Here is a 46,122-nt window from a genome sequence, read left to right as displayed (position 1 = left end):
ATCCCAAAGTGAGCAGCCACCGATGCCACACCTTCACCACTAGTTTGGTAATAGTCTACCACAGACAGTTTCTGTTCCAATGAATAAGCGACTTTGGTACGTTTACGTTGAAGCGACTCCAGTCCATTAGCTTGAGCCTGCTTAACCCACCTCCGGATTGGGGTCATTGACGGGATACTGTATTTAGCGCAAAGGGTTGGATAGGAAACCCGTCCAGAAAGATACTCTTGTACAACCTGTACCTTGAACTCACTTGAATATTTGGTCATAAAAATGCCCCACAATCGTTAGAGTATCTGTCTAACAATTATGGGGCACTTCAACATGACGCCATCTCCTTTTCTTTGCTGACTATAGGATAAGGGCGGTACAATACAATCAAGTAAATATTTGCAAATATGCAAAAGAAGTTGGCGATGATGATGACGGCGGGACAGGCCGTGCGGCAGATTCGGTTGGATAAACATATGGCCTTGCGGGAAGCGGCGGGCGAGGCCATTTCAGTGGCGCAATTATCGCGCTTTGAGACTGACCGCCAGGATCTGGGAATTAATGTACTCCTGCAGGTGTTAACCAACGTCAACAGTAATATCACAGAGATGCGCCACGTCCAGCTGGCCGGCGAATCCGATATTGCCGTTGACCGGCTGGTGGCCCAGTTGAAGGCCCAAGGCAAATCACCAGCAGAGTGGGCTATGGCTGCTCAGGCTGACCTGCAAAAGTATGCCCATGACCCGACCCGCAGACTGGAGCGGCTGGTGGCCGGCGCCCTATGGATCTATCTGACGGAAAGCTACGGTATCCAGCCCGCCATACCAGCGGACAGTCGCCGCCGTTTGGTGGCCGAGGCGCAAGGCTATTTAGGCCGTGTTGAGACGTGGGGGGTCACGGAATTGAGCTTGTACAATCTGTACAGCCCAACGCTGGCTGATGATGATTTGTTCACGCTGATGAAGCCCGCGTTGAGTCGGGGCAAATCGTATATTGGCCTGTATGAGTATTTTAAGATCGTGCCCTTTATCCTCAACACCAATTTTTCTATTTTCGTCTCCCACAATCGCTTGGATTTAGCCACCGCGACATTGCGCATGACTGAAGACTTTCTGGCGGATGAAGGAAGCGGCATCGTCGCACCGCGGATATTTTATATCTTCAATCAAGGGCTGCTCCTGTTTAAGCAGGATCAACCAGCCGCGGGGCGGCAAAAATGCGCAGAAGCGATCAGAGTTGCCCGGATTTTTGACGAGGATACGGTGATCGGCGTGCTGACGGGGCGCCTGCAAAAGTGGGAGAACCATTATCAGGAGGCAGGGTTTACTAATATTTTAATCTGAGATGATTATCAGTTGAACCAGGCGTCTCCAACAATTGGAGTAGGATCATTGCCAATTATTTGGTCAATTAATTGACGAAACTCTTTTGCTGCCTGAGTGTATTTCAAAATAGCCAAAATCGAAACCGCATCGTTCATCTGGCGAATCCCGTTTTTTTCTTGGCCATTTTTGGCATATTGAAGCCATCCTCGCATGAATAGAAGAGTGATTTCATCATCAGTATGGCTAAATTGGTTTCGTATATCCTCCATGATATTCAAAGCAGAATACGCAAAATCAATTTTATTTGCAACCATGAATTGTTGAAACAAGGAAAAAACAATGCTGGTCATTATGGAAGACCAAGATTGGACCACACCACTATTAGGAATATGGCTACTCATAGATTTGAGGAGCCGTAATTTCACGGAAGAATTTAATTGATCGGCAAAAAATGAAAAAACAATAACGTCCATAAGCGTCCATGAATCTAAATTCAGCAAATAGGATTGGATAGGCGCAACGTCTATGAAACCGATCTTACTAGGGTCAAGGTGATAATAAATACGATTGACAAAAAGCTGGACACTACGCCATGTAATTAGTCGCCATTGGCTGGGCTTAATTTGGTATTCAGAACGTACCTTTGCGAGGAGTATTTTTGATTTAGCTAGTCGTAGTTTGAGTAAATTAACATCATGCACTGTCCTACTGTCCAGCATTAGTTGGGGGAAATATCCAAAGTATGCGTCATCCGGATCCTGATAACCGGGGGTTGAATTTGCGGCGGCAAAAAACTCAACGGGCGTGACGTGTAGTTCTTGCAGTAAATGATTAAGGCGGCTCACACTGATATCTGATTCTCCCCGTTCAACTCTTGAAAGAAACGGTTGCGAAATAGTTTCATCGGCAACATCGTTCATTCTAATATTTTTAGCAGTTCGAAACTTCTTGAGGGTGTCTCCAACATCCATATTGCTATCCACAACACGCGCCTCCAATTGACTACTCTGGTGGATTATTGGTGTAACGATGCAAAGGCATTCAATGATTCGCCAGAAGGAATATGCATATATTAATAACTCCGAGCGGGGCCAATGTCAAGACGGTAAGGTTGACATGTTGATTAGAACCGAAAAAATGAAAGGTGGAAATGTTTTCATGGAAAAAGGAAAGATCGTCACTCTGGATCAGCTAAGCCGATTGGCAGACAAAGATGAAAAGAAAAATGGTGCTTTGCCAATTCCCCAGCCATGCCTATCAACTTGCTGGGGAACAATGATGTAGCGATATCCAAAGATGTGGGACTACGTGCAAAGTCGTAGTCCTTTTTCTTTAGTTACATATCCAGATGCCAAAGGTGCTTACTAAGTGTTTACGTGATGAATGCAGAATTTCGTTAGTTGTTCTGCCATTCACAGTTTTAGCGAAAAGAGGGTAACCATATTGGAAAGTATTGACACGATTATTGAAAAGAATGCATGGATAGCCGATCAACTCACGACAGATGTTGAATATGACCAATCCGCTTATAAAGTGCATGCAGATGGGGTATGGCGATTCTTTTTGCACAATAATGGAAGCTTACCTGCGGAAGGGTGGAAGGGGCACATTTCTATAGGCATAGACCATCTTCGAAAAGTTCTTGGATTAGTAATTCCAATTTTCGAAGCGTATAAATGCTCGTTTAAAATTCCATACAATTGGAAGATTGTTTCAGCGCTTCTAAATTCGAGAGCAAATCCAGAAAGTGCAAATAAAATAATCACTTTTTATCCGGCTAACGACGCGATTTTTCGCCGTTTAATTGTGGAGTTGTGCAACTCTTTAAAAGGGTATGAAGCACCAACTATCTGCTCAGATTTTCAATGTGGATTTCATTCTCCAGTCCACTTTCGTTACGGTGCTTTTCAAAAGATGATAGAGTATTCAGAAAACAAGCATCGACTAGTTTATTTACGTCACGACCATACAGGGCAGCTTGTTGAAGACTCGCGAGCTCCCTTCTTCTCCACCCCAGAGGATGTTGAATTTCCCTTTTCAGATGATGAGTGTAAGCAAAATGGTTTCAATATGCCGCCAATTAATGCCAACAATGAGGTTAACAAATACTGTTTTCAAAATGTTCTCCACCGGGCAAATCGAGGCAACACATATCTTGCCGTTATGCGGGATAGACATTCCACAGTTGTTCTTAAACAAGCAAAGCCATATATATATGAAGCCCAAAGCTTGAGCTCTATTGATTCTCTGCGTCATGAATATTCAATGATGTGTCGATTCTCAAAGTCTGGATATACCGCATTACCCATAGAACAATTTCAATGCAATGGAGATTGGTTTATCTCCGAACACTTTTTAAGTGGGTACTCACTAGCAGAATACGTTGCAGAGAATGGGCCTTTGCCGCTCAAACGAGCTGCTGAACTGGCATCACAAATGGTCAAGATGGTTCGCTACTTTCATTCTGAAGGAGTCGTTATTTGCGATCTTTCCCCGAATAATGTGATCATTGTTCGGGAAGGAATTAAACTAATCGATTTGGAATATATGCAGGACATCCAGTCAGATGCTGTTCGGTCGGGCGGAACTCCTGGGTTTTGGGACCTTAGCCATGAGGGGAAAATATTGGGCAACAGTGACGATCGATTTGCCTTGGCGGCTATCTACTTTTTTATGCGTACACAAACAGTGCTTGGTATGGAACGACTCTCGGGGACATCTGAGCTTTTAGAGAAGACACACATCCTGATTTCTTCTGGTGTACTGAATTTATCTGACGAGAAAATAATCAAGAGCTTGTTGGGCACTGTACCAGTTGAAAAGGATTCCTCTTGTATTGATGAAAATCTCTCCCGAAAGGTCCGACTCCGTTTTGTACAAATACAGAAGGAAATGTTGAATTCAAAAGATTCTCATTTCTGGTCCAAGACGCCATTCGGTGAATATGTCGATTGGCGATCGCATCAGCACGGACTAGCTGGTCTGTTAACTGCGATGCACGAGATCAACGTCAATTCCAATACCAAACAATTGCTATTAAACAAAATTACAAAGTCCTTGTTTCCCATTGCACGGTTCCGCGATGCAAGTATGCTTTTTGGCGCAGCGGGTGTACTCAAAGCATTAACGGATATAGCCTACGACGGGGTTAATAGACCTCTTGAACAATTGGAAATTGATAATTTATTTGATCAAATTCGTTATGCTGAGACTGGAAAAAAGTGGGATTATGCGACTGGAGAAATTGGCTTGATTAAAGCAGTCGCACACCTTGAGAGGCATAATCATCAGACACGCTATTTAACTTTCTTACGTCAGCGGATGGACCGTCTATATTTCAACGCGAACGAAATCATTCGACAATGTTGCCAGCATACAAATAATTTGACCTATTTTGGCTACGCTCATGGATTAACCGGCCTGGGCAATGTGTTTTGCAGCGTCGGCAGGTTTTTGGGGAACAATGAATTTGTTCGTAAGGGAGATGAAATATTTGAAATCGTCATCAATGCTACTAGCTTCTATCTTGATACGAATCCTGTATCAGTGATGGGTTTGTCCTGGTGCGAGGGAGTAGCTGGTATTGGTAGTGGAATCATACGAGCCTACAGTCAAACTCTCAATGGGACTCCCATGAATTCCGAGGTGTACGAATTCATTGAAAAACTGATCAGGTATTTGCATTCTAACTTTCATATTCAATCACTGCCGTTATGTCATGGAATGGCCGGCACATTGTCTTTTCTTAACGATTGTCAGGAGTTCTTATCCAGTTATACAACCATGAAAGCCGCTCGTGACGTTGCAGAATACATGGTTGCCACTGTGGGCGAGAAATTCCGCTTTACCGACGAAACTATGATGACTCATGCGATGGACTATGGTGTTGGACAGCTGGGGTGTTTGACACAGTTATATCGGTATGATCGAATCATGCATGCTAGTGCAGGTAACGAGACACAACCCACACGACAAGGGAGGACAATTTAATGATACTTAAATCCAGATTATTGGGCCGTAATGCACAAAATGTCTCTCCAGACGAAGAAGACACGTTGAATCAAACAACGCAGAAACTGCGCACCGATCTTGAGCGAGCGTCGATACCAACCACTTCACAGAAAACTGCCAAAATTATTCGGTCACGTAAGTTTCAGTTGCGTATGCGGATTGCCGCGGTCTGCATACTGGCGCCAATTACGCTCTGGTTAGAGCTAACCGTCCAACTTTACGGCATCTTGCTGTTGGGGTGTCTTGTTGGCACAATAGCAATCACCTTCGTAGTCATTGATGAAATCATCAGTACCGTTGGCCGCTGGCGGAAGAAACGCCAATAATGGCCTGGCGTGCAGAAAATCGCACGGCGGGCCATTGGCCTTTCTTACCTAAAGTGTATCGGGCTGCATGGTCAGTGACGGATCGCTCACCCGCCGGCTGAAAATAAGGGCCACGATACTCACCAGCCCAGAGCCAAGGGCGAAGATCGCCCAACTCAGTGCCGGGCCGGCCGCGTTGGCAATACCGAGAAAAACGGCTTGACCCAGGGGTGCGCCGAGCATCACGACGGTGACCATGGCGCCCATGGCGGCGCCAAGATGGTCGGCATCGACCGTCAACAGCATGATGCTGCTGAAGCGGGGATTGATTTTGCCCAGCAGGTAGGCCATGGCGAAGTTCAGGACCAGCGCCGCCCAGATACCCCAATTGAGCAGGAAGCTGACGCCCAGCAGGGCCGCCCCCAGGAGGACCAGGCTGATCAGCGTGAGCATGCTGAGGTGCTGACAAAAATCCTGACTGAAGAGTGCACCGGCGATCAGGCCCAGGGAAAAGACGATGCTGAGCAACGCGATCGTATTACCGTAGTTGCCCAGCCAATAGTGCGGCTGGCGCAGGAGGGTGACGTTTTGCAAACCGTCGATGCTGGTTGCCAGGCCGTTAGCGAGGAAGGCGAGGATCAGGCTCAAGCCGATGAACGGGCTGGTGCGGACTGTCTCCCGCAGGACCTGCCAACTGGCGTGGAACGTTTGCGCCCGGGCAGTACTGGGTTTAGGCTCGGCGGACCGCAGCAGCTGGCGGTGCTGGGCAATGACCAAGGCGGCGGCGAGGAAGGTGACGGCGTTGATCACTCCGAACAACGCAAAGTTATGCTGCAGGAGCACGATCGCCCAAGCCCCGACGCCTTGGAAGATCAGGGCAATCGTGGTTTGCGTAGCACTTTGGAAGCCCATCGCACTATTCAGCTCAGTATCTGCGATGAGGTGACGGAAGATTGGCAGCTCCAGGCTGTTGGCGTATTGGCCAAGAATATCGGATACCACGTTGATGGCTAGCAGTATCAGAAAAATCAGGAGGCTGCCTGGTTGTTGAATCAGCAGCGCTAACAGCAGAAAGAGACCAAATTGCAAGACCCGGGCGATGATCATCCGCCCGGTTTTTTGCGCCGCCCGGTCCGCCCAGAAGCCGGTGACCAGCATCAATAAGGTGGGAATCAGCGTGGCAAAGCTGGCCAGGGAAACAGCCAAGGTCTTGAAGGGCAAGGTGCTGGCATAGATGACAAAAACGATGTTGTAAAGGGCGTTGCCGATGCCGTTCAACAAGCTGGCATTGATCAGCGCCCGGTAGCCGCGGTTGATGCGATATTCGTGCATAGGGCTCATATCCTTTCTCGGTGCATCTTGTACCTTCAGCGTACCGGTGAGAGAATGGGCAGTGGCTGAAATGACACTATATGAGAAAAAAGGTGACCACAATGGCTCTGGAAGGGACATTATTTCGCAAACTGCGGCAGGATCGGGGAATCACACTGCAGCAGCTGGCGGATAAGATGAACAGCGTGGCGTTCATCGGCAAGTTTGAACGGGGCGAGACGCGGATCAGTTTCGACCGGCTGGAGCATCTGCTCAGCCGGATCAATGTGCCGTTTGAAGAATTCCTCTTCTTGCGGGCCACCATGCGCGGCGTAGTGCCGGCGGTTAAGATGGATATGCTGCGGGGATTCTATATCACGGCGGATTATCCGCTACCGTTGAATCAAGTCTGGCAAGTGATTGCCGGCCACGAGGGGCAGGAGACGGCCGCCGACTTGGCGGCGCTGGATAAACTCGCTGCCAGCTTGGACCAGACCACTCGCTGGGGCCAGCTGTTGGCCATTTTTGTCGCGATCAGCCGGGCGAATGTCGAAAGCAACATCCAAGGTCGAACCGATGACACCGCGACGCTGATGACGCAGTTTCGCCAAATGACCCGGCCGGTGGTCAGTTATCTGTACGGGATTGAGAACTGGGGCAGTTTTGAGCTGGTGATTTTCCAACTATTCCAAGGCTTCTTAGAACCGGCCACTACCCATCAACTTCTGGGCACTGCGCTGGCGGCATCCGCCAAGGAGGCGCCGCTGCCCCTGGTGTATAAACTGCGGCTGAATATTTTAGCCAGCGCCTTTCGCACCTTTATCCAATTTGGTCACCGGCCCTGGGCTAAGGAATGTCTGGACCAGCAGGCTGACTTGGTGCGCAACACGGGCGAATTGATGGAAGCCACCACACTGCGCTTCCAGCGGGGCTGGTACGTGATGTACGCGGAAGATTACGACCAGGGTAAAGAAATGTGCGATCAGGCAATCAGTATTTTTCGTATTTTGGATCAGCCAGTGGTAGTCGAACGCTTCCTGATGTGGCGGGACATTATTATTGAGGGATACCATAATCCCCAGGCCCCCAAGCTGATTTGAGCGAAAGCTGGCTAGATCAGGAAGTAGGTAGGTAAAATCCGAACATTGCCAGCGCTTACATGGCTATCCCACCTGTAATGTTCGGATATTACCGGACAGTTTCGTTGACGCTTTCTGGAATGTATTGCATAATGAAGATGTCTTGGCTAGGGACAAATCAACGGCGAATGGCTTCCATTGTCGTTCATTGGCATTCGTCAGCAAAAGGAAAATGAGGGACATACATTATGAAGAAAACTAAGCTTCTTGCGCTTGTCACGACACTCGCGCTGGCCGCGATCCTTGTATTAGGCGGCTGCAGTACCAGCAATAGTAATTCCAGCAGTAGCAGCAGTGCAAAGAGCAGCAAGCCGATTACGATCACATACTGGCACCGGATGACCGGCAGCTGGGATAAGGCACAGCAAAAGCTCATTGATAAGTTCAACAAGTCGCAGACCAAGTATAAAGTCGTCGCGACCTCCCAGGGCTCCTACGATGCCCTGCAGCAAAAGATCATGGCCGCCGCCAAGTCCAAGACCTTGCCGACCATGGCCCAGGCCCCGTACACGAACATTGGTGATTATGTTAAGAGTGATCTTCTTCTGCCGCTGGACAGCGAGGTCAATTCCGGCCCCAACAAGCTGTCCGCGTCTGAGAAGAAGGATATTGTGCCCGCTTTCTGGGCCACTGGGACGTATCAGGGTAAGCAATATGCGACGCCGTACTCCCTGTCCACCCGGGTACTTTTTTACAATGAAGACCTGTTAAAGAAATATAACCTGCAAGTACCGAAGACGTGGGAACAATTGGCTTCCTACGGCGATACGCTGAAGAAAGACAAGCTCTACACCTTGATCTTCGACAGCAGTTACGATATGGAACTGGAAGGCATGGCCTATGCCGCCGGCAGCCAGTTCGTTACCCCGAAACTGAAGGTCAACATGGACAACCCGAAGACCGTGGCCGCAGAGAATACGATCATGGACCTGATCAACAAGGGTTACGCCCGCACGGCCCAGGAAGACAAGTACTTCTCCTATCCATTCGCAGCCAGCAAGACCGTCTTCGGTATCGGTTCTTCTGCCACCATCCCAGCCCTGCTGCAGCAGGCCCCCAAGACGCTGCACTGGAACACCGCGCTGGTGCCCACCTATAACGGCAAGTCCACGTCGGCGCTGGCCGGCAACGTCAACGTTGTCTTCAAGGGTGCATCCAAAGCCCAGCAAGATGGCGCTTGGGCGTTCATGAAGTTCTTGATGAAGACGGACAACACCGCCCAATGGGCCGTTGATTCCGGCTACACGCCAGTCACCAAGAGCGGCGTCAAGAGCGACATTTACCAGAACTACTTGAAGAAAGTACCGCAGTTCAAGGCCGCTGCGGAAGCCAATGATTATTCATTCGCTTCCACCATCTTTGCCGGTTACGGTGAATTCCGAAACAACTTGTTGGAATTCGTCGACCGTACAGTTACCAACAAGTCCGACCCTACAGCTGGGTTGAAGGATTTGCAGACGAAGACGGAAAAAACCATTCAAGAAAATAAGTAATTCGATTTAACGCGTCCTAGCCAAAAAGGGCCGGCGTTCCGCAATCGCGGGACGGCCGGTCCTTTTCTATAGCCAGATATCCGGCAGGATAGGCGTTGGGTCAGCGCCGGTGATCTGTTCTTTGAGCTGCCGGTACCGGCTGGCTTCGAGTCTGTGGTCTAAGATGGTGAAGATCGAAATGGCTTGATCCATTTTCTGCCGGCCCGCGGTCTGGTCAGAACCAGTCACGAAGGCCAGCCAGCCGGTGAGAAAGATGAGGTGGACCTGACCGTCCATGGCGTTGGGTGATCTAGCCGTGATCTGCTCTAAAATTGCCAAGGTATCCCGCGCATAGGCCGTCTTGCCATGCACCATAAACGCCATGAATTGGCTTTCACCCGCAGGAAATAAAATTCTTTGCCAGGACGAATCCAGCATCCGCTCTGGAATGTGCTTCGCCGCCGCTTGCAGGATCAGATGGTTGGCGTCATCCGCCAATTCGCTGAGAAAGAAGGCATAAACCTGCATATCCACCGCCGTCCACATGTCCAGATTCAACAAATACTCCTGTACGGGCGTCAGATCGATCACGGCGGTATCGGGCATATCCAAGTTGTGTTTCGCGCGCTGCAAATGGATCTGCGCGCCGCGCCAGTTGAGCAGGTGCCAGCGGGTGGGCGCCGTCCGATAGTCTTGAGCAGTCACGGTGACGAGATTTTGCGCCCGCAGCAGCGCTTTTTCTTTATTTTCCATGTGACCGCTGGCATCGATCCGGAAGTAGAAGTCAGAAAAATGGCCAAAAAAATCTGGTCCAATACGCCGGGGTTGATCAGCCAGCAAGACGAATTCTTCCGGGGTCACATGCAGCCGATGCAGCAGGTGTAAAAACTTGGTCAGCGTGATGTCGGTCTGACCCCGTTCGAAGCGGGAGAGCAGTGCTTCAGAAAGCTGGTCATCGGCGAGATCGGCCAATCGAATGTGTTTGGCTTGGCGAATTTGGCGAATCAAAGTCCCATAAGGCATCGCTGCCGCCGCCTTTCCTGATATTGGCCCCAGTATAGCAAGCTGACTTGCAGATATGCAAGCGGCTGAGAAGAGCTGCCGCCTCCTTGGTACAGTGTGATTGATCAAAGGAAAGAAGGGGACGGCAATGCGTCAATACTTTTTGAAACATACCGGATTAACACTATTGGTTACGGTTTTACTCATTATCTGTTCTGCGCTGCGTGTTTTTCACGGGGTAGTTAATGCCTATGTGCTTGACGGTTTGGTCGCCAAGAGTATGTCACGATTTCTATTTTGGACCGGCATCGACATTGGGTTGTTTCTCGTTTTGTCCATTTTCTTATTCGGCACGATGTACCTGGAAGGGGTATTGGTGCAGAAAATGAATTTGGACCTGCGGTTGACGATTACGCGTAATATCACTCATGGTGATTATGCATATTTTCACCGGCACGATACCGGCACCTATGGGTCGTGGCTGACCAATGATATTACAATGATTGAAGACCAGGGCTTTCAAGGTTATTTCTATATTGTGCAGTTTGTTTGCGACACCGGGTTCACCGTGGCGGCGCTTATTCAGTTCCATTGGTCGCTGGTCATTGTCTCTATTCTGTTGGGATTGATCACGTATAGTGCCCCGCAATTATTGGCCAAACCGATGAAACAGACCAATATGGCGGTGACCCACGGCAACGAACACTTTCTCAACCAAGTGCAGTCGTTTCTCCAAGGCTTCGATACGTTGTTCGCTCTGAATCTGCAGCAACGGTTGGTTGATCAGATTGCCGGCAGTGCGCGGAAAATCGCCGGACTGCGGGTGAAACAGAACACGGTGAAGGCCGGGATGGGGTCGATCGCCGGTTTGGCCAGTATTGTGAGTCAAGTGGGAATCAGTGCTTGGACTGGCCTCTTGGTCCTGTGGCGGCTCACCTCAGTCGGGGCGATCATGGCCACGGGGAATCTATCCTTCAATCTTCTGAACAGTATGGCTAACCTTGGTCCGCTAGCCGCCCAAATGAAGGCTGTCCAGCCGTTATTCGCTAAGTATGCGGCCCAAGCAGACAATCAATCGGCAGAAAAGAGAACTATTCCCGCCGACCAGGCCCAATCGATTGCCCTTGCCCAGTTGAGTTATCAGTATCCCCACACCAGCAAGCCGGCCTTACAGCCCCTTTCGCTCACGGTGGCACCCGGGACCAAAGTGGCCATTGCCGGACCCTCCGGAGTCGGCAAATCCACACTGCTGAACATTCTGAACGGCAAACTGCCGGATTATCAAGGCACGGTGACAGTCGCCGGCGTCCCGCTGAAGCAAATTGCCGGCCGGTCGCTGCGCGATAATGTGCTGTATATTGACCAATCGCCGTACGTCTTCAACGGAACCGTGCGCGACAACTTGGCATTAGGCCAAACTTTCTCCGATGAGCAGATCATGACGGCATTACGCCAGGCTGACTTAGGCGATTTTGTCCAGCAGCTACCCCAAGGCTTGGCGACCCCGGTGGGCGAAGACGGCCGATTATTCTCTGGCGGTCAGCGGCAGCGGTTGGCGCTGGCCCGGGGAATTCTGCGCCAGCGGCACATCATGCTGATCGACGAGGGCACCAGCAGCTTGGATACCGCTAGTGCATTGAAGGTTGAGGACAGCTTCCTTAAACAACGGGGGCTGACGGTGATTTTCGTTACCCATCAGCTGCATGCGCAAAATAAAGACCTGTTTGATCAAGTGGTAACGCTGGCATAAAAACTGGACTGGCGGCCAAGACCGTGGTAATCTCAAGGGCAAACGGGGAGGGATTATCATGACCCAGGAAGCGGGATCTCATGTGCAGCTCATTCAGCAGAGTACCCCGAAGACTAAGCCGGGCGTGAGTGAAGCAGAAACAACGGCTAAGCTGCGTAATGACCTGGCGCATTGGCAGGCCGCTCCCATTTCGGCCGCGACCTTGCGCATTTTACGGCAACGGGCGTTTCAATTACGGTTGCGTATTGTGATTGCTATCGTTTTGGGCATCACCATCTTTGTTTTGGAGTGTATTGGTTCGATCTATTATCTCTTATTGCTCTTTTGCCTTGTTGAAGTCATCACCATCGGCGCGATTATTGTGGATGAAATTCGCATTACTATTTTGCGGCGGCATTCAGGCATTCGCTGAGTTATCCAGGCAATCAAAAATCCGCCCGACAATTTCACCTAAACGGAATTGTCGGGCGGATTTTTGGCTACTCAGCAAAGGTCTTTTGAAAATACAACTCGTGCAGGTCAGCGTTCGGGTAGTACAAGTCGCCAAACTGGGTATAGCCATTGGCTTCGTAAAACTCTGGTCCTTGGAAATCAAATGTTTCCAGATGGATGACCTGGCAGCCATAGTCGTGCAGATCGTGTTCGATTTGTTGCAGCAAAGCCCGCCCCAGACCCTGCCGGCGATAGCGCGGATCAACCCACAGTGTATCCAGGTAGCCAATCCGGTAGTAGGACGAATAGCCCATAATGCCGGCGATGATCTGGTCGCCGTCTTTGATCGCGTAACGCCAGCCGACAAACGGCTTGGACTGGGTGAGCGGTTTGCTTTTAATATTGTAGTCGTCCAGCTGATCTTCGACGAATTCAAAGTCGTCACTGGTGATGGGGATGATTTTTGGTGACATGAGAAATCCTCAGCTTTCTTAGGGATGCTATTCAGTAGCTTAGATTTTTTCGCCAGCGTCAACGGTATTTGCGATAGACTGGATGACAAGGGGGATAAGAAATTGAAAGAAAAACTTTTCCACTCGCGGTGGTTGTATCTGACCTATATCGGACTGGCACTCATTGTTTACCGGCTAACGTTTTCTAGCTTTGCATTATCGATGCAGGGGTGGGGCTATCTGCTGGGTGAGGTAGTTGCTTTAGCGGCAGCCATTATGCTGATCGGGCTAAACAAGAATAATCGGCAGCAGTTGTTAGCGTTGCCGCCTAAACAGCCTTATCGACAAGTCACTGGCCGAGAGCTTGGGCAGTGGTTCATGATTCTGCTGTTGTTACAGTTTCTCTTTGATCCCGCTATGTTTGGCTTTCTCAGTCGCAGCTATGCAAAACTTGGACCGGCCTTCGCCGAGGAGGTGCACACCTTCTTTGCTTTACCCAGCTTAAGCGATTATTCAGGATTGGTCATTACCGTGATCGTTGCTCCAATATTTGAGGAGATACTGTTCCGTGGTGTCTTTCTCAACGCGTTGACGCGATATACTGATGGCTTTGCCGTTGTTGCTTCAAGTATTGCGTTTGGTATTGCCCACGGTAATTTGATACAAGGTACTTTTGCCTTCTTTTGCGGTATCTTGTTTGGTTGCGCATACTTGCAGTATGGGCTGAAAGTAACTATTCCTTTACATATGTTCATGAATGGCGTACTGGGGACCTTAGCAGATGTCGCGTTTGTCCAGTTGGGCCTGCCGAACAATACGATTGCAGTTGTACTCGGGGCCACTTTTATTATTGCTGCAATCCTTTGGCTGGTCATTAGATGGTTGCCGCGCGTACGTTGGTCAACAAACAATTGGGTGACATTAGGGTGGTTAGTCATTTCGCCCACCTGGATTATTTATGCCATTGTTGCGGCTGAATAGACGAAATTAGCCACAGCCAAGCTGATTCAATATACCCCAGAGACGGCGCTTTTCTCTTGCCTTTCTCCCTGTGGTACCATGGGGGAATAAGTAGAAAGCAAAGGAGAACTTCTCGTGGAAATTCAAGTACAAAAAATCGTGGACATGGTGCCCGCTGAACAGATTCGCACCATCACGCTGACGAAGACGCCAGCGGAGATCAAGAAGGACGGCTTGGCCGCGGCCCTTGGTGAGCTGCTCGACAACTTCGAGGCGAGTGTGGCGGCGAATGAAATGACCCAAGCCAATCTCGATGTCGCTACGGAGGTACCGGTGGCTTTTCGCCTGGAGACGAACGTCATTAACCTGCCCCTGGCCGACAGCAACAAGCTCTATCAGTTCTTCGATTTGGACGCGACGGCGGCGGTGAATGTCTACCTGATCGTGGAGTCGGAGGATATTAATGTCTCTCATTTGCGCATCGATGAAATTGCGCCGGTGGATACCTTCTTGAGTGACCAGGATCAGGTGCGGGCCCAAATCATTCAAGCGGCCCAAGAAAAGTGGGATTTCTTACAAACGGTCGAGCACCCGACGCCAGAAGAAAAAGCGGCGGCGGAGAAGGCCGAAGCGGCGAAACAGGCGGCCGCAAAGCCAGCACCGAAGCGGCGAACGACAACCCAGAAGAGTCCGGCGAAGAAGACGACCGCACGCAAGAAGGCGCCAGCCAAAAAGGCCGCAACCCACAGTACCACGGCGGCGAAGAAAGCGCCAGCCAAGAAGACCACGACCCGCAGCACCACCGCGGCGAAGAAGGCCCCAGCGAAAAAGACAACCACCGCCAAAAAGACGCCGGCTGCCCGGACGCGTGCCAAGAAGACCACGGAGGATTAGCCGATGGTTGTCCAACAAGTCATTGAATTGGCCGCCGTCGGCCTGCTCGCTGGTATTTTCGGGGCCATCCTCGGGATCGGCGGCGGGATGATCATCACCCCGGTTTTGACGATCATGATGGGCATCGACATTAAGTACGCCATTGGGGCCAGTATCATCGCGGTCATCGCCACCAGTTCTGGGGCAACAATCGCGTATATCAAGGATGATCTGCTCAATTTGCGGGTCGCCATGTTTCTAGAAATTGCCACGACCATTGGGGCGATCACCGGCGCGCTGCTTACCGGGGTCATTCCCCATGCGCTGCTGTACGTATTCTTCGGTTTACTGCTGATTTATTCCAGCACGAACATGATCCGCAAATTGCGGGGGACGGCCGATGAGCGGTATCAGCCGGTTCAGCCGGACAAGTGGTCAGAAAGACTAAACTTGAACGGCAGCTATCGGGACATTATCGAGCATAAGAATGTGGATTATGAAGTGAAAAACGTTCCCGGCGGGTTCGCCATGATGTACGGGGCCGGCGTTGCTTCGGGTCTGCTGGGCATCGGCAGCGGGGCGTTCAAAGTCATTGCCATGGATACGATCATGAAGATGCCCTTGAAACCGTCCAGCGCCACTTCCAATCTGATGATGGGGGTCACCGCCGCGGCCAGTGCAACGGTCTATTTCTTCAATGGATCGATTCAACCCCAGATTGCTGCGCCTTTGGCGATCGGCATTCTCGTGGGGGCCACGATTGGCACGCGAATCATGCAGCACTTGCGGCCGCGGGTCATTCGGATGATTTTTATCCCCATTTTGATCTATATGGGTCTGCAAATGGCGCTTAAAGGATTCGGGGTGACCATCTGATGGCAGAACGCAAGAAAGAAATGAACGAGGTCGAACGCCTCATCGGGCAGATTCTGCGCATCGGGGTCATCGTCTCCGCCATCGTGATCGTCATCGGCTTAGCCGCGCTGTTCATTGAAGGCGGCAGCGGCTATCCCGGTGATACGGTGCCCCTGGGTTTCCGGGCGATGTTTGCTGGCGTGATGCAGTTCAAGCCCTTTGCTATTATTATGCTGGGGTTGTTTCTGCTCATCCTGACCCCCGTTCTGCGGGTCGTGGTGTCGATTTACGCGTTCGCTGTAGAACGTGACACATTGTATGTCGCGATCACGACGATCGTGTTGATTATTCTAGTGATTGCGATGGTGATTGGTTATGCCGGAAAATAAGAAAATAGAAATTCGTCAATTGACCGCCCAAGACGCACCAGCACTGCAACTGCCCAATGAGCCCTTTGCTTTGCACGGGCGGATGATCGTCACGCGGGGTGCTGCGGCCTGGCATGCTCAGTTTGAAGAAACTGACTCGGCCGCCACGCAAACCTTTCCCGATGAACATTACCAGTTTGCGGAGATTGCCAAGAACGGCTTTGCGCTGGGCGCCTTCGACCAAAACAAACCCGTCGGTCTGGCCACCTATCAAGAGGCGTTCTTCAAGTATCTGTACTTGGACGACTTGAAGGTGAATGCCGCCTATCGCCACCAAGGCATTGCCCGCCGGCTGATTCAGGAGGCTGCGCCCGCGGCTAAACAGCGCGGGTACGCGGGGATCTACACGGTTGGTCAAGACAACAATATCGACGCTTGCCGGTTCTATCTCGCTGCCGGGTTCCAGATCGGCGGGTTGAATACCTGCGGGTATGACCACACGCAGCAGGAGGGGAAACAGGACATCTATTTCTATCTGGACTTTTAGCAAGGGATTGAATAATCGGGTATCGCGGCGTTTTGTTCGTCGTGATACCCGATTTTGTTTCTCTTTTGATAATTTAGTGAAGTGTACTTCCAATTTTTTTAAAATAGCCAGTTGATGAAACATACTTCCCTCAATTGGTAATTCTGGATTTAAGTGAAGTACGCTTCAGTAATTCGGGGGAAATTTGGCAGAAGAATTACGATTCAACATGTCACGCTCATGAAAAACAAAAACCGGATACCGCAGCCAATTCACAGCGGCAGTACCCGGTTTCCATTTCTTGCTAAAGTCTACTTCTTGTCGTCCTTCTTCGGCCGACCGATATCATAGTCTGAATCACTCATTGCTTCCACATGGCCCAACAGGTACCCATTCCCAACCTGGGAGAAGAAATCGTGGTTGGCAGTCCCGGTGGAGATACCATTCATGACGATGGGGTTCACGTCGTCGGCGGTGTCGGGGAAGAGGGGTTCTTGGCCCAGGTTCATCAGCGCTTTGTTGGCGTTGTAGCGCAGGAAGGTCTCCACTTCGTCCACCCAGCCAATGTCGCCGTACAGCATCTCGGTGTATTTCTCTTCGTTGTCGTACAGGTCGTAGAGCAGATCGTACATCCAGTCCTTGAAGCGGCCCTGTTCGTCCTCGCTCAGCTCATTGAAGGCTAGCTGGAACTTGTAGCCGATATAAGTGCCGTGGACGGATTCGTCCCGGATGATCAGCTTGATGATCTCGGCGACGTTAGCCAGTTTGTTGTTCCCCAGGTAATACAGCGGGGTGTAGAAACCTGAATAGAACAGGAAGGTTTCCAAGAAAACACTGGCGACCTTTTTCTCCAGCGGCGTGCCGTTTTGGTAGATTTCGTTGACCGTGCGGGCCTTTTTTTGCAGATATGGATTGCCGTTGGTCCAAGTGAAGATCTCGTCAATTTCTTCCGCCGTATTCAGCGTGCTGAAAATGGAAGAATAACTCTTGGCGTGGACGGACTCCATGAACTGGATGTTGTTGAACACCGCGAGTTCTTGGGGGGTACGGATATCCTTGCGCAGCTGGTCGATCCCGTCTTGGGATTGCAGCGTATCCAGCAAGGTCAGTCCGCCAAAGACGTGACCCACCAGGGTGTGCTCCATGGGTGACAGGGTGCGCCAATCGTCCAGATCGTTGGACAGGGGGATCCGGGTATCGAGCCAGAACTGCTCGGTTAATTTCTCCCAGGTCGACTTATCGATCTGATCCTCAACAGCGTTCCAGTTGATGGCTTTGTAGTAGTGAGTGCTTGTGTCAGACATTTCGGGCTCCTTTAGATAATGCACGATTCGCAGTCATTGCTGCCAATCTCTTGCGAATTGTCCGTGAACGTACGGACGTAGTACAGCGACTTGATACCCTTATAATACGCGTAGTTGCGCAGAATGCTCAAGTCCCGGGTGGTTTGTTCCGGCTCGTGCTTCCAGTCGTACAACCCCTCGGGCATGGTCGAGCGCAGGAACAAGGTCAAGCTCATCCCCTGGTCGACATGCTGCTGCGCCGCGGCATACGTGTCAATGACTTTGCGCATGTCGGTATCATAGGCTGACGTGTAATAAGGCATCGTATCGTTGCTCAAATGCGGCGCCGGGAAGTAGAGCTTGCCGTTCTTCTTCTCGGTCCGTTCCTCGACTAAGCGGGTGATCGGATGCAAGGACGCACTGGTATCGTTGATGTACGAAATCGAGCCAGTGGGGGCAACGGCCAGCCGGTTCTGGTGGTACAGACCGTATTTTTGAATATTGTCCCGCAGCGCGGCCCAATCAGCTGTCGCCGGGACGAAAATATCCTTGAATAACGCCTGCACCTTCGCCGTCTTGGGGGCAAAGCTGTGGTCGATGTACTTATTGAAGTAGGTGCCGTCAGCGTACTTGGATTTCTCAAAGTTATGGAAGGATTCGTGGCGTTCCTTGGCGATGTTGTTGGATTCTACCAAGGTCCAGTAATTCAGCAGCATGAAGTAGGTGCTGACGAAATCCAGGGCTTCCTTAGAACCATAGTGCATGTGGTTGACAGCCAGGAAGGTGTGCAGCCCCATGGCCCCGAGACCGATGGAGTGGCTCAGCTTGTTGCCGTGGGCCACGGTCGGGACGGCCACGATGTTGGAGTGGTCGGTGATATACGTCAAGGCCCGGGTCATTACCCGCACGGAGTGGCCAAAATCCGGGGAGTGCATCAAGTTCAAGATATTGGTGGAGCCCAGATTGCAGCTGACGTCGACGCCCATCTTGGTATATTCTTGGTCGTCGCCGATCTGCGCCGGAACTTGCACCTGCTGAATCTCGGAGCAGAGGTTGGACATCACGATCTTACCGTCAATGGGATTGTCCCGGTTGGCGGTATCGACATTCAAGATATACGGATAGCCGGACTCCTGTTGCAGCTTAGAAATCTCGTTCTCCAGATCCCGGGCTTGGATCTTGTACTTCTTGATGTCGGGATTGGCTACCATGTTGTCATATTCCTTGGTGATATCCACGTAAGCAAACGGCTTGCCGTAGTAACGTTCCACAGAATATGGGGAGAAGAGATACATCGGCTCGTTGTTGCGCACCAGTTCGTAGTACTTATCCGGGACGACCACGCCCAGGCTCAGGGTCTTGACCCGAATCTTTTCGTCAGCATTTTCCTTCTTCGCCGACAGGAAGCGGATGATGTCGGGATGGAAGACGTTCAAATAGACCGCCCCGGCGCCCTGCCGCTGGCCCAGCTGATTGCTGTAAGAAAAGCTGTCTTCCAGCAGCTTCATAACCGGCAAGACACCGCTGGAGGCCCCCTCGATGCCCTTGATTGGCGCGCCGGCTTCCCGCAGGTTGGAGAGGGCGATACCGACCCCGCCGCCGATCCGGGATAGTTGCAGGGCGGAGTTAATGCCCCGGCCGATACTGTTCATATCGTCGGTGAGCTGGATCAAGAAACAGGACACAAATTCACCCCGCCGCGCGCGGCCCGCATTCAAGAAAGAAGGGGTCGCCGGTTGGTAGCGCTGATTAATGACTTCGTCGGCGATGTTCGTCGCCAGTGTCTGGTCGCCATCGGCGAAATAAAGGGCGTTAAACAGGACCCGTTCCTCGATGTTTTCCAAGTATTCGGCACTGTCGTTGGTCTTCATCGCATACTGGTTGTAGAACTTGTAAGCGGCCATGAAGGACTGGAACTGAAAGTGGTTATCCACCAGCCGTTGGTACAAGTCGCTGATGAATTGGCGGGGATACTTGTCGATGAACCCTTCTTCTAAGTAGTCATTGGCCACTAAGTAGTCGATTTTAGCCAAAATCGAGTCAAAGTGCTTCAAGTTCGGTTTGACGTTTTCGTCAAGAAACGCCGCCAAGGCTTCCTTATCCTTGTTCAAGGGAATCTTGCCGTCCACCGGCCGGTTCACCTCGTTGTTCAGTTTGAAATACGAAACCTCTTTAATGTCCAAGTCCTTAAGTGACATGGGCCACCACTGTCCTTTCTACGAGTGCTTAGGGAAAAATTGGCGAAAAAAAACACCAAGATGCAACTGCACCTTGATGTTGTCTCCGGATGAGGCGCATCCATCCATTGTACACCGATTAGCCGACCAGCGCCTTCAAGGAGTCCGGCCGGAAACCCATGATGGGGTCAGCATCTTTGGCCATGACGACGGGCAGGGAACGGAAGCCTTGAGCCTTCAATTGATCAATATATTGGGGCTCGTCGTTAATGTTTCGTTCTTCAAAAGGTACGTTATGTTCCTTTAAGTAGCGTTCAGTCATCCGGCATTGCATACAGCCGTTACGGGTATAAATTACGACTTCACTCATGTGAATCCCTCCAAGCAGTTCTTTGTTTGCGTACTTTTAAGTATAGGCCGTCCGGGTCGAAAGTACAACATGTTGTGCTTACTTTTTTATAGCACACAACATAGAGATGGGTGGACCGGCAAGCAAGACATACTGCGGTACTTGCGAGCTGAGTTGGCACGCTGGCCGGTTGAAAATGAGAACAGGGGGTAGGCCGGTTGGCAAAAAAATATTGGTCGTGTTTTAGCTGGCACAATTCGTCAGATTATGGGTGATTCACGGGGAGTTCGTATTCGTTGTGTTTTCTCTGCAAGGGGATGATAATTGGGGTAAATGATGAAAACGGTTCCTTGAGCAGCAGATAAGGGGGACAAGCTTATGACGACAGAGGCGTTGGAGTTAGCGGCCTGGTTTATTGTTGGTATGACGGGGCTGTACTATGTGCGGGCCCAGCCGCATTTCCTTTCGCAAGGGGGCAATCTGTTATTGAGCGGCGTGGATATCCTATTGATCGTGGGTGCCAGCTATCGTCTGCCCATTGCCAGTGACGTGACTCGGTCAGCGATCGCGGCAATTGCGATTACGCTGCCCGCGGCGGTGGTGATGGTTTGGCGCTGGGCGCGGCAACGCCGGCGAACGGCGGCGCATCACTAACGCAGGAGGGGGGTGCCCCATGGCGAAGATAGGCAGACTCTGGCACCGGCTATCTCGGGACACGCAATGGATGATTGCTTTGTTCGTCCTTTTCCTAATCAGCCGCTTGACCAATTCAGTGCCATTAGCGCGTTGGACCTGGTCAGCTTGGTGGTATTAGGGCGGGTTCATCCTCTGGGGATTTTTCTGGTTCAGCGGGGTGCATAAAGCCAGTAAGCAGCATCGACAGCTTTCTGCCTGGGATTAGTGGAATTTAGCCATGCCGGTGATTCTGCTGGCCCTCATGGGTGGCGTTGACCGCCTGCTCACGTTTGTTGGCTTTTGAATGACAACATAAATACGGCAGCCTCCGTGCTGGAAGCTGCCGTGTTTGTGTTCGATGCGTCTTTACTTCGTCGCCGGATTATCAATATAAACGAATAAGTCGCTCGGGATCCGGATAATTTCGTGGTAGCTTGCTGCCCGGCCGGCGTGCATGCCCAGGCCGTTGAATGGCGTGTTCTTGTACGTTGCTTTGATTACCGCGACAAAGGATGACCGCGTGTTATTTTCCATCCGCTCCATGGACTTCGTCGGCCAAGGATATGCGGCGGCTTCTGCTGGCACGATTTTCTTCCCCGTGGAGATCGTTGCGTCCCGGCTGTTGATCTGGTACTTGGAGCCTTCCGTCCAATACGTATACGTTTGGATCGGGGTATGGCCGCTGCCGTTGTGCACCCGCACCAGGTAGCCCTGGTCGCCTCTGGTTTGCATCACCAGCGGCCGGTAGCGGTAGTCCAACTGAATGGCACTGCTGTCCGCAATGGTGTCGGTGTGTAAGAAAGTCGCGTAGATCATCGTGCCGAAACTGGCGGCGACGATGACGATCAGCAGCAAGTCCAGACCGAAATTAGCGGCCGAAAAATGCCGCCGTTGGGTAACCAGCATTTTTAATCGACGTTTACGGATATTGTGTACAGCGAAAATCAAGATGATGACGGCCAGCGTCCAGCATGCGACGCCCAGCCAGTTCCATGATGCCCACATGGGTATATGCCCCTCTCCCTATAAAACTGCTTGTCTTCATTATACCTTGGCAGCGGGATAGACGAAACCCAGAAACTGTAATTGCAAAAACCGAACATTAACTGATTTACAAACAAAATCATGCCGTTTATTCGCATTTGTTTATTGACTTTCGGCATGCCATACCGTACTATTAAATCCGTATGACAAATAGCTGATAAGAAGGCGGTTGGCAGTATGGAAACGCATGGCGAAAAAGGTGCCCAGTTGGGGCTCATTAGCATCATTCTCTTAGGCATCAATGGCATTATTGGTTCTGGTATTTTTCTGCTCCCTAATCAGGTTGCGTCACTGATGGGCACGGCCGGTATCTTTTCTCTCATCTTTGATGCGCTGCTGGCAATCAGCATTGCCATGTGTTTTGCGCAAGCCGCCACCTATTATGATGAGGATGGCGGGCCGTACTTATATGCCAAGGATGCTTTTGGCGACTTCGTTGGATTCGAAGTCGGCTTCGTCACTTGGGCAATCCAGATCATCGCGGAAGCCACGATGGCCGTGGCCTTCGCCACCGCATTGGGGGCGACGTTCCCGGCGCTGGCCAATATCTGGGCGAAGAATATCACCGTGACGGTGCTGCTGGGGCTGATGGCTCTGATGAACATCGCCGGGGTCAAAGTGTCCAAAATCGTGAACAATATCGTTACGCTGTCCAAACTGATCCCGCTGCTGCTATTTGTCACCATGGGCATTTTCTTCATTCATGGCGGCAACTTCACGCCGCTCTTTCCCCATGGGCACTATACCGCTGGTCATTTCGGAGCTGCAGCCGTCACGATGTTCTACGCCTTTGCCGGATTTGAACGGGTCGTTGTAGCCGCAGGGGATATGAAGAACCCGAAGAAGAATCTGCCCCGGGCCCTGCTGATCATGGTCGGAATCGTCTTGGCGTTCTACTTATTAATTCAAACCGTCTGCACGGGTGTCCTGGGCGCCAGCGCCTTGGGGCACACGACTGCGCCGATTCAAACCGCTTTTGCCAAGTTTGCCGGCGGCTTCGGTAATTCTTTGGTCGCGGCGGGTACGCTGCTGTCCACGGGCGGTTTCTTGGTGGCTTCCAGCTACGTCACCCCGCGTTCCGGGGTGGCGCTGGCCGAACACCACATGATGCCCAGCATGATTGCCAAGCGCAACAGTAAGCATGCGCCGTACGTGGCCATTCTCATTTCCATCGGCATCAGTATTCTGATCGCCTGGTCTGGACAATTCGGTTATCTGGCCCAGATCAGTGCCGTGTCCCGGTTTGCCCAATACATTCCCACCTGCTTGGCGGTGCTGGTCTTCCGCCGCACCCGGGCGACGGCCGCGGATCGTTTCCAGCTGCCGCTGGGACCGGTGATTCCGGTCGTCGCTGTCGCCGTCAGTATCTGGCTGCTGTTCCAAGTCACCGCGTTGCAAGCCGTGCTCGGCTTAGGCGCTTTGATCGTTGCCATCCCGTTCTACTTCCTGATGAGCCGACAAGCCGCCACCGCCAAGGATCTGTCCTAGTCCCGGCCTAAGTAATCTTGACCGTATGCCCCCACTAAGTACGTATGGATCGCAGTCAGAAAGTTCTTAGTCGACGGAGCCGGCGTTTCCTTCCGGGTCAGCACGCAGATCGTCCGGCGGAAGGTTTCGGAGAACGGAAACACATTGACGTTCCCCACCAGCTTCTGCAATGCCAGATCCGGCAGAATGCCAAAGCCCAGGCCGCTCTCCACCATCGACAAGATCGACTGGTCATCGATGGAATAGGCCAGCGAGTTTGGCGTAACGTTGTAGCGATCCAGGGCTTTCTTCGTATCACCGTCGTAGTCGGCCTGCTGCAGGATGAAGCGCTGGTGGGCGATATCCGCGCCGGTGACGAATTCACCGTTGGCGGGTTGAAAGTCGGTGGGGGTGACACACCGGATCGTATCCGCCGCCACCGGTTCGACTTGGACATTTTCTTCCACCGGCAGGGTGGAGAAGCCGATATCGATACTGCCTAGGCGCACCTGCTGGGCAATTTCGGGAAAGGTGCCCTGCCAGATTTCGACCTCGACCTGGGGATAGCGTTTCTTGAAGTTTTGAATAATCCCCGGCAGCCAATTGATGCACACACTACTAAATGCGCCCAACCGCACGAGTCCGGAATTCAGCCCTTGAATGCTGTCCGCGACTTGCTGCAGTTGGGCTTCTTTGTTCAAAATATCCTGGATCACGGGAAGAATGGTCGCCCCATCCGGAGTCAGTTCGACGCCGGTCCGGTGCCGGATAAATAGGGGAAAGCCCAGGGTCGCTTCCAACTGGGCAATGGAGTGGCTCACCGCGCTGGGGGTGACGTTCAGCCGCGCGGCAGCGGCCACGAAGGTTTTTTGTTGAACAACTTCGGTAAAGACTTGATAGGCAAAATCTGCCATGATGACCTCCAATGATGAATTCAATTCATCTAATATTGAATAAGTTGAGTTTTACTAATCATAGCACAGGCCGTATGCTATTCATAGAGATTGAGATGAGCCGCGGAGCCCATCGCTAGAGGAGGTCATTGATTATGACAAAATTATTTGCAGAACGGACAATCAAGGCTGGAGAAGCTGGGATCGCCGACGCCTTTGCGGCCAGCAACGATGCCAATCTGATCTCCTTTGCCGGCGGGTTCCCGGATGCCGCGCTGTTCCCCAACGCGGCCATGGGCGCAGCTTTCCAGCACGCTTTCACCGACGGGTCCCAAAACATATTGCAATACCACGACAACCGGGGTTACTTAAAATTACGGGAACAACTGGCGGCACGCTTGACGGACGACGGTACGCCGACTCAGGCCGATGATATTATTTTGACCCAGGGCGCGCAGCAAGCCATCGATTTGGTGGCCCGGATGCTGATCAACCCCGGCGACGGCTTAGTCGTTGAAGCGCCGACTTACTTTGGTGCCTTGGGGGCCTTTGATAACTACGGCCCGACCTATTATGAGGTTCCGATGCAATCTGACGGTATGGACATGCATGCGTTGCAAAAGGTCCTGATGGCCCATCCCGTCAAGATGATCTACACGATCCCGGATTTTCAGAATCCCACTGGTATCGTCATGTCCTTGAAGAAGCGGCAGGAACTGCTGCGCTTAGCTAAGCAGTACGACGTGGTCATTTTGGAAGACTCTCCGTACCGCTGGCTGCGCTTCACCGGCGAACAGCTGCCAACGCTGCAATCCCTGGATACCGACGACCGGGTCATTTCTTTAGGCAGTTTCTCGAAGATCCTGGCTCCGGGGCTGCGCCTGGGCTGGGCATCCGGCGGTAAGCGTTGGATCGACGCCATTGCCAACTTGAAGAATGGGGCGGACTTAGAGAGTCCCTTCATGACCATGGTGGCCGTTTCTGATTATCTGGCCGAGAACAGTCTGGATGACCACTTGGTCCAGCTGCGCCGGACGTACCAGATGAAGAAAGACGCGATGGTCAATGTCCTGCGCTGCAATTTGCCGGCGGGCTTTAAGGTCAACGATCCCCAGGGCGGGTTCTTCGTTTGGTTGACTGGGCCAGCAGACGTGGATATGGGTCAATTGCTTAAAGATGAGGTTTTGCCCCATGAAAATATTGCCTATATTCCGTCCCGCAATTTGTATCCGTCGAAGAGTGTCGTAAATGCTGCCCGGTTGAACTTTACCGGTGAAGACGTGGCAGCCATTCAAACCGGTGCGGCCCGGTTAAGTGCAGCGTTGGCGCAGGCGGTGGTACAGCCGGCGACAGCGGCTGGCTTGTCCTAAGTGTTTCAGGAATACCAAAAGCGGCCTGCTCAGCCAATTGATATTGGCTGGGCAGGCCGCTCTTTGCGTTAGGCGGTCAATTCAGGCTTCTCCCGCAGCAGCAGAATCAGCACGATAACCAGCAATCCCGCCCCGCCAATGATGGCGTGCTGGCCCAGCTGCGGCACCAGGCTGGCCGACAGGAAGGCCCCGAGGCCGAAGCCCAGCGCGACAGCGATCCGGTCCCAGCTGCGGTGGCCGGCCAAGGTGGAGGTGCCCAGTGCCGCATTGGCCAAATGAGCCGCGCTGGCCTGGATATTGCCGGTGGTCATGGTGGTCGTATATGGCTGGCCTTTCATCTTACGGAAGACGCTCAGCTGAATCGCGGCGGTGAACGACATCATCGCGATGACCACGGTGTCCGGCAAGCGGGCGCCAAACAGGGCAGTGAGCAAAAGAATGATGATTTCAATACTGACCCCGATGATGTGGGTGCGCCGCTGCCCGGGTTTATGCACGTAGGGGGCGAGCAGGGTGATGAAAAACGCCCCCAGATAGAAAGCGGCTAAGGGCAGCAGATAGTGGCCGCTGCTGGCCCATTGCTCCCGGGCAAGGTGGATGCCGAGCAAAATGACGTTCCCTGATTGCAGGCTGGAGAAGACATTGCCATGTAATAAGTATGAAAAAGCATCCATGTAGCCGCCCACGCCGGCGAGGATCATGGCGGCGGGAAGCTGTTCATGGAGCGGGAAAACGGGCGGGTGGTTAGGGTGCTGAGCCATTGGGCAGAGGCTTCCTTTCTGAAATAAAAGTGAACTCTGCTATTATGCCACGAACTCGGCAAAAAAGTTGTCAAAAAGGGCTCATCTTCGTAGAATGAGTTATCACCAAACATTGGAGGCTAAACGTATGGAGAAACCAAGATTACGGGGACGGGACTTAGGATTTGTCGGCATTATGCTGTTTGGGATGTTTTTTGGCGCGGGCAATTTGATTTTCCCCATCTTTATGGGGCAGCAAGCCGGATCGCACGTGGGAATGGCTGTTCTCGGCTTTTTGCTGACCGGGGTCGGGCTGCCCTTGCTGGGTGTGGTGGCCATTGGCATCACCCGCACGGATGGGGTATTTGGTTTGGCGAAGGCCGTCAATCGGCCGTTTGCCTATTTGTTCACGGTATTATTGTATTTGGTCATTGGGCCGCTATTATCCACCCCGCGATTGGCAACGGTTTCTTATGAAGTGGGCATTCGCCGCTTTGTTTCCCCGGGGCAGCAGACTTTGGTTCTGGCCGTTTTTTCGGTCATCTTCTTCTTCACCGTCTGGTGGTTCTCCCGCAAGCCGTCGCGGATCATGGAGTACGTCGGTAAGATCCTGACGCCGACGTTCTTGATCCTTTTAGGCGTCTTGATGCTCACGGCGCTGCTGCGGCCGTTGGGCGGGTTAGGCCATGCCGCGGTGGGGACATACGTCAGCCATCCGTTGAACACCGGCTTCGTGGAGGGCTATAACACCATGGATGCCCTGGCTTCGCTGGCCTTCGGTATCGTCGTCATCGACACCCTGCGCGGACTGGGCGTCAAGGAACCGAAGCAGATCGCAGCGAATACGATTCGCGCCGGTGTGATCAGTATGGTCCTGATGGGGGTGATCTATGCTGGTTTGGCGATCATCGGCGCCCAATCCCGGGGGGCGTTCTCCCCGGCAGCCAACGGCGGGGTGATTCTGGCCCAATTGGCCGAACATTATTTTGGCCGCTTGGGCAGCTGGCTGCTGGCGATCATCATCACCTTAGCCTGTTTGAAGACTGGGGTAGGGCTGGTGACAGCCTTTGGCGAATCCATGCATAAGCTGTTTCCCCGGATTTCCTATAGTGTATGGGCCATCATTGCCGCGGGGCTGCCGACAGTGTTTGCCAACGTAGGTTTGGATGGCATCATTGCGTTGTCCATGCCAGTGCTGAACCTGCTCTATCCGTTAGCCATCATCCTGATCCTTACCGCGCTGGCCAGCACGCTCCTGCCTGCCCAGCGCTGGACCTATACCTGGGCAATGATGTTCGGCCTGATTCCGGCGCTGCTGAACGTCATCACGGGGCTGCCGGCGAGCTTGCAGCATTGGTCCGTGTTGGCGGTCCTGCTGCACTGGGGCGAAATTTTGCCGCTGTATCAGGCCGGTTTCGGCTGGGTATTGCCTGCTGTCCTCGGCTTTGCCGTCGGCGCGTGGATCGATCACCGACGCGCACGTGCGGGCGCTTGAATTCTGTCATTTTTCGCCCTACACTGAAGTTAGGAGCGTCTCGGAATATTTTAAGGAGGACCTAATTGATGAGTGACAATGGGGAACAACAGGCAGTCAGCGATAAAGTACTGAATGCGTTTGTGGATTTCTACCTGGCAGAACAGCAGAACGAAGAGTTGGATCAGATCAGCCAATGGGATGACCATTATGTCATGGCCAGCATCAATGAAGTGCTGCAGCTGAGCAGCTACTTTAACCACGAAGATAAGAAGGCCGCGCTGATTCGTGAGAAGCGGGCGGAACTGGAAGAATTGATCAATACCTTGATCGACCAGCACGGGGCACCGAATTCCAGCGATGAGGCCCAGTGGCTGGATTGGTACCAGCAGCACTTGGACAGCCTGTATTCCGGCGGTCGCAAGGGCGAATAAGGTCAGATATACAAAGAGGCACTGCCTGCTTGGAATTAATTAATTCCAAGCAGGCAGTGCCTTTTTAGGTTATGGCCGAGTTTAATGCAGGTGCTTCGCGAGATACCGGCCCGTGATACTGGCTGGCGTCTTGGCGACCTGCTGCGGGGTGCCGGCCGCGATGATTTTACCGCCTGCATCGCCGCCCCGGGGACCAAGATCCACCAGATAGTCGGCGTTGGCCAGCATATCCAGATCATGTTCGATGTAAATAATCGTCGCACCTTGTTTCCGCAATGATTCGAATACTTTGAGCAGGGTCCGGACGTCCTCTGGATGCAAGCCGACACTGGGTTCGTCGAAGACAAAGAGGCTGCTCTTTTGGTTGCGGCCCATTTCGGTGACCAGCTTCAGCCGCTGGGCTTCGCCGCCGGAGATGGCCGGGGTGCTTTCGCCTAAGATCAGATAGCCTAGTCCCATATCGGCCAGATGCTGCAGAATCGCGGCGATCGCCGGATCGTCTTGAAACAGGGGCAGTGCGTCGCGAATCGACAGATCCAGCACATCGGCGATGCTCAGGCCATGCCACTGCACCGCCAAGGTTTCTGGATTATAGCGTTTACCGTGGCAAACTGGGCAGGTTTCAACCATATCCGGCAGGTACTGGATATCCAAAGAAATCGTCCCTGTACCGCCGCAGTTGGGACAAACGCCGCCTTCTGTGTTGTAGGAGAAGTGGCCCGCATCCCAGCCCTTGGCCTGGGCCGCAGGTGTTTGCGCAAAGAGCGCTCGGATATGGTCGAAGATACCGGAATAGGTGGCCACAGTGGAGCGGGCATTCTTGCCTACGGGTACGGAGTTCACGCTGACGACACGGCGGATGCCCTTGGCTGTCAATGCCGTAACTTGGCGGGGCAGCGGCTCGTGCTTGCGCTGGGCTTTGATCGCGGGGATCAGACTATCCAGGATCAGCGACGTCTTGCCGGCCCCGGAGAAACCGGAGATGCCGATCAGCCGGCGCTTAGGCAGATCAATGGTGACCCCATGGAGATTGTTGTAGTCGTTGATCGCCAAGTGAATCGTGCCGTGGACCGTTAACTGGTCCGGGGCGGTCTGCTGGCGCACGATCACCGGTGCTTGGCCCGTTAAGAAGGGCGCGATATGAGACGCTTTGCTCGCCGCCACTTGGTTCAGCGACCCATGGGCGATCACCGTGCCGCCGTCTTGGCCGGCCCCGGGGCCCATTTCCACCATGTAGTCAGCTGCATTGAGCAGATTCGTGTCGTGATCGACCACCACCACGGTGTTGCCCAGGGCAATCAGTTTCTGAATGATGCCCACCAACCCGGCCACGTTGGCGGGGTGCAGGCCAACACTGGGTTCGTCCAAGACGTAGAGGACACCGTTGGTTTCGCTGCGCAGGGTGCGGCCCAGCTGGAGCCGTTGCAATTCCCCAGTCGACAGGGTGTTGCCCGCCCGGTCCAGGGTGAGGTAATCCAGACCGAGATCCAGCAAGGGCTTTAAAGATCCGCGCAGTTCTCGGCTGAGATTTTTGACCAGCGCCCGCATTTCGGTATCGTATGTATCCGCGAGTTCATCGTTCCAGTGCTGCAGCTGGCTCAGGGTGAGATGACTGATCTGAGCAATATTTTGGCCGTTGATCAAAGCGGTGAACAACTTGGGATTGAAACGGCTGCCGTGACAGGTCGGGCATACGGTCATTGCGTAAAACCGGTCCAAGCGGGCCAAGGTACGCTCGTTGGTGGCCTTCGCTGCAGTGTCTTCCACCGCATTGTAGGCGTTTTCGAACAAGGCATTGTTCATGTGGAACACCCGTCCGTTGGCGCTGGGCAGATCCACTGGATAGCCTTTTTTCGCCCCGTGGAGAACGGTGTGCTGTTCTTTCTTCGTCAAATGATCAAACGGAACATCGGTGCGCACGCCGATGGCCCGGGCGACGTCCGGCATAAAGTTGCGGCCGGGCAAGCGCCAAGAGGCCACAGCGCCTTCATCAATGGTCTCGGTCGGATCCGGAATCAGCCGCTCCGGCACCAGCTGGCGCAGCACCCCAGTGCCGCCGCAAGTGGGACAAGCGCCCGTTGAATTGAAGGCGAAGTCCTCGGCGGAAGGCGGCCGAAACGTGACGCCGCAAATGGGACAGGTGATCTCGCCCATGTGTTCACCGGTCACTGCGGCCGCCTGGGCAATCTTAATACTCGGCGGCAGCTGATGGCCGTTGGGACAGCGATGGGACGCGATCCGGGAAAACATCAACCGCAGCACGTTCAGGCTTTCGCTCATGGTGCCCACGGTGGAGCGTTCGTTAGGCACGTTGGGCCGTTGACGCAGGGCAATGGCTGCTGGGATATGGTGCACAGCGGTGACGTCGGCCCGGCCCACCTGGCTGATTCGCCGGCGGGTATACGTTGACAGGGCGTCTAAATAACGCCGCGAGCCCTCAGCATATAGAATGCCCATGGCCAGCGACGATTTGCCGGACCCGGAGAGTCCAGCGATGGCGGTGAAGGCATTCAAGGGAATGTCCACATCAATATTCCGCAGGTTGTGCACCCGGCCCCCGCGAACAGCAATATGATCTGGTTTTTCTGACATCAGCAGTAATCCCCCTTAGCGCAATGATTATTCTGTCTTTTGGTCTGGTGTCTTGGTGTGATAGTGCACGTCGGTGACGAACATGTAGCCCGCCGCGTTTTCAGAAATCGCCACGGTGGCCCGGTCGCTCGTTTGCACAATAAAAGGCCCGCTGAACGGTTCTTTCTTCACGACGGTCAGCCGCTCGCCCAACCGCAACTGCAAATCCTCAAAGTATTTAAGAAAATCGTGATTGTCGATCACCCGCTGCAGGGTGGCACTATCTTCCGGGGCCAGCGTGCCCAGGGTGATATCCGAGTCATCTTCGATGTCAGAATTGCCAGGAATAATGCCGCCATGGGGGCAGCGTTTGGGCCGGCCCAGAAACTCGTTCAACCGATCTGCCAACCGGTCGTCGGTCGCATGTTCCAAAATATCTGCGGCCTGATGCACATCCGCCATGGCGTAGTGCAGTTTGTCGGCTAAGAACACTTCCCAGATCCGGTGTTTGCGGACCAATTCCCGGGCCCGGGCTAAACCGGCGTCGGTCAGCGAGATTTCATTATAAGGGGTATGAAAAACCAGCCCCTCTTTCGTCAGCGCGGTGAGCATTTCAGTGACCGAGGGGGCGCTCACGTTTAAAATGTCGGCAATGTTTTTGTTGGAGATCTTCTGGTGATCGTGCTCCAATTCAAAGATTGTCTTCAAATAGTTTTCTTTATTCGGTGACATGGTGCATCCTTTCTCTCGCTGCTTGTTTTAGGCCGTCCGAAAAAACGTCTTTGTTAACCATTATAAGCGAAAGGGGAAGAGGAAGGAAGAGAGAGGGCGCAGGCCGACGGTTAGCGGCTAGGGGATAAGGACGGCAAGGCACAAACCCCGGTTTTGGGTTTTTGTCTTGCCGTCCTTATCCCCTAGCCGCTGTCGGCCGGAGCCCGTTTAGGCGGCGACAATCTGTATTTTCACAAGCAAAAAACGCACCAAAGCACTTATGTAAGCGCTATAATAAATACGTAGAATGATTTGGAAAAACAGCCTTTCGGCGCACAAAAATCCCGTCTCAGTTTGGGGAAAGGACTGACATGGTGATGGATCATTTAGTGTTGCTTTGGTTATTGGGGTACGCCGCGGTGGTCGCGGCCGTCGCCTTCGGCCGGGCTTTCTTGGGCCGCGGTGGGCGCCGGTTCCAGACCCATTGGGAGAATTTCCTGGGGAGCTTTCTCCGGGGCGTCTTCCTCCTCGTGGCGCTGGCGATTATCATGTTCGGATCGTTGTAGCATAAACAGGCGCGGCCGCCAGCGGCTGCGCCTGTTTTCGCCCTTCCTTCGCCGTCGTTCTTGCGCTACGATTAGTCTGCAACACAACAGACAGTCAGAAAGGTGGCCGGTACCCGTGGCAAGAATTCAGGCGGCGGAACATTACACGACGGTGGAGGCCTTCCGGGCAATTATTCGGACCCGCATTTTGCGGCTGACCCGGACGGAGTTTCTGAACGATCCCAACGACACCCAGGTGTGGAGCCATTTCATGCAGAAATTTGTGAACGCTAATCAGCAGCGGATCGCGCAAACGGTCAATGCCATTGCCGGTGATGATGGCCCGCAATTGCTCCAGCTCTATTGGCACGCGCCCATTGAGGGTTTCATGACGTTCATGCAGCAGCGCATCAAGCTCTACGTCATGGCCCTGTCTACTGATGAAGACGCTATTCCAATGTGGAACTATTACGGTTACGGCGGCATGGAAATGTCGTTGGACCTGAACGGGTTCATGCAGGATCTGCAAGGCCAGCTGCGGCCCGGCAGTCATGAATACATTGGGGCCTCTCGGGTGATTTATGTGGACAGCCATGCGAATATTACCAAGGCCCACATTGCCAGCGACTTTCAGGATTTTCTATTGGCGGACACGAACAACTTGGATCTGTTCACGGCGGATCGGGAGGCACTGGCGGCTCGCCATCAGCCCACCGATGTGTTTGAACGGACCGACCTGGGCCAATACATTGATGACTTCATCGAGTCGTATATTTGGTCCCTGCGCTATCTGGCGAAGACTCAGCGGGTGATCGGCATCACCACGACACCCGCTGAGATTTATACCCGGTTGTTTGAAAATGACACCAGTGCGCGGGGCGAATACGCTTGGAAGAAAGATTTGCTGTTGCTGTTCGTAATGCTCACGGCGGCAATGAAGTCGGATAGTTACAGTTACGAGAAAGAATATCGGGTGTTCTACTTTGACGCGAGTCTTTCTGAGACGCCCCAGAAACAGGAGAATTTTGATATTCAAGCGCTGTCGGGGCAAAAGTATTTACGCCCTTACGTGGAACTGGCGGTGCCTAATTTGGCCGATTACTTGACGCGGGTGACGTTATCGCCCCAGACCCAAAACCTGCCGGTGGATGTGCCGGTGTATCTGGACGTGATCCAATCTTTATTGCGCCAATATGGCTTCCAGCACGTGACGGTGGCCAGTTCTCAACAACAGATTAGGTGGTAGACAGATGGAAATTTACTTAATGCGTCACGGCGAGACCCGGGCGAATCACGACTTGATCATCCAGGGCGACAGCAATGCCCCTTGGGCCCAATTGACAGCGGCCGGCCGAGCCCAAGCGGCAGGGATGCACGACCGCTTAGCAGCGCTGCATCCGACCCAGATCTTTTGCAGTCCCTTGGACCGAACTCGGGAGACGCTCGCCCAGGCCCTGGGCGATGTCCCCGTGACCTTCGATACTCGGCTGCGGGAAATTCATTACGGTAGTTTTCAAGGGCACACTCAGGAATGGGTGAGGACCCTGTATCCTGAATGGTGGCATGCCGCGGTGGGCAACGTCCTGTCGGGCTATGAATCGGTGAGCGGCGGCGAGTCCTTTACCGATGTGGCCCGGCGGACCATGGCCTTTCTCCGCAGCATCCCGGAACAGGCTGGACCGGTGCTGGTGATCACCCACGGCTTCGTGATCCGCAGCGCCCTGGCCGGTATCCTCGGGGTGCCGGAGACGGAGACACTGCTGGAACCGCCCAACGTGTCCCTGACCCGGGTAACGCGTGATTGCGATAATTTTGCAGTATGGTACTATGGCCGTTAGTTGCTTATCATTGGAGGTTTTGAGATGACAGAAATTACGCTCGTGCGTCATGGCGAGACAAACTACAATGCCCGGGGCCTGATTCAAGGGGCCAGCTCCGACATTCCGTTGAATGAGACTGGCCAGGAACAGGCGGCCCAGCTGCGGGCGCACCTGGATATGAGCCGGTATGACCGCATCATCAGCAGCGACTTGTTGCGCGCCTTTTCCACTGCCCGAATCCTGAACAAAGAAGCGAATTTGCCCATTGAACAGGACGATCGCCTGCGGGAACTGAATCCCGGCGATTGGGACGGCAAGGCTGTTGCGCCATTAAAGAAGGAATTTCCGGGGGCATTTGATGATCTCGGCTTTTTGACTCCGGATTATGCCACTGTCGCCAACGGCGAGACTTTCCCGGCTGTACGGGACCGGCTGCTGGATGGGGCCAAGAGCTATATTGAAAAGTATCCCGACGGTCATCTGCTGTTTGTCAGTCACGGCTTCGCGATTCGGGCCCTGGTGGCTGAATTGCTGCATCTCGCTGATCTCTATCAGCTGGCGCAAATGCAGAATACCGGGGTCGCCCGGGTCGTTGTGCATCCCGATGATTTGTTGACCCGCCTGGTTTTCTACAATCGCGGTTTCAGTAATCAAATTATTTAACGGGACCGGGTTGCGCAGACTGCGGAAATCTAGTATACTATTTCTCGCAGTTGTTTTTTCGCCGTTTTAGCTCAGCAGGTAGAGCACCACCATGGTAAGGTGGGGGTCACCGGTTCAAATCCGGTAAACGGCTTAATTTTGTGTTTTCAGATATTTCCAATAAATTTGTGAGTGCCTTGCAATCGTTGATACAGCGGCGTTTGTAAGGCTTTTTCTATGCCCTTGGGATGTTGCCACTTTTCCGTGTTTTTCCAAGTTCACTACACAACTACTACACACTTTTAAGGACTGAAAACTACAACTGACTTAGGATGTCGGAGGACTTGGCCGCTTCTTCCTTGTACGTTTCCTCGAGAAGATGGGAGTATACGCGAAGAGTCAAAGCAATGTTGGCGTGTCCCAACCGCTTGGAGATGTAGCTGATCTGGACTCCGTGGGCCAGCAGGTAGCTGGCGTGGCTGTGACGCAAGCCGTGAAATGTAACGCGTTGGTTTGGCGGTATGCCAGCCTGTTCCTCTAATTCTTTGAGCTTTTTGTTAGCTCCTCCGTCTGACGGCACTACAAGCTGCTGGCCACGAAACAGTAGCCCGTCCTTATCTCTATACCCCAGTTGCATATAACGCTTCTGCTGCTGCGTATGGAGCTGTGACAAGGCCCGGATCAAACGGGGAGACACGTCAATTGTGCGAATAGAGTTTGGGGTTTTCATTGATTTAAAACCGCTGCGCTGTACATAATCGTATGCTCGGTCCAAAGTGATCTGCTTGTGATCCCAGTCGATTCGGTCCCAGGTGATTGCTGCTATTTCCTCGTATCGCGCACCGGTGTAAATGGCTGTCAGTATTTCATAAGTGGTAATGGCAGTAGGGGATAGGTGTTTCTCGACGACATCGGTCAACTTCTTCAGTTGGTTTTCATTCAGATATTTGTCGGCTTCCCGCTTGCCGGGATTACCGTTATTGCGGACGCCAGCGGTGAAGTCCGTGAAGATGATGCGTTCGCTCATGGCATCCCTGACCATGGCCCGGATGAACGTGTTTGTCTTATCCACTGATTCTTTGGAGTGATCAGCAGCGTAATCGTCTAAAAATTTGGTATATTTGCGCCGATTGATCTGGGCAAGCGGCACACCGGGAAATCCCTCTTGGACTAGTTTGAGGACCCGCTTATACCATGTTTCCGTTTGATATGAATACCGTCCCAACTTGGTGTCTTTGATCCATTGAGCGTAATAATCTGCGAACGTCATGTCCCGTTCGGATATTGTTGCACCATGTTCCTTATCAACTTCCAGTTCCCGTGCCGCTGCGATTGCATCGCTCTTCTTTTCGAATCCAGACTTAGACTTGGACTTTTGCTTACCAGTATCCGGATCGGTGTAGAACACCCGGTACTGCCACTTTGACCCACGTTTCTTGATCTCAGCCATTGTGTTTACCTCCAAATTTGCTAGAATAAAAGTATGCAAAGAGCCACTTCCAAGTGCTCATTTGCCGTAGCTCACCCGTCTCGGCCAAGAGTTGTGGGTGGGCTTTTTTTAATATTCGGATTTAAAATCCGAGTATTATTTTCGACATTTGGAATGTCGAAACCTCGTGCTATGTACGGGCCGTGAGGCCCGAGAAAAAATCAATTATATGGTGAAAGCTGCACTCCGGTCATACCAGAAACATTGATCACGTCTCCGTTTTTAACAGTCATTGTAACCTTGCTTGTGCCGCCGTCCCCTAATATTTCATTGACAGAAGTTGACCCATCAACAGTGAAGTTACCGCTTTGACCACTATCTGGGGAAACATTGTATCGCCCAGCCTTGAGATCCTTACCAACAATCCAAGTGCCAGTAGAGAGTGCGGTTGTGTTAGCACTGTTCCGGGAAACAACAGGAGAAAACTTAGCTTGAGGAATACCATCCAGCTTCACTTTTTCTCCTCTAATCAAGTCTGTGGTGACTGAAGCAACTCCCATGCCATCATCTTGTCCCAGTATTTCATTTATATCCGTACCCTGACCACTACCCGTGCTAGTTAGGTTACCAGATCCGGATACAGGGGTGATTGTGTATCTGCCAGGCTGAATATCAGTGCCAACGGTCCATTCCCCAGTATTTAGTGTCACTTCTTTTGCAGTGTTTGCTGGTGCAGAAGATTTTGAGCTAGCAGACGTGCTTTGCTTAGACGACGAGGATTTGGCTGACGAGGTTTTTTCAACCTTTGATGAGGAGCTTTTCTGTACTTTTGACGTGCTTGAATCGTCAGTTCCCTGGTTGCCAATTCCAGATCCAATTGCGCCAATCAATATCACCACTAAAACCCAGAACCACCAACGCTTGTAAAACTTCTTCTTTTGCTTCATGATTTTCCTCCTTACAAATATTTGGTACCCCTGTATTTTACCCCTCACAGAGCAGGGCGGCGAAAAAAGTTAAAGCCCATCCTAAATTTGGATGGGCTATCTTTATAGCATTACGATCCCCTGAATCGCAAAGTCGTCAAAGCTCTCAACAAGTATTGGCTTGTACTTAGGGTTCAATGAAACCAAGCGCACGCCATCTGGTTGGATGTCGATCTTTTTGACGTACGCATCACCATTAAGATCAGCAATGACAATTTGACCACTGTGGACATCGCAATCATCACATTTTTTTACGAAGATTATTTGGCCGTCTTCAAACATCGGTTCCATAGAATCACCATTGACGCGGAGAGCAAAATCATAATCCGGAACAGGTCCGCTGAATGGAATGTCGTCGCCCGTATCATCGTCGGGAAGATACTCGCCTGTCCCAGCTGATACAGTTCCGGCAATATGGAGAAGCATCGGCTGGCGTTCTTGGCGCTCGTCGTCGAGTGAGATCACGTTTTCGTTTTGCTGTTGCTTCAATTGATCATTGGCGTAGTTGTACACCTTTTCCTGGCGGGCGGGGTGAAGCTGGTTGTATATAGGTACAATGTTGTTAACTCTAGTGAAAACATTTTTGTTTACCGAATTATCAACGACGTCGTCTTCCAGGGACCAGGATTCATTCATAAACACCTCAGGATTAACCCCGAAGTATTTAGTCACGAGCCTAACATAGGACATTTGAGGATCAGTATTGCCGTTTTCCCAACGTGATATCATGCTTTTACTGATAGCAGAAGGATTACTTGGATCGTGTTCTTTCGCCCAATCATTGAGTTTGTCAGCAAGCTCTTGCTGGGACATTTTTTTAAGTAGTCTAAGATCGTGTAGCCTCTTGCCAAATAAGGATTTCGCCATAGTTGAGTATTCCTCCTTTAGGAATATAGTAACACAAAAGTTCCTTGATGGGAACTATTTTTGTTGACAGGCCCCCTAAAATGGCTTATCATGGTCTTGTTCCTTGATAGGAACGGAATGTTGAAAACCAAAAGGAGGGATCATAATGAAGAACCCGGGATATAGAAATTTGAAAGGATGGCTTGTTGCACAGGGCATTTCTCAAAATAAAGTCGCATTCGTTCTTGGGACGACTCCAAACTATGTGAATAAGAAGCTTAACGGAACTGGTCCAGACTTCCGCTTGTCAGAGGCTCGAAAGCTTCATGGTACTCTTGGGGCACCCATGGCATATTTTTTTGAGGTTGATGTTCCTTTTTCGGAACAAAAGGAGGTTTCACGATGAACGATTTAACGCCAATCGAGAATCAAGGCCAGCGGGTGCTGACCTCTGATCAACTAGCGGAACTGTACGGAGTTTCTACTAATGTGATCAAGAACAATTTTGCTAACAACCGAGACAAATTCATTGACGGCGTGCACTACATCAAGCTAGAAGGCAACGCACTCAAGGAGTTCAAGAGCCAAGTCAAAAATATTGACCTACCTATCAACAAGTTTGCAAGTACCTTGTATCTCTGGACCAAGCGCGGCGCCGCTCGACACTCGAAGATGATCGGCACTGACACGGCCTGGGATGTGTTCGACAGCCTCGAAGAGAATTACTTCAATCCTAAGCCTAAACTGCTTGTGCCACAGTCGTTGCCAGAAGCATTGCGGCTAGCGGCGGACTTAGCCGAGCAAAAAGATCAGGAACGTTCTGGCCGCCTGATTGCTGAACAGCAGGTCCAAGAGCTGAAGCCTAAGGCGGACTACTACGACATGATTCTGGCGAGCAAAGGTCTTGTGACCACCACGTCTATCGCAAAGAACTATGGCATGTCAGCCAGAATGTTCAATTCTCTCTTGCACAATTGGGTCATTCAGTATAAGCAATCAGGAAGTTGGTATCTGTACAGCCAATACCAAGGCCATGGTTACACACACACAGTGCCAGTACCATACGTACACGGTGATGGCCGAGTAGACATTCATCCCAACACCAAGTGGACGCAGAAGGGACACAAATTCATTTACGAGTTTCTGAAAGCACGTGGAATCTTACCAGTAATCGAGCGAGAAATGGAGGAAGCAAAATGAAGCTAACAATTGAAGCCAGCACCACCGAGTTACAAAAAATGCTCCAGGCTATTGCAGGTAGCCAGGAGCACAAAGAAGGGTTTCAGCCTAGCGACTCTGAAAGCATTATCATGCCGCTATCAAGTGAGGGTGCAAAAAATGCGCGGGACAAGCTTTCGGGTGCAGTGAGAGCACTTAACGAGTTATCTGAACATTTCTCAGCACCGGTACTGCATGGACACTCTAAGATTTCAGCAGACATGAGTACGAACGTGACATTGGACGTCACAGATTTAACCAGTCTGCTTCACCAAGCAATTACCCAAGCAAAGCAATTACAGACAACGATGAATCAAGTGAATGAACTTATGAAAGGCCAGTTTGGCGGAGCACCAATTCCGCAGTTGCCTTCTCGTTCATAGCACGCCAGGATTCAAAGCCTGTTTCTGGAAACCGGTGAACCATGAAAAATTATGAAAGTAAGTGTTGAGAATGAAAGATGACCACTTTGGCCAATTATTAGCAATCCTGGCTATATTTCTCGCAGTGCTTGCTCTACTTCTACAGCAACTTGGTTTATGACGACTTTACTTTTAATCGGTCCACGGTCTGCGAAGTGATTATCCCACTGCCAGAAGCCGGTGAACCGTGAAAATTTATGAAAGGGTTGATTGGCATGTTAGTCATTGACATCCCGTCCGCCATCATTGGCGGCATCATCATCAGTGCCTGTTGGTCAGGAGTTAAAGCTGTTTTGGCCAACCGGCACGAAGTTGTCAAGCTGCTCCGGAACGATTGGAAAGGAGGTGGCGATACAGATGATCGATATGAAGATCGACAGTCACCATTACACGGCACTAGACGATGAAGAGTTTGCGGAGTACCAGCGGCTTAAGTCAGCAATCAGCCATGAAAACCTGCATGGTGTTTGGTCACTCCGCCAAGCTTATAAGTACATCGGCAAGGATTACAAATTCATGCAGTGCATCCTGCGCAGTACTGATGGGCATGAGCTGCTTAAGAAAGTTGTGATTCCCAGCGATAAAGCACACGGCCATTATGATGTGTTTGCTGATGAATTTATTGATATTTGGGACAAGCATAAGGCCGACTTGGTGCTCATTGCTCGGCGAATGCGGCCAATATTGTACCCAGAAACGAGGCGATAATGGTGGAACCAATTGATCAGTATCGGTTAGAGACAGCCGAAGCATACCGAGCACAAGCGTCAAGCGATTGGCAGAAGCGGTTAGCAGACAGCATTTACATGCGGTTGTTGATCAGCTACCGCAAGAAAGAAATGGAGGAACAACGATGATGCCTAATTGGTTGTACTACATCAAGGATTACGAAGCGTTCGAAGAAAACTTGGACCGTGTCCGGAATTATGCCACAGAGGTAGACAATGACGTTTTTATCGATGACGCTTCGCCGGAAGCAGATGCCACAGCGTTGAATGTTGCACTTGATGTCCTGGACGCACAAATCAATCGTGCAAAAAAAGCCGCCGACGGGGAAACGTCAGACGGCAATGTGAAAGGGAATGTTTTACATGAATAGCTTAAACCAAAACGAAGTATCTGTCACGAACTTCGGTGTCAAATTTACGCCGGCGTCTCTGGCTATCCAGAATTATGACGCCATGGTTGAGCAGACCAAGGCTATTGCCGCCAAGTACGCTAATCTGATGATCACTGAACGGACACTCAAAGCAGCCAAGCAGTCACGAGCTGATCTGCGCAAGTTTCGGGTGGCTATCGAGGACAAGCGCAAGGAAGTTCGACGGGAATATGCCAAGCCTTATGACGATTTTAAGGACAAGGTGGATGCACTGACTAGCATCATTGACCAGGCCATTGCCCCGATTGACGAAGGCGTGAAGGGCTTGGAAGAACGGCAGCGGCAAGAACGGGAAGAAGCCGTGCGTCAGGAGATCAAGACCATCACGGAATCCCGTGGCTTGGTACCGGATGACATTCAGTACGATCAGCACTGGGAAAACAAGTCGTTATCCAGCATTGAGCGCACCCGTCAGATTGCGGCCGCAGCCGATTTCGTCAAAAGCCAGAAGGAAAAGCATGAGGCTGACCGAAACGCAATTGCTCATTACGCCAAGGCATTGGATGTTGACGCTGGCGGCTGGCTCGGAATGGTTGACCAAGGTGTTGAGATGACCGACGTCATGGCTCGGATGGACAACTATGCTGAGCAGCAGAAGCAGGAAGCAACGAACGAGAAGCAATGTCAGGAAGCACAAGCAGCTATTGACGCCCTGCACCAAAAAAAGGTCGGTGAGCATGTGGTGGACACGGAAACCGGTGAGGTCATGGACGCCGTGCCCGATAAGTACAGCTACGTTATCGAAGTCTCTGCCACGCCGTACGAAATGGCCGCGCTCACAGCCTACATGACTGAGAACGGTATGTCCTGGGCGGTGAAGTAATGTCTCTGATGGAAATGGATCGCATGACCGATGACGAGATTAGGCGGTATCTGGAACGGATGGATGAGGAGGAAGATGTCTAATGCAACCGATTGTGTCTGCAAAGAGCCTTAACCGTACCAAGAACTGGCGGGTGCTCATCTATGGCAAGCCTGGTGTCGGTAAGACGACTGCGGTTCGCCACTTGACTGGAAAAACTTTGGTACTTGACCTGGACGATTCGAGCAAGGTGCTTTCCGGTGCGGACAACATTAATGTACAGCCATTTGACCGGACGAAGCCAATGGTCGAGATGAACGATTTCGTTACTCACTTAAACGACATCATCAAAGGGTATGACAACCTGGTCGTGGATAACATCTCTGCATTTGAAAAAGATTGGTTTGTTGAACAGGGCCGGAAGAGTACCAACGGCATTGGTAACGAACTTCAGGACTACAGCAAATGGACAAACTACTTCGCCCGGGTCATGACGACTATTTTCATGGATGCAGATCTCAACGTCTTGGTCACGGCATGGGAGAATACCCGCGATATCACAGCAGCATCTGGGCAAGCATTTTCCCAATACGCACCAGCCATTCGGGACAGTGTGCGGGACAGCTTACTGGGTCTGACCGATGTAGTTGGCCGGTTGATCGTTAATGCGAAGACTGGCGGGCGTGGTGTCATCCTTGAAGGCACCGACGCAATCTTTGCCAAGAACCGACTGGACAATCGCAAAGCTGCATCCATTGAAACATTGTTCGATTTTGGCAAAGTCAAAAGTGAGACGGCGAAGAAAGAGCCAAGTGCAAAAACAACAGAGAAAGCGGAGGAATAACAAATGGCATTTTCAATGGACTATTCAAAAGCCACCGAGGGCGGTGTGGCTGACGGCACTTACGAGGCAGTGATCAAGTCCGCCCAGTTCAAACTCACCAAGAGTGAGAAGCAGTACATCAACTTCGATCTGGTGATCCGTAACGATATTGACCAGCATTACAAAAATATGCACGTCTTTCAAAAGGTTTGGCCAAAAAAGGGCACTCGGGACTACAGCATGGGCTATCTATTCATGATTGGCATGAACGCAGGCATTCCGAATAAAAAGGAATTCGCGTCAATTGACGATATGCTTGCAGACTTCGCTGGAAAACCAGTCAAGGTATCTGTTAAAAACGAAGACTCGGAATACAACGGCAAGACCTACACCAACCTGAACATTAAGAAGTGGGCCAAGTCTGAATTTCCAGATGTGCAGCACAAGTGGAAGACCGAGAAAGAAGAATCAGATGACGACGCCCAAATGGCTGATCCGTTTGCTGAAAGCAGCAAATCTGTCAGCATCAGCGACGACGATCTTCCATTCTGATTTGAGGTGATCACATGGCAGACGGAGGCTGGATAAAGCTTTACAGAGTATTGCTAGATGACGACCTCTGGATTGACTGCACACCGGTTCAGAAAGTCGTGATGATAACGCTGCTGTTGATGGCCAACCACAAGGAACGAAAGTGGATTTGGCAAGGTAAAAAGTTTGCCGCCAAGCCGGGACAATTGGTTACGTCTCTTGAATCAATTAAAGGAAAGGCAGGAAAAGGCGTCAGTATTCGAGCTGTTAGAACGTCATTGACCAAGTTCGAAAACGTCGGTTTTTTGACAAGCGAATCGACAAACTCTGGACGCCTTGTAACCATTGCTAACTGGGCAAAATACCAAGAAGGCATTGAAGAATCGACAAACGAGTTGACAGGCAATCGACAAGCAACTGACAAGCAAGTGACAACTAACAAGAATGTAAAGAATGATAAGAATGAAAAGAAGGAAGATAGTCAGCATTCCCGCAAGCGGGAATACGCTGACGACTCCCCTGAAATGATTGAGGCTGTTTACCTATGGGAAAAGATCAAAGGCAACAATCCAGAGCACCGTAAGCCCAACCTGCAGTCATGGGCTGATGACGTCCGAAAAATGAATGATCTTGATCACCGTCCGTTTGAAAAAATCCACAAGATGATTGACTGGTGTCAACGAGATGGATTCTGGAGCACTAACATTTTAAGCGCTGCTAAATTGCGGTCTAAGTATGACACCATGGCCGCTCAGGCAAACAGCAAATGGCAATCGCGTAATCGTCCCATCACTCCGAAGACGGCGCAGCCAGCTTGGGCTGACCCGGATTACAAGCCAGACACAGTCAAGCCAACAGACTTAGTAACAAAGCAGCGGCTGGCTGAGCAGATGGCTAAGCTGCGAGAGAATCGAGAAAAGCGAAAGAAGAGCACGAGATGAGCACTATGACACACAAGGAGCGCCAGAAAGTGGGCCGTCTGCTAGCTATTAAATTGTTGAACAATAACGTGCCAGAAGACGCGCCAGAGTGGCAGAAAGTACGCGACCTGCTTTGCGGTAAAAAAGAGAAAAAGGCAAACAAGCGCCCAGCTAAAGTAAACGGCACTAAAAAGCGCCAGTTAGAAGCCATCAAAAAGCGCAAGCAGATATATCCAAGACTCATTGAGCAAGGATATGCTAACTGGCAGATCGGGGCCAAGCTAGGAATATGCAGGTCCGTTGTATCACACGATCTTATGCGCTTTGGCTTGCAAGCTCACCAGCGCTATCACTGGCGGGCAACAAATACAGCAACTAAGAATACTGGCTATTATATCAATGCATCAAGCTTGCAGGCTGATACAAGAATAGTCAAAGCACTGTGGCGTATCGACAGGAAAGCTGTTGTTGGTCCGTGGCTGATCGAGCGCGGGTGCTGGTATCAGGACAGCCAGGGCAACTGGTATGAGGCACCGAAATGATCCGTATCGAGGTACCAGGTGATCCTGTTGCGCAAGGACGGCCGAGATTTGCTAGGCGAGGTAAATATGTGAGCACATATGACCCGCCCAAATCACGAGCCTACAAACAACAGGTGGCCATATACGCACGTGCCTCTATGGCGTCCAGAGAGCCATTTACGGGCCCATTAGAGGTAACTGTGTATATTTACCGGCGGATACAGTCGAGCGGCTCACAGAGGCTAAAGCAGGCAAAACTAGATGGCAAGGTATGGCCAGCCATCAAGCCTGATCTGGATAATTATTACAAGGCCATCACAGACGCCTGCACGGGGATTGTGTGGCATGACGACAATCAGATCGTTAAAGCCTATATCGTTAAGAAGTATAGCGACCGGCCTCGGGCGATTATGGAAGTAGAGGAACTTGAAGAGGAGCAGGAAATATGAGTTATGTGATTATCGGCATTAAATCTCGGAAACAGTATGGCGGTGAGTTTAACACCATCGTTGATGCACATCGGTATCTTAACGATAAGCTCGAACGACGGACAATGGCTCGACGCCCAGAAAGCACTAAGGTCGGCTTAGATGAGCCGATGTTTATCGCTAAGGCCAACGCTCCTATTGATGCCCAGCTGCCTGACATGCGACGAGACGCCACGTTGTACGAATTTGAAAGAGTTCATAACTGGATGACCGCTAATCGTGTACGGGAGCGGATCGGATGAACAGTTATGATGTTGGCGACTGGGTCCGTTACAAGGGCGTTCCTTGCCGGGTGATTGGACATTGGCATGACAAACAATGGATAGATCACCTTGTACTGTGCGTGCCGGAAAATGTTGGACTGCTTAGAAAAGCCAAGCAAGTGACTCGCTGGAGATTCATCGGAACTGCATTACCAGAGACGGTAGAACTAATCAACAGACAAGGAGAATGAAAGCAATGACTGATAAGATGAGCAAAGAAGAGGCACGGTCCGTATTAAATGAGTTTTTATCGCGTAACCACTTGGAACTTGTCGCCAACGTTAAAGCATATGTGCTCAATATCGTTGATGCCATCGAACCGGAGCACAAGAAAGTTGTCCTGCCTAAAGCAGTTGGCGAGCAATGGGATAAGCTGGTTGCCAATCAGCCCAGCAATAGTGAGGGCAGTTCAGTTGACTACGCTTTGCTTGACCTTGTAAACAAAGCAAACGACACAAACGACAATGCTGGCTTCCGTCAGCTCTCTGACTGGTGGGGCAGAATACCAGACTCCTACCGGAAGCTGATTGATGCTGCACGGTATGGCTGGGTTCCAAAGTCAGATAAACTTTACCGAGTTAAGGTTTACGGTATTGACCTGCCGGCATTGTTCTACTGGAAGCGTGACGACGGCACCCTATCATTTGTGCAAGGCGGTGCTGGTCAGCCAGAAACAGAGTTCACGATGGACGAAATCAAGCAGTGGCATCTGGAAAACTGTGAACGCGAAGAGGTGATTGACGATGA

Annotated in this window: 53 protein-coding genes, 1 tRNA gene and 1 pseudogene; 39 read left to right on the top strand and 16 right to left on the bottom strand. The window is 51.6% G+C overall.

Annotation, left to right across the window (positions count from 1 at the left end; translation table 11 throughout):
* Positions 1-269, bottom strand: a 269-nt coding sequence (locus H627_RS19695) for a helix-turn-helix domain-containing protein (protein WP_155827905.1), incomplete at its 3' end; no start/stop codon positions are given.
* Between the two features lie 129 nt (positions 270-398).
* Here H627_RS19695 and H627_RS0108030 point away from each other — a divergent pair.
* A complete protein-coding gene (locus H627_RS0108030; protein ID WP_081674786.1) occupies positions 399-1,334 on the top strand; it encodes an Rgg family transcriptional regulator in 936 nt (311 codons plus the stop codon).
* Between the two features lie 8 nt (positions 1,335-1,342).
* Here H627_RS0108030 and H627_RS0108025 read toward each other — a convergent pair whose 3' ends face one another.
* Positions 1,343-2,299, bottom strand: a complete 957-nt coding sequence (locus tag H627_RS0108025) for a helix-turn-helix domain-containing protein (protein WP_027828540.1) — start codon at positions 2,297-2,299, stop codon at positions 1,343-1,345.
* 61 nt (positions 2,300-2,360) lie between these two features.
* Between H627_RS0108025 and H627_RS0108020 the strand changes: the two genes are divergently transcribed.
* From H627_RS0108020 to H627_RS0108010, 3 genes are all read left to right on the top strand, one after another.
* Positions 2,361-2,600, top strand: coding sequence for a hypothetical protein (locus tag H627_RS0108020; RefSeq protein ID WP_027828539.1), 240 nt, complete (start codon positions 2,361-2,363; stop codon positions 2,598-2,600).
* Positions 2,601-2,759: 159 nt separating this feature from the next.
* Positions 2,760-5,306 carry a class III lanthionine synthetase LanKC N-terminal domain-containing protein gene (locus H627_RS0108015; RefSeq protein WP_027828538.1) on the top strand — a complete coding sequence of 849 codons (2,547 nt, stop codon included), beginning with the start codon at positions 2,760-2,762 and terminating at the stop codon, positions 5,304-5,306.
* Positions 5,306-5,653: a hypothetical protein gene (locus tag H627_RS0108010; protein ID WP_027828537.1), complete on the top strand. Its 348-nt coding sequence runs from the start codon at positions 5,306-5,308 to the stop codon at positions 5,651-5,653. Before H627_RS0108015 ends, H627_RS0108010 begins: the two co-directional genes overlap by 1 nt.
* Before the next feature lie 48 nt (positions 5,654-5,701).
* Here H627_RS0108010 and H627_RS0108005 read toward each other — a convergent pair whose 3' ends face one another.
* A complete protein-coding gene (locus H627_RS0108005) occupies positions 5,702-6,964 on the bottom strand; it encodes an MFS transporter (RefSeq protein ID WP_027828536.1) in 1,263 nt (420 codons plus the stop codon).
* A 101-nt stretch (positions 6,965-7,065) separates the two neighbouring features.
* Here H627_RS0108005 and H627_RS0108000 point away from each other — a divergent pair, with 101 nt between their 5' ends.
* Positions 7,066-8,043 carry a helix-turn-helix domain-containing protein gene (locus H627_RS0108000; protein WP_027828535.1) on the top strand — a complete coding sequence of 326 codons (978 nt, stop codon included), beginning with the start codon at positions 7,066-7,068 and terminating at the stop codon, positions 8,041-8,043.
* A gap of 227 nt (positions 8,044-8,270) precedes the next feature.
* Positions 8,271-9,575 carry an ABC transporter substrate-binding protein gene (locus H627_RS0107995; protein ID WP_035440339.1) on the top strand — a complete coding sequence of 435 codons (1,305 nt, stop codon included), beginning with the start codon at positions 8,271-8,273 and terminating at the stop codon, positions 9,573-9,575.
* A gap of 66 nt (positions 9,576-9,641) precedes the next feature.
* Here the strand turns inward: H627_RS0107995 and H627_RS0107990 are convergent, their stop codons facing one another.
* Complete coding sequence (locus tag H627_RS0107990; RefSeq protein WP_027828533.1) at positions 9,642-10,577, bottom strand: helix-turn-helix domain-containing protein; 936 nt, start codon at positions 10,575-10,577, stop codon at positions 9,642-9,644.
* Positions 10,578-10,704: 127 nt separating this feature from the next.
* On the opposite strand from H627_RS0107990, the gene H627_RS0107985 reads away from it, so the two are divergent.
* The gene (locus H627_RS0107985; RefSeq protein ID WP_027828532.1) at positions 10,705-12,306 is read left to right on the top strand and encodes an ABC transporter ATP-binding protein; all 1,602 of its coding nucleotides are present in this window, start codon (positions 10,705-10,707) and stop codon (positions 12,304-12,306) included.
* A gap of 58 nt (positions 12,307-12,364) precedes the next feature.
* Positions 12,365-12,718, top strand: a complete 354-nt coding sequence (locus tag H627_RS0107980; RefSeq protein WP_027828531.1) for a hypothetical protein — start codon at positions 12,365-12,367, stop codon at positions 12,716-12,718.
* 67 nt (positions 12,719-12,785) lie between these two features.
* Here H627_RS0107980 and H627_RS0107975 read toward each other — a convergent pair whose 3' ends face one another.
* Entirely contained in the window at positions 12,786-13,211 is a 426-nt protein-coding gene (locus H627_RS0107975) for a GNAT family N-acetyltransferase (protein ID WP_027828530.1), read from the bottom strand.
* A 102-nt stretch (positions 13,212-13,313) separates the two neighbouring features.
* On the opposite strand from H627_RS0107975, the gene H627_RS0107970 reads away from it, so the two are divergent.
* The 5 genes from H627_RS0107970 to H627_RS0107950 all read left to right on the top strand — a co-directional run bounded on the left by H627_RS0107970 (position 13,314) and on the right by H627_RS0107950 (position 16,793).
* Positions 13,314-14,171, top strand: coding sequence for a CPBP family intramembrane glutamic endopeptidase (locus tag H627_RS0107970; protein ID WP_162143230.1), 858 nt, complete (start codon positions 13,314-13,316; stop codon positions 14,169-14,171).
* A 114-nt stretch (positions 14,172-14,285) separates the two neighbouring features.
* Positions 14,286-15,044 (top strand): hypothetical protein, encoded by a 759-nt coding sequence (locus tag H627_RS20480; protein WP_051225288.1) that lies wholly within the window; start codon positions 14,286-14,288, stop codon positions 15,042-15,044.
* A gap of 3 nt (positions 15,045-15,047) precedes the next feature.
* Entirely contained in the window at positions 15,048-15,899 is an 852-nt protein-coding gene (locus H627_RS0107960) for a sulfite exporter TauE/SafE family protein (RefSeq protein WP_027828528.1), read from the top strand.
* Positions 15,899-16,267, top strand: coding sequence for a DUF1634 domain-containing protein (locus H627_RS0107955; protein ID WP_027828527.1), 369 nt, complete (start codon positions 15,899-15,901; stop codon positions 16,265-16,267). Before H627_RS0107960 ends, H627_RS0107955 begins: the two co-directional genes overlap by 1 nt.
* Positions 16,254-16,793, top strand: a complete 540-nt coding sequence (locus H627_RS0107950; RefSeq protein ID WP_051225287.1) for a GNAT family N-acetyltransferase — start codon at positions 16,254-16,256, stop codon at positions 16,791-16,793. The genes H627_RS0107955 and H627_RS0107950 overlap by 14 nt, the downstream gene beginning before the upstream one ends.
* Positions 16,794-17,083: 290 nt before the next feature.
* On the opposite strand, the gene nrdF is transcribed toward H627_RS0107950, so the two are convergent.
* The 3 genes from nrdF to nrdH form a co-directional block, all read right to left on the bottom strand.
* Positions 17,084-18,076 (bottom strand): class 1b ribonucleoside-diphosphate reductase subunit beta, encoded by a 993-nt coding sequence (nrdF, locus tag H627_RS0107945; protein ID WP_027828525.1) that lies wholly within the window; start codon positions 18,074-18,076, stop codon positions 17,084-17,086.
* A gap of 11 nt (positions 18,077-18,087) precedes the next feature.
* A complete protein-coding gene (nrdE, locus tag H627_RS0107940) occupies positions 18,088-20,253 on the bottom strand; it encodes a class 1b ribonucleoside-diphosphate reductase subunit alpha (protein WP_027828524.1) in 2,166 nt (721 codons plus the stop codon).
* A 118-nt stretch (positions 20,254-20,371) separates the two neighbouring features.
* The gene (gene nrdH / locus H627_RS0107935) at positions 20,372-20,602 is read right to left on the bottom strand and encodes a glutaredoxin-like protein NrdH (RefSeq protein WP_027828523.1); all 231 of its coding nucleotides are present in this window, start codon (positions 20,600-20,602) and stop codon (positions 20,372-20,374) included.
* A gap of 357 nt (positions 20,603-20,959) precedes the next feature.
* On the opposite strand from nrdH, the gene H627_RS0107930 reads away from it, so the two are divergent.
* Positions 20,960-21,235 (top strand): hypothetical protein, encoded by a 276-nt coding sequence (locus tag H627_RS0107930; protein WP_027828522.1) that lies wholly within the window; start codon positions 20,960-20,962, stop codon positions 21,233-21,235.
* A 19-nt stretch (positions 21,236-21,254) separates the two neighbouring features.
* On the top strand, positions 21,255-21,395 hold the full coding sequence (locus tag H627_RS20065) for a hypothetical protein (RefSeq protein WP_155827904.1): 141 nt from the start codon (positions 21,255-21,257) through the stop codon (positions 21,393-21,395).
* 227 nt (positions 21,396-21,622) lie between these two features.
* Here H627_RS20065 and H627_RS0107925 read toward each other — a convergent pair whose 3' ends face one another.
* A complete protein-coding gene (locus H627_RS0107925; RefSeq protein WP_035440334.1) occupies positions 21,623-22,261 on the bottom strand; it encodes an LVIS_2131 family protein in 639 nt (212 codons plus the stop codon).
* A gap of 216 nt (positions 22,262-22,477) precedes the next feature.
* On the opposite strand from H627_RS0107925, the gene H627_RS0107920 reads away from it, so the two are divergent.
* Positions 22,478-23,788, top strand: a complete 1,311-nt coding sequence (locus tag H627_RS0107920) for an APC family permease (protein WP_027828520.1) — start codon at positions 22,478-22,480, stop codon at positions 23,786-23,788.
* Here the strand turns inward: H627_RS0107920 and H627_RS0107915 are convergent.
* Positions 23,785-24,681, bottom strand: coding sequence for a LysR family transcriptional regulator (locus H627_RS0107915; RefSeq protein WP_027828519.1), 897 nt, complete (start codon positions 24,679-24,681; stop codon positions 23,785-23,787). The two genes, H627_RS0107920 and H627_RS0107915, sit on opposite strands and share 4 nt — an antisense overlap.
* A gap of 134 nt (positions 24,682-24,815) precedes the next feature.
* Here H627_RS0107915 and H627_RS0107910 point away from each other — a divergent pair, with 134 nt between their 5' ends.
* Positions 24,816-26,030, top strand: coding sequence for an aminotransferase-like domain-containing protein (locus H627_RS0107910; RefSeq protein ID WP_035440331.1), 1,215 nt, complete (start codon positions 24,816-24,818; stop codon positions 26,028-26,030).
* Positions 26,031-26,098: 68 nt separating this feature from the next.
* On the opposite strand, the gene H627_RS0107905 is transcribed toward H627_RS0107910, so the two are convergent.
* On the bottom strand, positions 26,099-26,791 hold the full coding sequence (locus tag H627_RS0107905; RefSeq protein WP_027828517.1) for a YoaK family protein: 693 nt from the start codon (positions 26,789-26,791) through the stop codon (positions 26,099-26,101).
* Between the two features lie 127 nt (positions 26,792-26,918).
* On the opposite strand from H627_RS0107905, the gene brnQ reads away from it, so the two are divergent.
* Both brnQ and H627_RS0107895 read left to right on the top strand, forming a co-directional pair.
* Positions 26,919-28,265, top strand: a complete 1,347-nt coding sequence (brnQ, locus tag H627_RS0107900; protein ID WP_027828516.1) for a branched-chain amino acid transport system II carrier protein — start codon at positions 26,919-26,921, stop codon at positions 28,263-28,265.
* Between the two features lie 68 nt (positions 28,266-28,333).
* Positions 28,334-28,678 carry a hypothetical protein gene (locus H627_RS0107895; protein ID WP_027828515.1) on the top strand — a complete coding sequence of 115 codons (345 nt, stop codon included), beginning with the start codon at positions 28,334-28,336 and terminating at the stop codon, positions 28,676-28,678.
* A gap of 81 nt (positions 28,679-28,759) precedes the next feature.
* On the opposite strand, the gene H627_RS0107890 is transcribed toward H627_RS0107895, so the two are convergent.
* Together H627_RS0107890 and H627_RS17520 are read right to left on the bottom strand one after the other, a co-directional pair.
* Entirely contained in the window at positions 28,760-31,270 is a 2,511-nt protein-coding gene (locus H627_RS0107890) for an excinuclease ABC subunit UvrA (protein WP_035440328.1), read from the bottom strand.
* Between the two features lie 27 nt (positions 31,271-31,297).
* Complete coding sequence (locus H627_RS17520) at positions 31,298-31,981, bottom strand: metal-dependent transcriptional regulator (RefSeq protein WP_051225286.1); 684 nt, start codon at positions 31,979-31,981, stop codon at positions 31,298-31,300.
* Between the two features lie 356 nt (positions 31,982-32,337).
* Here H627_RS17520 and H627_RS0107880 point away from each other — a divergent pair, with 356 nt between their 5' ends.
* The 5 genes from H627_RS0107880 to H627_RS0107860 all read left to right on the top strand — a co-directional run bounded on the left by H627_RS0107880 (position 32,338) and on the right by H627_RS0107860 (position 35,121).
* Positions 32,338-32,526: a hypothetical protein gene (locus tag H627_RS0107880; RefSeq protein WP_146995098.1), complete on the top strand. Its 189-nt coding sequence runs from the start codon at positions 32,338-32,340 to the stop codon at positions 32,524-32,526.
* Between the two features lie 115 nt (positions 32,527-32,641).
* Positions 32,642-33,751 carry a DUF2971 domain-containing protein gene (locus tag H627_RS0107875; RefSeq protein ID WP_027828512.1) on the top strand — a complete coding sequence of 370 codons (1,110 nt, stop codon included), beginning with the start codon at positions 32,642-32,644 and terminating at the stop codon, positions 33,749-33,751.
* A 4-nt stretch (positions 33,752-33,755) separates the two neighbouring features.
* Positions 33,756-34,343: a histidine phosphatase family protein gene (locus H627_RS0107870; protein ID WP_027828511.1), complete on the top strand. Its 588-nt coding sequence runs from the start codon at positions 33,756-33,758 to the stop codon at positions 34,341-34,343.
* A 24-nt stretch (positions 34,344-34,367) separates the two neighbouring features.
* On the top strand, positions 34,368-34,988 hold the full coding sequence (locus H627_RS0107865; RefSeq protein ID WP_027828510.1) for a histidine phosphatase family protein: 621 nt from the start codon (positions 34,368-34,370) through the stop codon (positions 34,986-34,988).
* 60 nt (positions 34,989-35,048) lie between these two features.
* A tRNA-Thr gene (locus H627_RS0107860) sits at positions 35,049-35,121 on the top strand.
* 162 nt (positions 35,122-35,283) lie between these two features.
* On the opposite strand, the gene H627_RS0107855 is transcribed toward H627_RS0107860, so the two are convergent.
* The 3 genes from H627_RS0107855 to H627_RS19235 form a co-directional block, all read right to left on the bottom strand.
* Complete coding sequence (locus H627_RS0107855; protein ID WP_027828509.1) at positions 35,284-36,417, bottom strand: site-specific integrase; 1,134 nt, start codon at positions 36,415-36,417, stop codon at positions 35,284-35,286.
* Positions 36,418-36,617: 200 nt separating this feature from the next.
* Positions 36,618-37,343, bottom strand: a complete 726-nt coding sequence (locus tag H627_RS17515; protein ID WP_051225285.1) for a hypothetical protein — start codon at positions 37,341-37,343, stop codon at positions 36,618-36,620.
* A 102-nt stretch (positions 37,344-37,445) separates the two neighbouring features.
* Positions 37,446-38,249: a helix-turn-helix domain-containing protein gene (locus H627_RS19235; protein WP_051225284.1), complete on the bottom strand. Its 804-nt coding sequence runs from the start codon at positions 38,247-38,249 to the stop codon at positions 37,446-37,448.
* Positions 38,250-38,394: 145 nt separating this feature from the next.
* Between H627_RS19235 and H627_RS0107840 the strand changes: the two genes are divergently transcribed.
* The 15 genes and pseudogenes from H627_RS0107840 to H627_RS17480 all read left to right on the top strand — a co-directional run.
* Positions 38,395-38,634, top strand: coding sequence for a helix-turn-helix domain-containing protein (locus tag H627_RS0107840; protein ID WP_027828508.1), 240 nt, complete (start codon positions 38,395-38,397; stop codon positions 38,632-38,634).
* Entirely contained in the window at positions 38,631-39,428 is a 798-nt protein-coding gene (locus tag H627_RS19685; RefSeq protein WP_081674780.1) for a phage antirepressor KilAC domain-containing protein, read from the top strand. The genes H627_RS0107840 and H627_RS19685 overlap by 4 nt, the downstream gene beginning before the upstream one ends.
* Complete coding sequence (locus H627_RS0107830) at positions 39,425-39,829, top strand: hypothetical protein (protein ID WP_027828507.1); 405 nt, start codon at positions 39,425-39,427, stop codon at positions 39,827-39,829. The genes H627_RS19685 and H627_RS0107830 overlap by 4 nt, the downstream gene beginning before the upstream one ends.
* Positions 39,830-40,225: 396 nt before the next feature.
* A complete protein-coding gene (locus H627_RS0107825; RefSeq protein ID WP_027828506.1) occupies positions 40,226-40,576 on the top strand; it encodes a hypothetical protein in 351 nt (116 codons plus the stop codon).
* Entirely contained in the window at positions 40,576-40,725 is a 150-nt protein-coding gene (locus H627_RS20060; RefSeq protein ID WP_155827903.1) for a hypothetical protein, read from the top strand. Before H627_RS0107825 ends, H627_RS20060 begins: the two co-directional genes overlap by 1 nt.
* Complete coding sequence (locus tag H627_RS0107815) at positions 40,722-40,967, top strand: hypothetical protein (protein WP_027828505.1); 246 nt, start codon at positions 40,722-40,724, stop codon at positions 40,965-40,967. Before H627_RS20060 ends, H627_RS0107815 begins: the two co-directional genes overlap by 4 nt.
* Positions 40,960-41,850, top strand: coding sequence for a DUF1351 domain-containing protein (locus tag H627_RS0107810; protein WP_035440325.1), 891 nt, complete (start codon positions 40,960-40,962; stop codon positions 41,848-41,850). The genes H627_RS0107815 and H627_RS0107810 overlap by 8 nt, the downstream gene beginning before the upstream one ends.
* Positions 41,851-41,932: 82 nt before the next feature.
* Positions 41,933-42,673: an AAA family ATPase gene (locus H627_RS17490; RefSeq protein WP_035440323.1), complete on the top strand. Its 741-nt coding sequence runs from the start codon at positions 41,933-41,935 to the stop codon at positions 42,671-42,673.
* 3 nt (positions 42,674-42,676) lie between these two features.
* The gene (locus tag H627_RS0107790) at positions 42,677-43,204 is read left to right on the top strand and encodes a DUF669 domain-containing protein (RefSeq protein ID WP_027828502.1); all 528 of its coding nucleotides are present in this window, start codon (positions 42,677-42,679) and stop codon (positions 43,202-43,204) included.
* 14 nt (positions 43,205-43,218) lie between these two features.
* Positions 43,219-44,124: a phage replication protein O gene (locus tag H627_RS17485; RefSeq protein ID WP_152319437.1), complete on the top strand. Its 906-nt coding sequence runs from the start codon at positions 43,219-43,221 to the stop codon at positions 44,122-44,124.
* On the top strand, positions 44,121-44,645 hold the full coding sequence (locus tag H627_RS0107780; RefSeq protein ID WP_027828501.1) for a hypothetical protein: 525 nt from the start codon (positions 44,121-44,123) through the stop codon (positions 44,643-44,645). The genes H627_RS17485 and H627_RS0107780 overlap by 4 nt, the downstream gene beginning before the upstream one ends.
* On the top strand, positions 44,642-45,073 hold the full coding sequence (locus H627_RS0107775; RefSeq protein ID WP_027828500.1) for a RusA family crossover junction endodeoxyribonuclease: 432 nt from the start codon (positions 44,642-44,644) through the stop codon (positions 45,071-45,073). The genes H627_RS0107780 and H627_RS0107775 overlap by 4 nt, the downstream gene beginning before the upstream one ends.
* Entirely contained in the window at positions 45,070-45,354 is a 285-nt protein-coding gene (locus tag H627_RS0107770) for a hypothetical protein (protein WP_027828499.1), read from the top strand. The genes H627_RS0107775 and H627_RS0107770 overlap by 4 nt, the downstream gene beginning before the upstream one ends.
* Complete coding sequence (locus H627_RS20055) at positions 45,351-45,566, top strand: hypothetical protein (RefSeq protein ID WP_152319438.1); 216 nt, start codon at positions 45,351-45,353, stop codon at positions 45,564-45,566. The genes H627_RS0107770 and H627_RS20055 overlap by 4 nt, the downstream gene beginning before the upstream one ends.
* 5 nt (positions 45,567-45,571) lie before the next feature.
* Positions 45,572-46,122, top strand: a pseudogene (locus tag H627_RS17480) (hypothetical protein); the annotation flags it as partial.

It is taken from the genome of Schleiferilactobacillus harbinensis DSM 16991, from assembly GCF_000425885.1.
Taxonomy (GTDB): Bacteria; Bacillota; Bacilli; order Lactobacillales; family Lactobacillaceae; genus Schleiferilactobacillus; species Schleiferilactobacillus harbinensis.
This window is presented reverse-complemented; position numbering and strand designations above follow the sequence as displayed.

Coding starts and splice junctions, on each gene's coding strand:
- H627_RS0108030 (WP_081674786.1), top strand. CDS start 399: ATGCAAAAGAAGTTGGCGATGATGATGACGGCGGGACAGGCCGTGCGG.
- H627_RS0108020 (WP_027828539.1), top strand. CDS start 2,361: ATGATTCGCCAGAAGGAATATGCATATATTAATAACTCCGAGCGGGGC.
- H627_RS0108010 (WP_027828537.1), top strand. CDS start 5,306: ATGATACTTAAATCCAGATTATTGGGCCGTAATGCACAAAATGTCTCT.
- H627_RS0108005 (WP_027828536.1), bottom strand. CDS start 6,964: ATGCACGAATATCGCATCAACCGCGGCTACCGGGCGCTGATCAATGCC.
- H627_RS0108000 (WP_027828535.1), top strand. CDS start 7,066: ATGGCTCTGGAAGGGACATTATTTCGCAAACTGCGGCAGGATCGGGGA.
- H627_RS0107995 (WP_035440339.1), top strand. CDS start 8,271: ATGAAGAAAACTAAGCTTCTTGCGCTTGTCACGACACTCGCGCTGGCC.
- H627_RS0107990 (WP_027828533.1), bottom strand. CDS start 10,577: ATGCCTTATGGGACTTTGATTCGCCAAATTCGCCAAGCCAAACACATT.
- H627_RS0107985 (WP_027828532.1), top strand. CDS start 10,705: ATGCGTCAATACTTTTTGAAACATACCGGATTAACACTATTGGTTACG.
- H627_RS0107980 (WP_027828531.1), top strand. CDS start 12,365: ATGACCCAGGAAGCGGGATCTCATGTGCAGCTCATTCAGCAGAGTACC.
- H627_RS0107975 (WP_027828530.1), bottom strand. CDS start 13,211: ATGTCACCAAAAATCATCCCCATCACCAGTGACGACTTTGAATTCGTC.
- H627_RS0107960 (WP_027828528.1), top strand. CDS start 15,048: ATGGTTGTCCAACAAGTCATTGAATTGGCCGCCGTCGGCCTGCTCGCT.
- H627_RS0107955 (WP_027828527.1), top strand. CDS start 15,899: ATGGCAGAACGCAAGAAAGAAATGAACGAGGTCGAACGCCTCATCGGG.
- H627_RS0107950 (WP_051225287.1), top strand. CDS start 16,254: ATGCCGGAAAATAAGAAAATAGAAATTCGTCAATTGACCGCCCAAGAC.
- nrdF (WP_027828525.1), bottom strand. CDS start 18,076: ATGTCTGACACAAGCACTCACTACTACAAAGCCATCAACTGGAACGCT.
- nrdE (WP_027828524.1), bottom strand. CDS start 20,253: ATGTCACTTAAGGACTTGGACATTAAAGAGGTTTCGTATTTCAAACTG.
- nrdH (WP_027828523.1), bottom strand. CDS start 20,602: ATGAGTGAAGTCGTAATTTATACCCGTAACGGCTGTATGCAATGCCGG.
- H627_RS0107930 (WP_027828522.1), top strand. CDS start 20,960: ATGACGACAGAGGCGTTGGAGTTAGCGGCCTGGTTTATTGTTGGTATG.
- H627_RS20065 (WP_155827904.1), top strand. CDS start 21,255: ATGGCGAAGATAGGCAGACTCTGGCACCGGCTATCTCGGGACACGCAA.
- H627_RS0107925 (WP_035440334.1), bottom strand. CDS start 22,261: ATGTGGGCATCATGGAACTGGCTGGGCGTCGCATGCTGGACGCTGGCC.
- H627_RS0107920 (WP_027828520.1), top strand. CDS start 22,478: ATGGAAACGCATGGCGAAAAAGGTGCCCAGTTGGGGCTCATTAGCATC.
- H627_RS0107915 (WP_027828519.1), bottom strand. CDS start 24,681: ATGGCAGATTTTGCCTATCAAGTCTTTACCGAAGTTGTTCAACAAAAA.
- H627_RS0107910 (WP_035440331.1), top strand. CDS start 24,816: ATGACAAAATTATTTGCAGAACGGACAATCAAGGCTGGAGAAGCTGGG.
- H627_RS0107905 (WP_027828517.1), bottom strand. CDS start 26,791: ATGGCTCAGCACCCTAACCACCCGCCCGTTTTCCCGCTCCATGAACAG.
- brnQ (WP_027828516.1), top strand. CDS start 26,919: ATGGAGAAACCAAGATTACGGGGACGGGACTTAGGATTTGTCGGCATT.
- H627_RS0107895 (WP_027828515.1), top strand. CDS start 28,334: ATGAGTGACAATGGGGAACAACAGGCAGTCAGCGATAAAGTACTGAAT.
- H627_RS0107890 (WP_035440328.1), bottom strand. CDS start 31,270: ATGTCAGAAAAACCAGATCATATTGCTGTTCGCGGGGGCCGGGTGCAC.
- H627_RS17520 (WP_051225286.1), bottom strand. CDS start 31,981: ATGTCACCGAATAAAGAAAACTATTTGAAGACAATCTTTGAATTGGAG.
- H627_RS0107880 (WP_146995098.1), top strand. CDS start 32,338: ATGGATCATTTAGTGTTGCTTTGGTTATTGGGGTACGCCGCGGTGGTC.
- H627_RS0107870 (WP_027828511.1), top strand. CDS start 33,756: ATGGAAATTTACTTAATGCGTCACGGCGAGACCCGGGCGAATCACGAC.
- H627_RS0107865 (WP_027828510.1), top strand. CDS start 34,368: ATGACAGAAATTACGCTCGTGCGTCATGGCGAGACAAACTACAATGCC.
- H627_RS0107855 (WP_027828509.1), bottom strand. CDS start 36,417: ATGGCTGAGATCAAGAAACGTGGGTCAAAGTGGCAGTACCGGGTGTTC.
- H627_RS17515 (WP_051225285.1), bottom strand. CDS start 37,343: ATGAAGCAAAAGAAGAAGTTTTACAAGCGTTGGTGGTTCTGGGTTTTA.
- H627_RS19235 (WP_051225284.1), bottom strand. CDS start 38,249: ATGGCGAAATCCTTATTTGGCAAGAGGCTACACGATCTTAGACTACTT.
- H627_RS0107840 (WP_027828508.1), top strand. CDS start 38,395: ATGAAGAACCCGGGATATAGAAATTTGAAAGGATGGCTTGTTGCACAG.
- H627_RS19685 (WP_081674780.1), top strand. CDS start 38,631: ATGAACGATTTAACGCCAATCGAGAATCAAGGCCAGCGGGTGCTGACC.
- H627_RS0107830 (WP_027828507.1), top strand. CDS start 39,425: ATGAAGCTAACAATTGAAGCCAGCACCACCGAGTTACAAAAAATGCTC.
- H627_RS0107825 (WP_027828506.1), top strand. CDS start 40,226: ATGATCGATATGAAGATCGACAGTCACCATTACACGGCACTAGACGAT.
- H627_RS20060 (WP_155827903.1), top strand. CDS start 40,576: ATGGTGGAACCAATTGATCAGTATCGGTTAGAGACAGCCGAAGCATAC.
- H627_RS0107815 (WP_027828505.1), top strand. CDS start 40,722: ATGATGCCTAATTGGTTGTACTACATCAAGGATTACGAAGCGTTCGAA.
- H627_RS0107810 (WP_035440325.1), top strand. CDS start 40,960: ATGAATAGCTTAAACCAAAACGAAGTATCTGTCACGAACTTCGGTGTC.
- H627_RS17490 (WP_035440323.1), top strand. CDS start 41,933: ATGCAACCGATTGTGTCTGCAAAGAGCCTTAACCGTACCAAGAACTGG.
- H627_RS0107790 (WP_027828502.1), top strand. CDS start 42,677: ATGGCATTTTCAATGGACTATTCAAAAGCCACCGAGGGCGGTGTGGCT.
- H627_RS17485 (WP_152319437.1), top strand. CDS start 43,219: ATGGCAGACGGAGGCTGGATAAAGCTTTACAGAGTATTGCTAGATGAC.
- H627_RS0107780 (WP_027828501.1), top strand. CDS start 44,121: ATGAGCACTATGACACACAAGGAGCGCCAGAAAGTGGGCCGTCTGCTA.
- H627_RS0107775 (WP_027828500.1), top strand. CDS start 44,642: ATGATCCGTATCGAGGTACCAGGTGATCCTGTTGCGCAAGGACGGCCG.
- H627_RS0107770 (WP_027828499.1), top strand. CDS start 45,070: ATGAGTTATGTGATTATCGGCATTAAATCTCGGAAACAGTATGGCGGT.
- H627_RS20055 (WP_152319438.1), top strand. CDS start 45,351: ATGAACAGTTATGATGTTGGCGACTGGGTCCGTTACAAGGGCGTTCCT.